General features: G+C 38.1%; 64 protein-coding genes and 1 other annotated feature (1 of these 65 cut by a window edge). Of the genes, 44 read left to right on the top strand and 20 right to left on the bottom strand.

Annotated elements, in window-relative coordinates:
- Positions 1–183: 183 nt before the first annotated feature.
- Together ACTHOQ_RS01210 and ACTHOQ_RS01205 are read right to left on the bottom strand one after the other, a co-directional pair.
- A complete protein-coding gene (locus ACTHOQ_RS01210; RefSeq protein ID WP_440493832.1) occupies positions 184–726 on the bottom strand; it encodes a DJ-1/PfpI family protein in 543 nt (180 codons plus the stop codon).
- Positions 727–878: 152 nt separating this feature from the next.
- Positions 879–2042, bottom strand: a complete 1164-nt coding sequence (locus ACTHOQ_RS01205) for an MFS transporter (RefSeq protein ID WP_440493831.1) — start codon at positions 2040–2042, stop codon at positions 879–881.
- Between the two features lie 114 nt (positions 2043–2156).
- Between ACTHOQ_RS01205 and ACTHOQ_RS01200 the strand changes: the two genes are divergently transcribed.
- Both ACTHOQ_RS01200 and ACTHOQ_RS01195 read left to right on the top strand, forming a co-directional pair.
- Positions 2157–3551, top strand: a complete 1395-nt coding sequence (locus ACTHOQ_RS01200) for an SgrR family transcriptional regulator (RefSeq protein ID WP_440493830.1) — start codon at positions 2157–2159, stop codon at positions 3549–3551.
- Between the two features lie 267 nt (positions 3552–3818).
- Positions 3819–4502 (top strand): alpha/beta fold hydrolase, encoded by a 684-nt coding sequence (locus ACTHOQ_RS01195; RefSeq protein ID WP_440493829.1) that lies wholly within the window; start codon positions 3819–3821, stop codon positions 4500–4502.
- Positions 4503–4721: 219 nt separating this feature from the next.
- Here the strand turns inward: ACTHOQ_RS01195 and nhaC are convergent, their stop codons facing one another.
- Complete coding sequence (gene nhaC, locus ACTHOQ_RS01190; protein WP_440493828.1) at positions 4722–6107, bottom strand: Na+/H+ antiporter NhaC; 1386 nt, start codon at positions 6105–6107, stop codon at positions 4722–4724.
- A gap of 240 nt (positions 6108–6347) precedes the next feature.
- Positions 6348–7034 (bottom strand): phosphoribosylaminoimidazolesuccinocarboxamide synthase, encoded by a 687-nt coding sequence (locus ACTHOQ_RS01185; protein ID WP_440493827.1) that lies wholly within the window; start codon positions 7032–7034, stop codon positions 6348–6350.
- Positions 7035–7212: 178 nt separating this feature from the next.
- Here ACTHOQ_RS01185 and ACTHOQ_RS01180 point away from each other — a divergent pair, with 178 nt between their 5' ends.
- Entirely contained in the window at positions 7213–7635 is a 423-nt protein-coding gene (locus ACTHOQ_RS01180) for a universal stress protein (protein WP_440493826.1), read from the top strand.
- Positions 7636–7687: 52 nt separating this feature from the next.
- Here ACTHOQ_RS01180 and gdhA read toward each other — a convergent pair whose 3' ends face one another.
- Positions 7688–9055, bottom strand: coding sequence for an NADP-specific glutamate dehydrogenase (gene gdhA / locus ACTHOQ_RS01175; RefSeq protein ID WP_440493825.1), 1368 nt, complete (start codon positions 9053–9055; stop codon positions 7688–7690).
- A gap of 171 nt (positions 9056–9226) precedes the next feature.
- Between gdhA and ACTHOQ_RS01170 the strand changes: the two genes are divergently transcribed.
- The 3 genes from ACTHOQ_RS01170 to ACTHOQ_RS01160 are packed head-to-tail and all read left to right on the top strand — an operon-like array spanning position 9227 to position 11381.
- The gene (locus ACTHOQ_RS01170) at positions 9227–9694 is read left to right on the top strand and encodes a YaiI/YqxD family protein (protein WP_440493844.1); all 468 of its coding nucleotides are present in this window, start codon (positions 9227–9229) and stop codon (positions 9692–9694) included.
- Positions 9687–11015: a D-serine ammonia-lyase gene (gene dsdA / locus ACTHOQ_RS01165; RefSeq protein ID WP_440493824.1), complete on the top strand. Its 1329-nt coding sequence runs from the start codon at positions 9687–9689 to the stop codon at positions 11013–11015. The genes ACTHOQ_RS01170 and dsdA overlap by 8 nt, the downstream gene beginning before the upstream one ends.
- 15 nt (positions 11016–11030) lie before the next feature.
- Positions 11031–11381: a DUF4181 domain-containing protein gene (locus tag ACTHOQ_RS01160; RefSeq protein ID WP_440493823.1), complete on the top strand. Its 351-nt coding sequence runs from the start codon at positions 11031–11033 to the stop codon at positions 11379–11381.
- Positions 11382–11531: 150 nt separating this feature from the next.
- Here the strand turns inward: ACTHOQ_RS01160 and ACTHOQ_RS01155 are convergent, their stop codons facing one another.
- A complete protein-coding gene (locus tag ACTHOQ_RS01155; protein ID WP_440493822.1) occupies positions 11532–12356 on the bottom strand; it encodes a squalene/phytoene synthase family protein in 825 nt (274 codons plus the stop codon).
- Between the two features lie 383 nt (positions 12357–12739).
- Between ACTHOQ_RS01155 and ACTHOQ_RS01150 the strand changes: the two genes are divergently transcribed.
- Positions 12740–12922 (top strand): hypothetical protein, encoded by a 183-nt coding sequence (locus ACTHOQ_RS01150; protein WP_440493821.1) that lies wholly within the window; start codon positions 12740–12742, stop codon positions 12920–12922.
- 68 nt (positions 12923–12990) lie between these two features.
- Here the strand turns inward: ACTHOQ_RS01150 and ACTHOQ_RS01145 are convergent, their stop codons facing one another.
- From ACTHOQ_RS01145 to ACTHOQ_RS01130, 4 genes are all read right to left on the bottom strand, one after another.
- A complete protein-coding gene (locus tag ACTHOQ_RS01145; protein WP_440493820.1) occupies positions 12991–13332 on the bottom strand; it encodes a hypothetical protein in 342 nt (113 codons plus the stop codon).
- A gap of 17 nt (positions 13333–13349) precedes the next feature.
- Positions 13350–14165 (bottom strand): lipid II flippase Amj family protein, encoded by an 816-nt coding sequence (locus ACTHOQ_RS01140; RefSeq protein WP_440493819.1) that lies wholly within the window; start codon positions 14163–14165, stop codon positions 13350–13352.
- Between the two features lie 120 nt (positions 14166–14285).
- Complete coding sequence (locus ACTHOQ_RS01135) at positions 14286–14825, bottom strand: DinB family protein (RefSeq protein WP_440493818.1); 540 nt, start codon at positions 14823–14825, stop codon at positions 14286–14288.
- A 241-nt stretch (positions 14826–15066) separates the two neighbouring features.
- Positions 15067–15867, bottom strand: coding sequence for an alpha/beta fold hydrolase (locus ACTHOQ_RS01130; RefSeq protein WP_440493817.1), 801 nt, complete (start codon positions 15865–15867; stop codon positions 15067–15069).
- A 229-nt stretch (positions 15868–16096) separates the two neighbouring features.
- Here ACTHOQ_RS01130 and ACTHOQ_RS01125 point away from each other — a divergent pair, with 229 nt between their 5' ends.
- The 10 genes from ACTHOQ_RS01125 to ACTHOQ_RS01080 all read left to right on the top strand — a co-directional run bounded on the left by ACTHOQ_RS01125 (position 16097) and on the right by ACTHOQ_RS01080 (position 24909).
- Entirely contained in the window at positions 16097–16228 is a 132-nt protein-coding gene (locus ACTHOQ_RS01125; RefSeq protein ID WP_440493816.1) for an RAxF-45 family protein, read from the top strand.
- Positions 16229–16327: 99 nt separating this feature from the next.
- Positions 16328–17941: a ribosomal protection-like ABC-F family protein gene (gene abc-f, locus ACTHOQ_RS01120; RefSeq protein ID WP_440493815.1), complete on the top strand. Its 1614-nt coding sequence runs from the start codon at positions 16328–16330 to the stop codon at positions 17939–17941.
- Entirely contained in the window at positions 17938–18378 is a 441-nt protein-coding gene (locus ACTHOQ_RS01115; RefSeq protein WP_440493814.1) for an ASCH domain-containing protein, read from the top strand. The genes abc-f and ACTHOQ_RS01115 overlap by 4 nt, the downstream gene beginning before the upstream one ends.
- Positions 18379–18594: 216 nt before the next feature.
- Complete coding sequence (gene ltaS, locus ACTHOQ_RS01110; protein WP_440493813.1) at positions 18595–20499, top strand: lipoteichoic acid synthase; 1905 nt, start codon at positions 18595–18597, stop codon at positions 20497–20499.
- A gap of 204 nt (positions 20500–20703) precedes the next feature.
- The gene (locus ACTHOQ_RS01105; RefSeq protein WP_440493812.1) at positions 20704–20889 is read left to right on the top strand and encodes a hypothetical protein; all 186 of its coding nucleotides are present in this window, start codon (positions 20704–20706) and stop codon (positions 20887–20889) included.
- Between the two features lie 27 nt (positions 20890–20916).
- Positions 20917–21102, top strand: coding sequence for a hypothetical protein (locus tag ACTHOQ_RS01100; RefSeq protein ID WP_440493811.1), 186 nt, complete (start codon positions 20917–20919; stop codon positions 21100–21102).
- A gap of 152 nt (positions 21103–21254) precedes the next feature.
- Entirely contained in the window at positions 21255–22274 is a 1020-nt protein-coding gene (locus ACTHOQ_RS01095; RefSeq protein ID WP_440493810.1) for an ArsR/SmtB family transcription factor, read from the top strand.
- Positions 22275–22372: 98 nt separating this feature from the next.
- A complete protein-coding gene (locus tag ACTHOQ_RS01090; RefSeq protein WP_440493809.1) occupies positions 22373–23344 on the top strand; it encodes an ABC transporter ATP-binding protein in 972 nt (323 codons plus the stop codon).
- Position 23345: 1 nt separating this feature from the next.
- A complete protein-coding gene (locus tag ACTHOQ_RS01085; protein ID WP_440493808.1) occupies positions 23346–24119 on the top strand; it encodes an ABC transporter permease in 774 nt (257 codons plus the stop codon).
- A gap of 1 nt (position 24120) precedes the next feature.
- Positions 24121–24909: an ABC transporter permease gene (locus ACTHOQ_RS01080; protein ID WP_440493807.1), complete on the top strand. Its 789-nt coding sequence runs from the start codon at positions 24121–24123 to the stop codon at positions 24907–24909.
- Between the two features lie 98 nt (positions 24910–25007).
- Here ACTHOQ_RS01080 and ACTHOQ_RS01075 read toward each other — a convergent pair whose 3' ends face one another.
- Positions 25008–25562, bottom strand: coding sequence for a nucleotidyltransferase family protein (locus tag ACTHOQ_RS01075; protein ID WP_440493806.1), 555 nt, complete (start codon positions 25560–25562; stop codon positions 25008–25010).
- Positions 25563–25689: 127 nt separating this feature from the next.
- On the opposite strand from ACTHOQ_RS01075, the gene ACTHOQ_RS01070 reads away from it, so the two are divergent.
- From ACTHOQ_RS01070 to yidC, 9 genes are all read left to right on the top strand, one after another.
- A complete protein-coding gene (locus ACTHOQ_RS01070; RefSeq protein WP_440493805.1) occupies positions 25690–26121 on the top strand; it encodes a GNAT family N-acetyltransferase in 432 nt (143 codons plus the stop codon).
- Positions 26122–26168: 47 nt separating this feature from the next.
- Positions 26169–26405: a DUF3977 family protein gene (locus ACTHOQ_RS01065; RefSeq protein WP_440493804.1), complete on the top strand. Its 237-nt coding sequence runs from the start codon at positions 26169–26171 to the stop codon at positions 26403–26405.
- Positions 26406–26720: 315 nt separating this feature from the next.
- Complete coding sequence (locus ACTHOQ_RS01060; protein ID WP_440493803.1) at positions 26721–27200, top strand: sigma-70 family RNA polymerase sigma factor; 480 nt, start codon at positions 26721–26723, stop codon at positions 27198–27200.
- 1 nt (position 27201) lies between these two features.
- The gene (locus ACTHOQ_RS01055; RefSeq protein WP_440493802.1) at positions 27202–28191 is read left to right on the top strand and encodes an anti-sigma factor; all 990 of its coding nucleotides are present in this window, start codon (positions 27202–27204) and stop codon (positions 28189–28191) included.
- Entirely contained in the window at positions 28173–28469 is a 297-nt protein-coding gene (locus ACTHOQ_RS01050; RefSeq protein WP_440493801.1) for a hypothetical protein, read from the top strand. Before ACTHOQ_RS01055 ends, ACTHOQ_RS01050 begins: the two co-directional genes overlap by 19 nt.
- 67 nt (positions 28470–28536) lie before the next feature.
- Positions 28537–29385 (top strand): GNAT family N-acetyltransferase, encoded by an 849-nt coding sequence (locus ACTHOQ_RS01045; protein ID WP_440493800.1) that lies wholly within the window; start codon positions 28537–28539, stop codon positions 29383–29385.
- Between the two features lie 147 nt (positions 29386–29532).
- Entirely contained in the window at positions 29533–29739 is a 207-nt protein-coding gene (locus tag ACTHOQ_RS01040) for a helix-turn-helix transcriptional regulator (protein WP_440493799.1), read from the top strand.
- Positions 29736–30164, top strand: a complete 429-nt coding sequence (locus ACTHOQ_RS01035) for a hypothetical protein (protein ID WP_440493798.1) — start codon at positions 29736–29738, stop codon at positions 30162–30164. The genes ACTHOQ_RS01040 and ACTHOQ_RS01035 overlap by 4 nt, the downstream gene beginning before the upstream one ends.
- Before the next feature lie 217 nt (positions 30165–30381).
- A complete protein-coding gene (gene yidC, locus ACTHOQ_RS01030) occupies positions 30382–31143 on the top strand; it encodes a membrane protein insertase YidC (RefSeq protein WP_440493797.1) in 762 nt (253 codons plus the stop codon).
- Here yidC and ACTHOQ_RS01025 read toward each other — a convergent pair.
- Both ACTHOQ_RS01025 and ACTHOQ_RS01020 read right to left on the bottom strand, forming a co-directional pair.
- A complete protein-coding gene (locus ACTHOQ_RS01025; protein WP_440493796.1) occupies positions 31140–31349 on the bottom strand; it encodes a hypothetical protein in 210 nt (69 codons plus the stop codon). The two genes, yidC and ACTHOQ_RS01025, sit on opposite strands and share 4 nt — an antisense overlap.
- Before the next feature lie 874 nt (positions 31350–32223).
- Positions 32224–32622, bottom strand: a complete 399-nt coding sequence (locus ACTHOQ_RS01020) for a VOC family protein (protein WP_440493795.1) — start codon at positions 32620–32622, stop codon at positions 32224–32226.
- A 256-nt stretch (positions 32623–32878) separates the two neighbouring features.
- Positions 32879–33096 (top strand) — a binding site (T-box leader).
- A gap of 52 nt (positions 33097–33148) precedes the next feature.
- On the opposite strand from ACTHOQ_RS01020, the gene argS reads away from it, so the two are divergent.
- The 8 genes from argS to ACTHOQ_RS00980 all read left to right on the top strand — a co-directional run bounded on the left by argS (position 33149) and on the right by ACTHOQ_RS00980 (position 41920).
- On the top strand, positions 33149–34825 hold the full coding sequence (gene argS, locus ACTHOQ_RS01015; protein WP_440493794.1) for an arginine--tRNA ligase: 1677 nt from the start codon (positions 33149–33151) through the stop codon (positions 34823–34825).
- Positions 34826–35021: 196 nt separating this feature from the next.
- Positions 35022–35573, top strand: a complete 552-nt coding sequence (locus tag ACTHOQ_RS01010) for a hypothetical protein (protein ID WP_440493793.1) — start codon at positions 35022–35024, stop codon at positions 35571–35573.
- Positions 35574–36025: 452 nt separating this feature from the next.
- Positions 36026–36550, top strand: a complete 525-nt coding sequence (locus tag ACTHOQ_RS01005; RefSeq protein WP_440493792.1) for a GNAT family N-acetyltransferase — start codon at positions 36026–36028, stop codon at positions 36548–36550.
- 604 nt (positions 36551–37154) lie between these two features.
- Entirely contained in the window at positions 37155–37730 is a 576-nt protein-coding gene (locus tag ACTHOQ_RS01000) for a GNAT family N-acetyltransferase (protein ID WP_440493791.1), read from the top strand.
- Between the two features lie 449 nt (positions 37731–38179).
- Positions 38180–39241 carry a 3'-5' exonuclease gene (locus ACTHOQ_RS00995; protein ID WP_440493790.1) on the top strand — a complete coding sequence of 354 codons (1062 nt, stop codon included), beginning with the start codon at positions 38180–38182 and terminating at the stop codon, positions 39239–39241.
- Between the two features lie 104 nt (positions 39242–39345).
- Positions 39346–40182, top strand: a complete 837-nt coding sequence (coaW, locus tag ACTHOQ_RS00990; protein ID WP_440493789.1) for a type II pantothenate kinase — start codon at positions 39346–39348, stop codon at positions 40180–40182.
- Between the two features lie 143 nt (positions 40183–40325).
- Entirely contained in the window at positions 40326–40724 is a 399-nt protein-coding gene (locus ACTHOQ_RS00985; RefSeq protein WP_440493788.1) for a MarR family winged helix-turn-helix transcriptional regulator, read from the top strand.
- A gap of 5 nt (positions 40725–40729) precedes the next feature.
- Positions 40730–41920 carry an MFS transporter gene (locus tag ACTHOQ_RS00980; protein WP_440493787.1) on the top strand — a complete coding sequence of 397 codons (1191 nt, stop codon included), beginning with the start codon at positions 40730–40732 and terminating at the stop codon, positions 41918–41920.
- A 109-nt stretch (positions 41921–42029) separates the two neighbouring features.
- Here the strand turns inward: ACTHOQ_RS00980 and ACTHOQ_RS00975 are convergent, their stop codons facing one another.
- On the bottom strand, positions 42030–42431 hold the full coding sequence (locus ACTHOQ_RS00975) for a reverse transcriptase-like protein (RefSeq protein WP_440493786.1): 402 nt from the start codon (positions 42429–42431) through the stop codon (positions 42030–42032).
- A gap of 110 nt (positions 42432–42541) precedes the next feature.
- On the opposite strand from ACTHOQ_RS00975, the gene ACTHOQ_RS00970 reads away from it, so the two are divergent.
- Positions 42542–42733 carry a zinc-finger domain-containing protein gene (locus ACTHOQ_RS00970; RefSeq protein ID WP_440493785.1) on the top strand — a complete coding sequence of 64 codons (192 nt, stop codon included), beginning with the start codon at positions 42542–42544 and terminating at the stop codon, positions 42731–42733.
- A gap of 289 nt (positions 42734–43022) precedes the next feature.
- Here the strand turns inward: ACTHOQ_RS00970 and ACTHOQ_RS00965 are convergent, their stop codons facing one another.
- Both ACTHOQ_RS00965 and ACTHOQ_RS00960 read right to left on the bottom strand, forming a co-directional pair.
- On the bottom strand, positions 43023–44012 hold the full coding sequence (locus ACTHOQ_RS00965) for an SEC-C metal-binding domain-containing protein (RefSeq protein WP_440493784.1): 990 nt from the start codon (positions 44010–44012) through the stop codon (positions 43023–43025).
- Between the two features lie 236 nt (positions 44013–44248).
- A complete protein-coding gene (locus ACTHOQ_RS00960; RefSeq protein ID WP_440493783.1) occupies positions 44249–45157 on the bottom strand; it encodes a DMT family transporter in 909 nt (302 codons plus the stop codon).
- A 134-nt stretch (positions 45158–45291) separates the two neighbouring features.
- Here ACTHOQ_RS00960 and ACTHOQ_RS00955 point away from each other — a divergent pair, with 134 nt between their 5' ends.
- From ACTHOQ_RS00955 to ACTHOQ_RS00940, 4 genes are all read left to right on the top strand, one after another.
- On the top strand, positions 45292–46164 hold the full coding sequence (locus ACTHOQ_RS00955) for a LysR family transcriptional regulator (RefSeq protein WP_440493782.1): 873 nt from the start codon (positions 45292–45294) through the stop codon (positions 46162–46164).
- 13 nt (positions 46165–46177) lie between these two features.
- Positions 46178–46840, top strand: coding sequence for a phosphopantothenoylcysteine decarboxylase domain-containing protein (locus ACTHOQ_RS00950; RefSeq protein ID WP_440493781.1), 663 nt, complete (start codon positions 46178–46180; stop codon positions 46838–46840).
- Between the two features lie 84 nt (positions 46841–46924).
- The gene (locus ACTHOQ_RS00945) at positions 46925–47740 is read left to right on the top strand and encodes a VOC family protein (RefSeq protein ID WP_440493780.1); all 816 of its coding nucleotides are present in this window, start codon (positions 46925–46927) and stop codon (positions 47738–47740) included.
- Between the two features lie 18 nt (positions 47741–47758).
- Positions 47759–47995: a hypothetical protein gene (locus ACTHOQ_RS00940; protein WP_440493779.1), complete on the top strand. Its 237-nt coding sequence runs from the start codon at positions 47759–47761 to the stop codon at positions 47993–47995.
- A 123-nt stretch (positions 47996–48118) separates the two neighbouring features.
- Here ACTHOQ_RS00940 and ACTHOQ_RS00935 read toward each other — a convergent pair whose 3' ends face one another.
- Complete coding sequence (locus ACTHOQ_RS00935) at positions 48119–48319, bottom strand: cold-shock protein (protein WP_440493778.1); 201 nt, start codon at positions 48317–48319, stop codon at positions 48119–48121.
- A 192-nt stretch (positions 48320–48511) separates the two neighbouring features.
- Between ACTHOQ_RS00935 and ACTHOQ_RS00930 the strand changes: the two genes are divergently transcribed.
- Positions 48512–50191: a formate--tetrahydrofolate ligase gene (locus tag ACTHOQ_RS00930; protein ID WP_440493777.1), complete on the top strand. Its 1680-nt coding sequence runs from the start codon at positions 48512–48514 to the stop codon at positions 50189–50191.
- A 95-nt stretch (positions 50192–50286) separates the two neighbouring features.
- Here ACTHOQ_RS00930 and ACTHOQ_RS00925 read toward each other — a convergent pair whose 3' ends face one another.
- Complete coding sequence (locus tag ACTHOQ_RS00925) at positions 50287–50439, bottom strand: hypothetical protein (protein ID WP_440493776.1); 153 nt, start codon at positions 50437–50439, stop codon at positions 50287–50289.
- 277 nt (positions 50440–50716) lie between these two features.
- Here ACTHOQ_RS00925 and ACTHOQ_RS00920 point away from each other — a divergent pair, with 277 nt between their 5' ends.
- The 4 genes from ACTHOQ_RS00920 (at position 50717) to ACTHOQ_RS00905 (ending at position 55809) form a co-directional block, all read left to right on the top strand.
- A complete protein-coding gene (locus ACTHOQ_RS00920; RefSeq protein WP_440493775.1) occupies positions 50717–51349 on the top strand; it encodes an HD domain-containing protein in 633 nt (210 codons plus the stop codon).
- Positions 51346–53232, top strand: a complete 1887-nt coding sequence (locus tag ACTHOQ_RS00915; RefSeq protein ID WP_440493774.1) for an ABC-F family ATP-binding cassette domain-containing protein — start codon at positions 51346–51348, stop codon at positions 53230–53232. The genes ACTHOQ_RS00920 and ACTHOQ_RS00915 overlap by 4 nt, the downstream gene beginning before the upstream one ends.
- Before the next feature lie 10 nt (positions 53233–53242).
- Entirely contained in the window at positions 53243–54364 is a 1122-nt protein-coding gene (locus tag ACTHOQ_RS00910) for a virulence factor (protein ID WP_440493773.1), read from the top strand.
- 251 nt (positions 54365–54615) lie between these two features.
- Positions 54616–55809, top strand: coding sequence for an aldehyde dehydrogenase (locus tag ACTHOQ_RS00905; RefSeq protein ID WP_440493772.1), 1194 nt, complete (start codon positions 54616–54618; stop codon positions 55807–55809).
- 240 nt (positions 55810–56049) lie between these two features.
- Here ACTHOQ_RS00905 and ACTHOQ_RS00900 read toward each other — a convergent pair whose 3' ends face one another.
- Entirely contained in the window at positions 56050–56961 is a 912-nt protein-coding gene (locus ACTHOQ_RS00900) for a DMT family transporter (RefSeq protein ID WP_440493771.1), read from the bottom strand.
- Positions 56962–57007: 46 nt separating this feature from the next.
- Positions 57008–57671, bottom strand: the 3' portion of a protein-coding gene (locus tag ACTHOQ_RS00895) for a glutamate-5-semialdehyde dehydrogenase (RefSeq protein ID WP_440493843.1). 590 nt of this gene lie beyond the right edge of the window; only the last 664 of its 1254 coding nucleotides appear in the window; the start codon falls outside the window, past its right edge; the stop codon is at positions 57008–57010.

The raw sequence follows: 57671 nt of genomic DNA, 5'->3' as shown, positions 1-57671 counted from the left end.
CTCATCTGCATCCAAAGTAGTCGGACGCAGGGTCTTTTCACATTAACGGGTTACTTGGGATGTTGCCTAAGAAAAACACTTAAGCAGAATGTTTCCAAAAGATTGACGTAGACCTACTATTTTCACTTTACAGTTTACTGATTATTTTCCTGCTAAAGCGAGTCAATTAATCGCCCACTAAATTTATTTACGATACCAGCCTTCTTCAAAGTTAAGACCCAATAGTTTTCCGAACTGAATACCGAATGGAATGAACGCAGATCCCCATGCCGTAATAATGTTCCCATCTTGCACCACTAATTCATCTATATAATTCGCATCTTCGAATAAACCAGAACTTTTTCTAACCTCATCCATTAAACCGACTGTAAAATTTTTATTCTTTAGTAATCCCGCTTTTGCCAGTAAGGCAGGAGAACTAGAAATACTCGCAATAATGAATTTGTCTCGATCTGCTAGTTTTTTAATGAAATCTATATATGCTGGATTTGTAAGAACATTAGAGATGTCCATACATCCAGTTAATAGAAGACTATCCAATGTATCATAATCAACTTGATCGATAGTTAAATCTGCTATTAAAGTTAGACCCGCTTCTCCCCTGACTGGTTCACTGTCTATTGAGATAATACTGATAGGTTTGGTACCTTGCATTAAAATTGATAAAGCTGTTGTTAATTCATATTCGCTAAAATCAGGATAAATGAGAACTGCCGTTTTTTTCATGGAAATGCCTCCCTTTAATGCACTAAAACTTCTTATTAATTCAAAACACATATAAATTATACGTTTATAAACAAATAATGGCAATTTAATCTTTTGATTCATAAAATATTACTGCGCACATGTTTGAAAACAAATTTTATTGTAACGGTGGGTTAAACATGCTTTAGCAGCGACAATTTAATATTTACCACATAAGCTATAATCGCAATAATTGCCAAAAAACCAAATACCGTATTAATTCCGTAAGCTGTACCAAGCAAGCCCAATAAAGGACTTATTATAACAACACTCCCTTGATTGATAATCATTCGGAAACTGGCCATTTTACCATTGAACTTGCGATCTGTATTAATTTGCTGTATCGCTTGATAATGGCTTCTAATCCAAGTAGTCAGCATGCCTATCATAAATAAGCTAGTGCCAACAAAAATAAATTGCGTGCAAAATGCACATAGCATAAGACAAATACTAAGTAAAACAAATCCCCATTTTGAAAATGCCTTTTCGAATGCTTCCAAATATTTCGTCGTACAAAATCCTAGAACAATCCCTCCAATTGTTAGGGAGATTTGCAAATATCCATACATTTCCGACTTATTTGTGAAGGTTTCATACGTATAAGCTGCCAAAAAACCTGTCGTACAATGTGTAATCACTTGTCCAGAACCTAATAATATAAAAAGCTTTATAAAAATAGCTTTTGATTTGGCATAGCGAAAGCCATCTTTTATATCTTGATGAATATTGATCTTTTGTCGAATTCCATCTGATGAATGATAGGGGAGTTGAAATGAAACAGCGAATGCAATGATAATCATAAAAATCATCATAACGAAAATATATGAGATGGAATATAACAGGAATTGACTGGCAATAAACGCGCCAATGACCCCGCCTAATATGGAGATAGAAGCAGATTTAGTGAACATGTATTTTAATTTTCCGGCTTCATAAAGGTGTGTCATGTAAACTTGTACGGAAGGCCTAAATATACTTCCAGCTAATTGCATCATCATTTGTGCGATAAACAATAGAAAGACAGTTTCTGAAAGGAAGCTTAATATAGTGAAGCTTATTGCGGAAAACATTGTTGCCAAAGAAATTTGCATCATCTTTTTTGCATCCCACCGATCCACAATTGCCCCAATATAAATATTCGTTAGTAAACTTGGCAAAAATCCAAAACTTACATAAATGCCTGTTATCGTAGCACTGCCTGTAGAAGCAAATATAGTCCAGGAACTGACGACCAAAAATGCCCCGCTTATAAAATCTAATGAGAATTGAATAAAAATGAATCTTTTTGCAAATAGCATGATTTACTCACCGACCTTTTGCTTTATAATAAAAGTATAAAGAGGACGTGGAATTTTAAAAATGGACATTTTATATTAAGATGTCCCCTTTTATAAATGGAGGTGGTGGAGCATATGTATAGCTTGCTGAAATTATCGTTATTGGACTCAAAGCAATTATCGATCAAAGAAATAGCTAAGGAATTAAATCTCAGTCCCAAACAAACTGTCCGTAAATTAAAGCAATATGAGCAGCAAGGAGTTCTAACGTATATTCCGGGAAAGGGAAGGGGCAATAAATCCGTCATAAAATGGCATAAAAATGTGAAGCAAATTATAAAAGAAAATTCAAGAAATCCACAGTTTAGAGTAAAAATGTTCAAACAGTTGGAGTTCGAGGACTTGCCGGAAGCATTTTTTGCTAATTTATTTTCTGCATTATTTTTACCGTACAGCGGAAATCGCAATGCATTAATAGTCCCTGTTTATAACAAAGAGATAACAGTCAATCCTTTAAAAATTAGGGATACAGAATGTGCATGGATTGCCATGCATCTTTATAGTCGTTTAATTGATCGGAACGGAAATGGAGATTTAGCTTATCATTGGGAACAAAGCGGAAATCATCATGCATTTTATATCCGGACAAATTTAGTTTGGCATAACGGGGAGCGTATGACGATGGCTCAAATTGTGACCTCCCTGGAGAATTCCTTTCACCATGGAAAATACAAATTTCATGGACAAAAGATGAGAGGCATCACTTTTTCGGGAAACCGCTTAATTTTTTATTATGAAGGGGAACTTGAGGAATTGTTGCTCGTATTAGCCCAAGTTGAATTCAGTATTCAATATGAACAGCTTTATTCTGGCGCTTTTAATATGAAACGTACTGCAACAGATCGTTATGAGCTAACGAGCAACAAAAATTATTATTTGGCCAAGCCGCTTATTCCGAATATTATTCTTCAAACAATACCATCGCAGTTAACAAGAAAAATCACGCTGGATAGGCAAGCGGAAAGATGTTTGCATGAACAATTAGAATTTAGTAGTGTATTTTATCTTTATTACAAAGAAAATTTGCCATCTGCAGAAAAACAAAAGATAGAACAGTTTTTCGCATACTTTGCAGTAGAAGTGTCACGGCTAGATGACACGAAGAAAGCATTGCAAACATATGCGGAGACTAAGTCATGTCTTAATAGGGAAATTAACGTGGGCTTTTTAGTCAACAAAATCAAATACATAGAGCTATTAAAGCAACTTGGGCACCCTCATCTGCATGTTACGCTTCTATCGGCAGGAGAAGTTAATGACCTGGAATATTTATCTGCTTTTGATTGCGTCATTGTTCCGCTGTATAGAGAACATCAACTAGAAGAAAATGATTTGTTGCTAACGAAATTTTCTGTAAAAATTCCACTCTATGAATCATACCGTAAAATGTATTATCCTAATAATTTCATTCGAAAAGGGCATGATCTATACGGCTACCCAAATCTAATAGAAAGCTGTTTAATCGATTAATGCTTTTTATCAAAATCAGCGTGTGACTAATAGCTTTATTGCATCTGCTTTCTGTTGGAAACTAGGGAAATAGATTCTGTATAATGTTTGGCTTACTTGTAAAAGAGAGTGTGCTTATGGATGGTAAATTTGTTTAAGGAAAGCTATACAATAAATCTAGGATCCGTTTTATTCCAATTATTGGTGATAATCTTATTAGCAGCGAGTTCCTTTGGTGTGGAGCATTTGAAAAAGGCTAAGTTTTAAAATGGAAAGTGAGGATATACCTTGAATACTATATTTATACATGGACTTGGGCAGAATCCTTTATGCTGGCAACCTACCATTACTTATTTACCTAAGCAGCCGACGATTGCATGTCCTAACTTGTTTGATTTATGTGCGGAAAAAGATTTTACCTATGATAAACTTTATGCTGCTTTCGTAGCTTACTGTCATAAGTTCACTCCGCCATTAAATCTTTGTGGTATTTCACTTGGTGCCATATTAGCATTAAATTATGCGATTGATTATCCGAAGAAGGTTATTTCACTTGTGTTAATTGCAGCTCAATTTAAAATGCCAAATTTATTAATGATGTGCCAAAGTTTTATCTTCAGTATTCTTCCTGAAAAATATTTTTTGAAATCCGGACTGGAAAAAAACTTTATGATTCAACTTAGTAAATCCATGCTAGATTTGGATTTTAGTGAAGGATTAGAACATATAGCATGCCCTGTTTTAGTTGTATGTGGAGCTAGCGATTTTGTAAATCGAAAGGCTGCAAAGATATTGACAGCCCGTTTATCGAATGCAGATTATAATATTATTGAAAATACTGGGCATGAAGTAAATATAGAAGCCCCTCAGTCATTGGCATTAGCTATCGGAGGATTTTATGGACAAGTAAATTCTTCTGATGCAGAATCCGGTTTTTCAGCTAGCGCTAGTGATTGCAGAAAATGCTTTTAAACTTACTTGCAATGATGGACATTGAATAACACGATAATGATTAATCTCATAATTCCAACGTCCTTTCAATATTAGAGCGTATGGAATTTGCAGTAGCCGTCAATGCAAAAAGCCTTCGAAAGTGAAGGCTCATAGCTAAAGCTGGGAGTGAGGGATCCGGGGTTTATGCATGGGGGCACACTCCAGCTGCTTATTCATTTAAGTTATAGGGTTATATTTTCAGGGCTTTTCTGTTTCTTTAGTAATTGTAATATTCATCCAGCCGAATAAGATGGTCATAACCGGGCTCAATAGGCAGAAAAAGGCGAATGGTACGTATTCAAGTACGGAAACATTAAGCGTGGATGCGATAAATAGTCCGCACACGCTCCATGGAACGAGCGGATTAATCACCGTGCCGGCATCTTCAATTGTACGTGCCAAGTTTTTTGGATGAAGGCTGAGCGCTTTAAATTTTTCTTTAAATGCCTCGCCTGTCAACAACAGTGATAAATACTGCTCGCCAATCGTTAAGTTAATGCCGATTGCGGTGAATGCAGCGCCGGTAATGACAGAACCGATTGACTTTAATTGATTTTGCAATGTTTCAAGCAATGTTTGGATAATGCCGAGTGTAAACAAAAGCCCGCCCATTGACAGAGAAAGCACAATCAAAATAATTGTGAACAGCATGCTATTCATACCGCCGCGCGATAATAACGAATCGATCGCTGCCACACCTGTTTCCATCGAATAGCCATTATATAAAATGGAAAATAACTCATTTAGCGGCATCGCACTATGAATGTAGGAAAGGATGATGCCGCAAACAGCGCTAATGGCTAATGTCGCAATGCTCGGAATTTTAAATAATGTACAAATAACCAAAATAATTAATGGCAATATCGCATACCAGTGAATCAAATTTGTTGCGCGCAATGTTTCTTTATACGTGCTAATTAACCCTGTGTCGATATGCTGGCTGTTCGGCGAAATCACTGCATAAACAGTAAGCGAAATGACGAAAGCCGGTATTGTAGTATACATCATATTTTTAATATGTGTAAATAAATCAATGCCAGCAACAGTCGCCGCCAAGTTTGTCGTATCGGATAATGGAGACATTTTATCTCCGAAGAAGGCCCCTGAAACGATTGCCCCGGCTGTAATGACAAGCGATGCATCAATCGAACTTGCAACACCAAGCATCGCTACACCAACCGTTGCCACTGTAGTTAGCGAACTGCCGATTGCTGTACCGATAATGCTTGTAATTATAAAGGCGATTGCATAAAAAAAGCTGGCGGAAACAATGGAAATTCCTAAATACAATAATGTCGGAATCGTCCCGCTAATCAGCCAGCTGCTAATTAAAACACCGATTAATAGGAAGATATAAATCGCCCCGATGCTTGTGGAAACAGAAGCAATCATGCTTTGCTCCAGCGTGCGGTAGGGCACTTTTTTTATAACGCCATAAACAATGAGCACCATAATCGAAATCAAAATCGGAATATGCGGCACACTGCCTAGCTTCATAATGCAATAGGATATAAGAGTAATAATAAAAAGCATAATAATAAGAGCTTCAAATAAATGTGGCTTTACATGCTGTTTTTCATTCATGATGACGAAACCTCGCTACCTAATTTTGCGCTTCAACGCGTCGAAGTACGAAAGTAAGTGTAGCATTTTATATTGGAAAAGGGAAGAGGGAAATGGCGGAACTTCATTCAGGAGCATTCTGATGCGCAAGACCGTGGCAATGCTAGCTAATGTTTCATAAATTAAAGGCACAAATCGAATTGTTCGGTTTGTACCTTTATTTTCATTCAGCAGAATTCACTCGTGTAATACTTTTTAAAATTATTCAGCTAACATAATCTTTTCCAACTCTAATGGCTCGATATATGTATCTCCTTTGTATGCGCGCATATTGCCGCCTGAAATTTCATCGATCAATAAAATTTCGCTCGTTTTTGCGTCACGTCCAAATTCCAGTTTAATATCATAAAGCGTTAAGCCTTTTTTCGATAACTCTGAAGCTATGAATTTGGAAATTTCGATTGTCCGCTCTTTTAAAATCGCATATTCTTCATGTGTCAAAATATTCAGCATCGCAAGTGCGTCTGCGGAAATTGGCGGATCTTGACGCTCATCATCTTTAATCGTTACTTCAACAAACGCATCTAAATCTTGGCCTTCTTTTGTATACGCACCGTAGCGTCTTAAAAAAGAACCGACTGCTTTAAAGCGGCAAATTACTTCCAATCCTTTTCCGAAAACAGTCGCCGGTTTTACAGTCATTGTTGCTTCTTCATAATTGGCTTCTACATAATGTGTTGGAACGTTTAATGAATTTAATTTAGAGTAGAAGAAAGAAGTTAGCTTTAAGCCTGCTAAGCCCGCCCCGTCAATCGTTAACCCGACAGTGTTTGCCCCTGGATCAAATACGCCGTTTTCTCCCGTGACATCATCTTTGAATTTCAATAAATAAAGTTCATTCTCAAGTTTGAATACATCTTTAGTTTTGCCTATATACATTAATTCCACGTAAAAAACCTCCAATATAAATTCTTTTTAAATTATAACACGAATATTTGAGACGTAAATATAAAATAATGTTCGTATTTTAAAGAAGGACGTCTAACCTCTTTTGTTAGGGTGATATTTGTTTTCAAAGTAATGGTAACATTTGCTATACTGTTTTTAAGGCAAAGGAGTGGTCAATATGGTTGAGACGTATAAAAATATAGCTGTGGCAGTAGACTTTTCAGAAAAGGCGAAAATTGCTTTTGAGCGCGGTGTACGCATTGCAAAATTAACGAATGCTACATTGCATTTAGTATGTGTTATTGATACACACTCTTTCGGTTCAGTGGAAGCATATGATTTAAAGTATGCAAAGGCACTGAAAGAAAAAGCGGTGGATCATTTAAAAGAATTTCAGGAGCAAGCAGTGCAGGCGGGAGTGGCGAATGTTCAAATTATAGTTGAAGAAGGTTCACCAAAAGTTATTTTAACAAGCTTAGCTGAATCGGATTTGATTATCGTTGGGGCAACAGGTTTAAATCGTGCAGAACGCTTCCTGCTAGGCTCAGTATCGGAAAATGTCGTGCGAAATGCAAAATGTGATGTTCTAGTCGTACGCTAAGTAAAACAAAACCCGTAAAATCCAGCAATGGGATCTACGGGTTTTAAATTTGCTAGTAAACACCTTCGACTAGCATTCCATTGGCTACCTTAATAAATCCTGCTATATTTGAGCCGACAACTAAATTTCCTTCATAGCCATATTTCTTGGCAGCTTCTGTGCTTTCATTGAAGATGGACTTCATAATGTCATGCAATTTATTGTCCACTTCCTGGAAAGACCAATAATTGCGCCCGGAGTTTTGAGCCATTTCCAACGCAGACACCGCAACTCCGCCCGCATTGGCCGCTTTGCCAGGACCGAATAAAACATCGCTATCCAAAAATTCATTGATCGCTTCTAAATTGGATGGCATATTTGCACCTTCCGCGACAACTTTCACACCATTTGCGATTAACGTTCGTGCTTGCTCACCGTTAATTTCGTTTTGTGTTGCACAAGGCAGGGCGATATCGCATGGAATTGTCCAAATGCCTTCACAGCCTTCTGTATATGTTGCATTTGGACGATATGTTACATATTCTTTAATACGCTTTCCTTGAACTTCTTTTAACTGTTTAACAACTTTTAAATCAATGCCTTCCGGGTCATAAATATAGCCAGATGAATCTGAGCAGGCAACGACCTTTGCCCCGAAGTGCTGTGCTTTTTCAATCGCATAAATCGCCACATTCCCGGATCCGGAAACAACAACTTTTTGGTTAATGAATGATTGCTTTGCTTCGCGCAGCATTTCGCCCACAAAATAAACCAACCCATATCCTGTAGCTTCCGTCCGTCCTAATGAACCGCCGTAGCCAGGCTTTTTCCCAGTCAAAACGCCGGCTTCATACGCGCCGCGAACACGCTTATATTGTCCCCATAAAAAGCCGACTTCACGAGCACCTACACCAATATCCCCGGCTGGAACATCGACATCCGGTCCGACATAACGGTATAATTCAGTCATAAATGCTTGGCAAAAACGCATAATTTCCGCATCAGACTTGCCTTTAGGGTCAAAGTCGGCACCTCCTTTACCACCGCCGATCGGCTGACTAGTCAATGCATTTTTGAAAATTTGCTCGAACGCTAGAAATTTCATGATGGATTCATTTACAGTGGGATGGAAGCGTAAACCGCCTTTATAAGGTCCGATTACGTTATTGTATTGTACACGGTAGCCGCGGTTGACTTGAACTTGATTTTGATCATCTTGCCAAGCGACTCGGAAGGAAATAATGCGATCCGGCTCCACAATTCGCTCTAAAATATTGTGCTTTATATATTCCGGGTGCTGCTCGAATACAGGCACTAATGAGAGAAAGATTTCTTCCGCAGCTTGCAAAAATTCCGGTTGATGTGCATTTTTTAATTTTAACTTTGAAAATACAGCATCAACATATTGTTGAGCAACTGTAATTGTTGAAATAGTCGTCATATTGTAACCCCCAAATTTGTTAATAGTTATACATTATTATGAATTATCAAACAATTCAATTGTATTTTATGTAACACGAGTACACAAAAATCATGTAAAAAATAGAAAACGTTTTCATTTTATTATATTAAAATAATTAAATGTCGTTATTTTTGGAAAGGATGAAGAGCCATTTTACAACTTTTAATTGATGCAGATGCATGTCCAGTTGTTGATTTAGCGCTGTTTGTTTCATCTCAATATGAGATTAGACCAATCTTATTCTGCGATACATCTCACCGTATCGAACGTGATAATGTAAAAACTATTATTGTGGATAAAGGACCAGATTCAGTCGACTTTAAGCTTTTAAGCAAGCTTAAACGGGGGGATCTTGTTATTACAGGTGATTATGGGCTTGCTGCGATGTGTATAGCAAAAGGGGGGATTGTCGTTAATCATCATGGGAAAGAACTGACGTCTGACAATATAGATCAGCTGTTGGCAATCCGGTATGAAAGTGCGAAAATAAGACGTGCAGGGGGTCGTACAAAGGGACCGAAAAAGCGCACGGAAGAAAATAATTTGGTGTTTGAAAGGAAATTTCGACAAATTTGTGAACGTGCGATTTTATTGAAGGAGGAGAAAGAACATGAGTGAACAAAAATCCGTCGAAAATACTTTAATGGAACGCTTTCCGCTTATTGAAAGGCTGCAGGCGCAACAATATGTGTTTTGGGTAAATACTCAACTATCAACTGGTAAGCCAATCAATTCTTCTATTTCAATGGAGATGGTTCGTGAGGCGGAAGAAAAATTACAGCGTTTTTCTTCTTATATAAAGGTTGCCTTTCCTATTACAAAGTTTTCGAATGGACTCATTGAATCAGATTTAAAAGAAATTGCTGCGATGAAAAAATTAATCGAAGGTCGCCGCGGATTTGCCATACCGGGGACGCTTATGCTGAAATGCGATCATGCACTGCCTATTGCTGGTTCCATAAAGGCACGTGGAGGTATCTATGAAGTATTGAGCTTTGCGGAGAAGTTGGCGATTGAAGCAGGACTTATCTCAAAAACAGATGATTATGCCAAATTTGCGGATGAAGCGTTGCGTAACTATTTTAGTCAATATAAAATAGTTGTGGGCTCTACAGGCAATTTAGGGCTAAGCATTGGTATTATGAGTGCGAAATTGGGCTTCCAAGTGACGGTGCATATGAGCAGTGAGGCGAAGCAATGGAAAAAGGATCTGCTTCGTGAAAGAGGGGTCGAAGTAATTGAGCATAGCACGGATTATACAGAAGCTGTTGCACAAGGAAGGCTCTCCGTAGAACAAGATGCCAACGCCCATTTTGTTGATGATGAAAACTCAATGGACTTATTTTTGGGCTATAGTGTGGCAGGGTTGCGGTTGGAGAAACAATTGAAGCAGGCAAAAATGAAGGTTGATGCACATCATCCACTGTTTATCTATTTACCTTGTGGAGTCGGTGGTGGTCCAGGAGGCATTGCCTATACACTTAAACAGATTTACGGCGAGCATGTGCATATTTTCTTCGGGGAACCGATGCAGTCGCCATGTATGCTGCTCGGTTTGATGACAGGGCTCCACGATCAAATTAGCGTAGCGGATATTGGGTTGACAAATAAAACAGAAGCTGATGGATTAGCTGTAGGACGGCCATCACGATTTGTCGGGACACTAATGGAATCCGTACTAAGCGGATGCTATACTGTGGACGACAGCTTTTTGTTTAGAAGCTTAAAAGGGATGTTCGAAACAGAAAACATTTTCATGGAGCCTTCAGCACATGCCGGGGTTTACGGGCCGATTGAATTAATGATGCAAGGTGCTGCCTATTTGGAAAAGCATGGGCTTGCAGACAAAATGGAAAATGCTACACATATTATTTGGTCAACTGGCGGCGATCTTGTACCAGAAGAATTACGCCAGCAATATTTACAGACAGAGATTTAGAAGGGAAAGTCGCTTGTGGTTATTTTTATTGTTATTATAGCTTTTTTCGCAGCAGGAATGCTCGATTTAAAGTTGCGTAAGAAGTTTAATATCGAAAAAAACGAAAAATTCATGGATCAGTATGTAGGCATTTGGCATTTTGCTTCCGAGCTTATTTTATGCTTCCTGTTTTTATCGTTTATTACAGTCAATTTATTTGATCAAACAACGATTTACGCGTTATTGTTCGCATTTATAATGATTTTATTTATGTTGAGGGGCTTGTTTGAATTTTGGTTTAGAAGAGAGAAACGCAAGCATATTTTATCGTTTACGTATGTGACGTTATGTGCGATATGCAGTGTGGGAATAGCATTGTTTATGTAAAGAAAAAGGTGCTGTCACGAAAAGAATCGGTTCTTTAGTGGCAGCACCTTTGTATATAGTGGCTTATTTTGCTGAGGGTCGACGTTTAAACGATAAAAAATATTTTCATTTATCCCGGATTTTCGGGGATTTCTTTTTGGAGAATCCTTTTTATTGATGGTACTGAATTTCCTCGACGGTTGCCTCGACTTCGGAACGGGATATTTTTTCGCGCCCTTCACGCATCGCCTGCAATGTTTTATGGGCTAAAGCGAGCGGTAATCGGCAGAACAGCTTAATGGAGCGTTTGTCTAAATCTTTCATATAAAGGTCCGCCTTGGCTAAGTTTTCCTCTGCATATGCGAATAGCTCAGCGCGTGTCCAGCCATCCGGCACGAAGCTAACGCCGCGCTCGTCTAAATCTTCTTGCTCGTTTCGTAAAATATTCACAGCCTGCAAGCCGCGGCCATATCCGATCGCAAGCTCCCGATCTGTTTTCGTGCCCGCACTCCATTCCCAAAGCTCTGACAGCATCACACCTACTAGACCGGCGACATAATATGTATAGTCGTCCAAATCTTCCTTCGTATGCACTTGCCAGTTCGCAAGGGCCCATTTCGCCATTCCCTCTGCCATTTCGCTAGTTGCGGATGTGACGATCGCCCGTGCATCTTGTGGGCAAACCTCCAACCAGTCCGCCAAGCGCAATGTAACTTCCGGCATTTTATCTGCTATGGGTGCCAATGCTTCATTATAAGCCGCGATGTCCAATACAGGTGCCTTCAATAGCTCAGCCACTTTTAATAATGCCTCGTTTTTCGCTTCTTTGGAAACATCTTCATGGTCTTCGATTTCATCAATGGCGCGCATCGCTAAATATGCCGCCGCAACCGTTAATTTCAATTCTTTATCTAAAAAAGTAATGGGAATATAAAATGTACGGCTCGTCTCTTTTAAAACGCGCATCGCATCTTTTTGTAATTGTTTCGTTGTCATCAGGGAGACATCCTCCAATCTAAATTGCATCCACCTCTTATCGTAACGCAAATTTGCGAAAAGGGAAAATAAAAGTTCTGTTAACGTTTCAGGGTTTGTCTATTCAAAAGAGGTACCGGGAACAAATGCTATGGGAGATAGAAAGTTTTGGCTTGAAAGTGGAACTCGTGCAGGGAAGTAATAAGTTTTGGCTCGAAAGTAGAACGGATGCTGGGTAAAGTAGAAAGTTTCAGCCTTAAAGTAGAACGAGGCCTGGGAGGTGGAAAATCTCGGCTTGAAAGTAGAACGGCAGCCGAGGAAAGTAGAAAGTTTTGGTACAAAAGTAGAACAAATGCAGTGGAAAGTAGAAAGTTTCAGCCTTAAAGTAGAACGAGGCCTGGAAAGTGGAAAATCTCGGCTTGAAAGTAGAACGGCAGCCGAGGAAAGTAGAAAGTTTTGGTGCAAAAGTAGAACAAATGCAGTGGAAAGTAGAAAGTTTTGGTGCAAAAGTAGAACAAATGCAGGGTAAAGTAGAAAGTTTCAGCTCTAAAGTGGAACGAAGCACGAAAATTAAAAAAACGGCATAATGGAAATCCATCTTTAGTTATAAAAATCAATCGAAGTATCCCCATTAAATTTTCCTTCTATGCAAACTTTACATACTCGCAATCAACTTCGCAAACATATAAAAACTGCCATTAATGAAGCAAATAATTAAAGCGGAAAATGCATATGCCTTACTATTTTTAAATTCATAAATAAAGGTAACAAAACCGAGAATCAGCAGCCCAATCCAGCTGCTCTCCCATAATATATTTGCTGTTTTATCAGGAAAAAGCGTGAAAACTCCTGTTAAAAAACAGGCCCAAACGACGACCGTTAATGCTAAGAAAGTATAGCTTAATTTAGCTGGCTTTACTGTATCACTCCCTATGAAATAAAGAGTGAAGGCAATGCAAACACCTATAACAGCAACAATCAGAAATAGAATGGACATACAGCCACCTCCAATATTTAGGCAATGAACTTCGCGAACCATGCAATATAATGCGCAGCAGGAATAAAGAGGGCTTGCGCAAGAAGTGTCCCTAAAAATCTTGAGCTCATCATCATAATGGAAGCCCTTTTTAAATGCGTATAGCTACCTCGATTATTAATGACTGCGTCTGCAAGCAGTGATATTTTTGGGTCGATGAAAACAATTAATAGCATTGTCCCGATACCGTTCACAAGTCCGGAAGCCATAATGGCCGTCGTTTTATATTCCGGTACTAATAAACTAGCGTACAATGCGGAAAATACGCCCGTTGTATAAACCGCGGTCACGACAACATTAATAAGAAACAGCTTTTTAGGGATATCCTTTAAACCAATGCCTCGTAAATATGAATAATTTGGCTTGCGGATATGTTTTACTGCACGCCGTATATATTCCAAAGACAAGCCTTTTTTGAATAATGCAGGAATAGAGCCGCGTTCAGCCACCAAATGAATGATTGCTCTAGAAAAAATGGCGACAAAGGTAGGGATAAGGAGCATTCCTAATAAGGTGCCTAATGAAGCGGAACCGAGAATGAACCGAAACTGATTTTCGACAAATGGCAGTGCGTTATCTGGCGGCGCGTTATCGATTAAACTTCCGGTAAAAGGCTGTTGCATCATATTCGATAACCTTGATACCATTACCATAATATTGAAAAGTGAAAGTGCTGATGCCAATAAACGTGCACGAGCCCCGGATAAGCGAACAGCATAAGCCAGTGTTTCAATCGAATGAATAATCAAAATAAATAGCGCGATTATAATAAGTTTTCCTGTTATTAGTTCCATTTTACACAAACTCCCAATAGTGTTTTGAGATTTGACGTTTAGTAATGGAAAATGGTTTCCTGTCCAAGTTTTCTGCTTGCTCTAATTCTAGTAGCGATACTCTGTGCAAAGGTTTATTACCTATTTGCCCAAATAAGATTTGATTTGCTTCATATGATGAACGTCATGCTCCATCAATCCTTTAAAATAAGAATACAGCGATAATGTAGATTGATTAATTTTTAATTCAGCCAACCAATCTTCTTCAGGGAGTTCGTTTAATGTCTCAATTAATTCTGTTCGTATACGAATACACTTTTTAATTGTATGGGGGATATCTTCATTTCTGACAAGCTGAACTGAACGCAAATTCAATAGATCGGCATTCGGGCTGGGCGGCAGCTCACTGTTCGTCAATAAATACGGGATTCTCTTTTTTAAAACAAATTCATCCCAAGGGTAAAAGTGGCCAATTATTTCTATGACAGACCATTTACCATCATGGATAGGAGTCCTTAAAACATCTTCATTTAATTTTTCTAAGCTTTGTATGAAAGTTAGAAAGTTTTTCTGATGCCTGATGATTTCGAACTTCTCTTTAAGGATAATAACCACCTCGAGTAGAGTTATTTTTCTATATAATATAGTAATAACTAATGATTTAAATATAGATTCTGTCATAGCGAACAAACCTATCTATTTTAAATTAGTTATTTTTGTAAAATAAATCTTCACGCATAAATATAGAGTTAAGTTTGTAATGGACGAGCTTTATGCAATGTTTTTCTGCTACTTCCTTTTTAATATTTTATAGTCTTTGGGATTCGATTGAAATAGTTGATTCACCAAGTTCATTATTTTTTATTTGTATCACAATTTAATAAGGGAAGGATGGTATTAATTTCTTTTTAAAATTGAAAGATTACTTATATCCTGCTTTATGATTTAGCCAATGATTTACTTCTTTCGCTACATTATCTGGATGGATACGATGTAAATAATGATGACCATCCATCAAAATATACGTAGTATCATTTTCGGCATATTCAGAGCAACGATATTCTTCTTCGCGGAAAGGTTGTAAAAAAATTAGCATCGGTAAATTTTTAATTTTAGGCAATTGCGAAATACTTTGTAAATTTTTTTGTCCCATTAAATATTCATTAAATAATGTACTGCCTTCAATTATATGTTTTGCTGTCCGTTCTTCCTCTAATTTTTCCTCTTCTGTCCATTCGGGGTCGATGAAGATTTGGTTGCGCTCGACTGTGGAAAGATTATTCATCCAGGAAGTTGCGGCTTTATATGCCTTTGTTTGAAAAAGGACTTCACCATTTTTTGTAGTAGGCTCAACACCGATTATACCAAGTACGTCTTCTGGATATGTATGCTGATAGGCAAGGGCAAGAGGACCATTTGCTGAATGAGCAAAGAACAAAATAGGTTTCTTTACAACATGTTCGATTAATTCACGAATCTCGAAAACGATATTTTCCCAAGTTCTTGCGATAATTGTTTCATCGCTTTCACAAACGCCTAAGCGATCGATAAATAATTTTGTATAACGAATATCTATTCTCTTAGCTATATTTTTTAAGCCTAAATAATTGTTTGCCCCTCCAAATCCATCCATGAAAATAATTGTTGGAAAATCTTTTTTCCCTTCGATTTTTATATAAGACATTTTCCCGTGGCAACCATTGAAAAAGTGTTTTACAGCCATTTTGAAGACCCCTTTCATCTTTTAATAAAGCTTATATTGCAATAGTTAAATGGGTGAAATACATTAAAAAGATTTGTTATTAGTTAAGCCTCCCGTCATAATTTGCTGCGGATAATTTTATTTACAGCAGAAGGAATTATTCTTCTTTCCCATCCCCAATTCTCAGTATATCTTTTTTGATTGAAATATGGTAATATTGAAATAATTTAAGTGGACGGGGGTGAAAAGAATGAAGAATTTGGCTATGGAGACAGGTGTGAAGGTAGATACAGCTATGTATTTTGCACGTGTCATTACTTTTAAATTTGCGTCTAACGGGATAGGTGTGTCCTTTTTTAGACAATTTAAAAATAATGCGTAGCTAATTAACTTCATTCTTTTCATCATTTTTCAGAAAAGGCTGCTCTTGTTAATGGGCAGTCTTTTTGTTGTTTTAGCTGCGCTTGCGGAGGCGTGGAATATGCAATTAAAAGCGGAAAATATAACGAAATCAATGGGTGGCAACTTAATTTTCAAGGATCTTTCATTTGAAGTGAACAATGGAGAGCGTATGGCGATAGTGGGACGAAATGGGTGCGGGAAAACGACACTATTTAAATTGCTGGCAGGTGTCGAACATCCTGACCAAGGCAGAGTTATAAAAGCGAAAGGTCAAAAAATAGGCTATTTGCATCAAATTCCTGCTTATACAAATTCAACAGTTTTCGATGTTTTATCTGAAGCATTTGCCGAACTGCATGAAGTGAAAGCGCGTATGATGGGTTTAGAACAGCGTATGAGAACAGATATGTCAGAGAAGATTCTTCATCAATATGGCGAAATACAGGAGCGATATATTGCAAATGGAGGCTATGAAATTGAAGCGAAAATTGCCTCTATTGCAAATGGATTGAATATTGCCGAATTATTGGAACAGCCATTTGAAGCGTTAAGCGGCGGTGAAAAAACGAAGGTCATGCTCGCCCAAATTTTGCTGGAGCAGCCGGATATCCTTTTATTAGATGAACCAACGAATCATTTGGATTTGGCAGCAATCGAATGGCTGGAAGATTATTTGCTTTATTTTAAAGGAGCGGTTGTTGTCATTTCTCATGATCGTATGTTTTTAAACCGGATCGTTCAGCATGTGGCGGAAATTGAAGACGGCGAAATTTGGATGAATAAAGGAAATTACGATCAATATCTTCAAAATAAGGAAGCGAAAATTGCCCAGCAGTTTGCAGTATACCAGGAACAGCAAAAGAAGATTCAAAAAATAAAAGAGGCGATTCGTCGTCTGCGTCAATGGGCGAATGAAGCATCTCCACCGAATCCGGATTTATTCCGTAAAGCGAAAGCGATGGAAAAAATGTTAGAGCGAATGGAATTGGTGAAGAGGCCGAAAAATGAGCGCCAAATGAAATTACAGTTAACAGCGGAAAATCGTACTGGGAAAGAAGTATTTACTTTACACAATATTTCGCATGGTTTTGGTGACAACTTTTTATTTATCGATGTCCGGTTATCTGTTTATTTTCAGGATCGATTAGCGATAATCGGAAATAACGGAACAGGAAAATCGACGCTTGTCAAAATTCTGCTCGGGCAAATGCAGCCTGTAGATGGGGAAATGAAGCAAGGGAGCAATTTAAAAATAGGCTATCTTGCACAGCAGTTCGACCAATTCGATGGTAAGCGGCGGCTAATCGATGTGTTCCGGGAACAAGTTTCATTGACAGAATACGATGCGCGGCATATGTTGGCGCAGTTTTTATTTTATGGTCATGATGTGTTCAAAAAAGTCGAGCAGCTCAGCGGAGGGGAAAAAATGCGACTTCGTTTAGCACAGCTGATGGTTCAAAAATGCAATGTTCTCGTTTTGGATGAACCGACGAACCATTTGGATATCGAATCGAGGGAAGCACTGGAAGAAGCGCTTGAAAATTTCCAAGGAACGATACTTGCGATAAGCCATGACCGCTACTTTCTGCAAAGATTATTTACGAAAACAGCATGGCTGGAAAATCAGTGCCTCACTGTCCATGAAGGACCATTCGAGTGGGCTAGAACGAAACAAAAGGAGTTATATAGATGAATAAGAACGAAGCATATTGGCAAAAGTTTTGTGAGCTGGAAGGGCTGCAAAATATACGTTATACAGAAGCGTTCCAGTTTGGCGAGAAAGCAGATTGGTTGGCGAGTCTTGTTGTAGAGGGAACAAAAACAGCTACTTGTTCAAGCTATCCTTTATATGAAGTAGAAGGGGAACCATTGCCAAAAGTCGGCGAGTATCAAATAATTCTAAATAGTCGAGAAGAACCGGTTGCCATTATAAAAACTGAAAAAGTTGAAATTTATCCATTTAATGAAGTGCCCGTAGATTTTGCGTTAATGGAAGGGGAAGGTACTTATGAAGAATGGAAAGAGGCGCATATTGCGTTCTTTAGTCGACTACTGCCTGCATATAACAAAAGGTTTTCAGAACATATGCTGACAGTTTGCGAACGCTTTGAAAAAGTATATCCGAAATAAAAAAGAAGAGGTTCGTTTACTTCTTTTAAGGAAAACTTATAATATATTTATTGTTGAATCCCTGTACAAAATCACTGAAACTTATTAAATTGGCAACTTTTTTTAGTGCAGATCGTTACATTATAGTTGCATAAATGAAAGTTTTTTTGGTATATTGTTTCTTGTTTTTCTAATTATATAAGAAAAGCTTTTAAATAAAGAAAGAGTGAGTACAGGGTGAAAAACTTAGAAAAAAATAAAGGCGTGCTATCGAACAACTTTATAGGAATCTATGTTCTAGCTGTTTTAATGCTGTGGATAAAAACCTATATAACGCAATTGACACAATTTGAATTGGGCGTTGAGGGAACGCTGCAACAATTTCTGTTATTACTAAATCCATTAGGCTCAGCGCTGTTATTTTTGGCGGTGGCATTTCTATTTAAAGGGAAAAGAAAAATTACAGCATTGGTTGTCATGTACACATTAATGACGGTGTTATTATACGCGAATGCCGTATATTATCGTTTCTTCAGCGATTTTATTACGCTTCCCACAATTTCCCAAACACAAAACTTCGGAGATTTGGGCGGTAGTGTTTTATCCTTATTGAAGCCTTATGATCTGTTATTTTTTGTAGATATTTTACTGCTTGTCTATTTACGATTCACAAATAAAGTATATATTGAACCAAAAAGAACAGGTTTTAAAATGCCGTTCGCTATTATGGCATTTGCGGTTTTATTGTCAGCGGCGAACTTGCAATTGGCAGAAGCGGATCGCCCGGATTTATTGAGCCGCGGCTTTGACCGAAGCTATATAGTAAAATATTTAGGCGTGTACAATTATGCAATTTATGATTCAGTTAAAACGTTTGAAGCATCTTCAGAGCGTGCGTTAGCCGACAGCAGCGATATTACTGAAATTATTAACTACACGAAATCATTTTACGCGGAGCCAAATGAGCGCTATTTTGGAAAAGCGAAAGATATGAATGTCATCTATTTGCATTTAGAATCGATGCAAACATTTTTAATTGACTATGAGCTGGAAGGCGAGCAAGTAACACCATTTTTAAATTCATTGGCAAAAAATGAGCATACGATGTATTTTGACAACTTCTATCATCAAACAGCACAAGGGAAAACGTCTGACGCTGAGTTTATGCTGGAAAATTCATTGTTCGGACTGCCGCAAGGTTCGGCATATATTACGAAAGGCCAAAATACGTTCCAGGCCGCTCCATCGATTTTGAAGGATTATGATTATACTTCTGCAGTGTTCCATGGAAATAACGGCAGTTTCTGGAATCGTAATATTATTTACAAGCAATTTGGCTATGACCAATTTTTTGATGAAAGTTATTATGATACAGCCGACCCAAAAAACATGGCAGAATACGGTTTATTGGATAAGCCATTTTTCGAGCAGTCGAAAAGCTTGCTGGAAACATTGCCGCAGCCGTTTTATACTAAATTCATTACGGTTGCCAATCACTTCCCATATAAAATGGATCAAGATTTAGTGACGATCGGCAAGGCGACAACGGGAGATGCCAGCGTCGATAATTATTTCCAAACTGCCCGCTATGCGGATGAAGCAATCGAGGAATTCTTCGCATATTTAAAAGAAACGGGTCTATATGACAATACAATGGTCGTTATGTACGGGGATCATTACGGGATTTCCGATAATCATCATAAAGCAATGGGGCAAATTATCGGCGAGGAGATAACGCCTGCTGTGAATGCAGATTTACAGCGTGTGCCATTACTCATTTACGTGCCTGGGATGGAAGGCGGCATTCAGCATACTTATGGCGGCCAAATAGATCTTCTGCCGACAGTATTGCATTTACTGGGTATCGAAACACAGGACAATATCCATTTCGGCACAGACCTTTTATCTGAGGAGCATAGTGAGATTGTTCCTTTTAGAAACGGAGATTATGTGAGCCCTACGATTTATTCGCTCGATGGCAAATATTATGATGCTGTGACCGGTGAAGCGCTTGATGCATCGCAATTAGAAACAGCAGAAAAAATAAAAGCTATGGTGGACGAAAAACTTCATTATTCTGATAAAGTTGTGAATGGCGATTTATTGCGATTTTATTCGAAAGAAGGAAACATAAAAGAGTAATTCCAACATCTTATATAAAATTAGGCATCATCTATTTTGGTTATTTGAAATAGGTGGTGCCTTTTCCTATAGTACAAGGATTCTTTTAGGTAAAATGGTAGTAAATTTAAAACCACATTCTCGAAAGGAAGATAGATCATTGAAAACAAAACCGATATTCGAGTCATTAAAACAAAATTAAAACTTTTTGAAGCCTATTTAGCAATGCTTCAAAAACAGCCGCAACACATGATTACGATTCAAATGCTGACGAAAACAGCAAATATTAACCGCGTGCGCGTGACATTTTATAATCATTTTCAAAACCTGGCACAATTTCACGGACAGTTTATCATGCATTATATTTTGGAGCTATATGGATTCATGAAACCGCTGAATTATAAAACATAATCGATAGGTTTTGAGTATGAGGCATTATTGCAGCTGCATACACATTTAAAGAAAAATCGGGCTACATATAAAATATTGCTCACATCACCGAATATCCCGGACTATACTAAGGAGTTGCTAGCCTATTTTCAGCAACGTCTTTCAAAACATATGGCAGAGCTCGCAAAGTTTGATTTTCCAGGGACAGGAGTCCATCAAATGATTGTTGCCTAGTATGGTGTTTCAGCGTTGTTCGGAACGATCATTATGCGGACGGATGTAAAAGGAAATTATTAATAAGGGAAATTCCGCATCACTTCACATGTAACCAAAAATTACGGTATGATACAAGTTATACATAGATTAAGAAAGAAAGGGCGTATACAATGGGGAGTGAACTCGAACTATTCGAGCATACAAACGAACAGGTGATTGTCACAGCTTCACCAGTCGTGGAAACAATGGCATTAATGATTGCAGCTGTAACATCTAATAATGAGCATATTTTTGAAGATTCTCCGCAACTTTTTCAAATCGTGGAGCAACATTCGTTCGCATCAATTTTAAAACAAATTCCACCAAATCTACTTTATAATTTATTGAACTATTTGCTGCCGATTCCACAACTTGCATCGGTAGAAACATTCGCGAATAAATTAAGTGACTTAAAGGATGAATTTGTCGTCTATTATTTTTGGGATGAAGAGGTTGAACTTGAAATCGTGAAGCGGTTAATTGAAAAGCCATCGACTATAAAAGAAATGGAGCGAACATATTATTGGGAAAATGATAAGGCATTGCAATTCGCGGAAACCTTTTTATCGAATGTAGCGCATTTCAAACAGCAGCTTGCCGATATTTTAATGAAAATAGATGAAAGTACAGCATTTCAGCAATTACTCGAAGCAAAAACAACCTCGATAAAGCAGGCAATGATGATGGTTGAAAAGTTGAATCTAGAGCCGTTAGCGCGAGCGCAATATATTATGGGCAAAACATTTAGGCGTGTGCATAATTATAAAGTATATTATTTTATTCCAAGTCATTGTATATCGCCAAAACGGGTGCGGATTTTCAATAACGATGTATGCTATGTTATTTTCGGAAGTGCATTGCCGATTGTGGACAGCCGTGAGAAAAGTGAGCAATTAACGAAGAGACTAAAGGCAATAAGTGATCCGAATCGTTTGTTAATGTTACGAATGCTTGTTTCCAATAAGGAATATGGGGCAAAGCTCGCTGAATATTTAGGAATTACGACAGCCACTGTTTCACATCATATCGAAATCCTGAAAAAAGCCAATCTTGTGACAGAGGAGAAAATCGGCACAATTAAATACTTTACTGCTAACAAAGAAGAGGTAAATGAGCTTCTTCGCTCAATGCAGCAGTTTTTAAAAGCTTAATCATCGATTGGGCTTTTTTATTTTTCAGAAAACTATTGCAAAATATATATTAGATGATTATCATATTAGATAATTATCTAATATAAAGGGGCGGTTAAATGAGCAGAAAAATAATCGAAGTACAAAATGTAAAAAGGTTTTATAACATAAAGTCGGGTTTTTGGAAAAAAGCAATCAAAAATGTGGAAGCAGTTAAAGGCATTTCGTTCCATGTGAACAAAGGGGAAATTTTCGGTTTGCTTGGACCAAATGGGGCAGGCAAAACAACCACCATTAAAATGCTGACAACAATGCTGATTCCGAGCTCAGGACAAATGAACATATTGGGACTAGATCCGGTAAGTCAGCATAAGGAACTTCGCCCGCGCATTAACTTTATTTTAGGAGGCGAGCGCAACTTGTACTGGCGCTTGTCTGCTTATGACAATTTGGCGTATTTTGCGGATTTGTATAAAATCCCTCGAACTGTTCAGCAAACGAAAATCCCTGAGCTTTTAAAACTTGTGGATCTAGAAGAAGCTGCACATCGCAAAGTGGAGACTTTCTCAAAAGGGATGAAGCAGCGTTTGCAGATTGCCCGCGGTATATTGAATAATCCTGAAATACTATTTCTGGATGAACCGTCCATTGGCTTAGACCCTATTAGCGCACGGAATTTGCGCGAACTCATTAAAAGCTTGAATGCACAAGGCACGACGATTGTATTAACAACCCATTATATGTTTGAAGCAGATGAGCTTTGTGATCGTATCGCCTTTATTAATCACGGGGAAATAATTGCCATAGATACCCCGGGAAATCTGAAACAGCATACGAATCGGCAATCTGTTGTGGAATGTAATTTAGTCGGCTGTAATGAAGGGGATTTGCGAACATTGCTAAATGAAATAAATATCGCACCGAATGAGCTCCATCCTTTACAAAACGGAATGAAGGTACGGATTGCTACAGAGGACCCTCAAAAGCTTGTTTCATGGCTCTATAGTGCTGTGCAATTTACGGTGGCTGATTTATCAATTACAAAACCGTCTCTTGAGGATGCGTATGTTGCGATGATAGGAGGGAAATAGGGTGAATGCATTTATTCATAGCATTGTTTTGCAAATGAAGCTGTCGATGGCACGGCCGATGTTTCAGTTTGTCGTTTGGGTATCGCCGCTTTTTTATGCAACGATAACATACTTTATATACGGCAATCAATCACCGGAAAAGATTTTTCAATACGTAGTTTTAGGTGCCGGCTTTATGGGATTATGGACATCAATTGTCTATTCCTCAGCGAGCGATATTAATCGTGAGCGCATGTATGGAACTTTGGAAAATATTTTCGTCGCGCCTGCATCATTCGCCGTTATTTTAATGGGGAAAATTGTCGGCAATACGATTTGGGGATTTATATCAATGGTGCTTGCATTTTTCTATTTGCATTTTGTGTTTCAAATCGAATTGCCGACGACGAATGGATTGCTCGTTGCATTAGCATTGTTCGCAGTCATTATTGCTGTCTCTGTTTTTGCTTTTGTTATGGCACTATTATTTACTTTATCAAAGCAAGCTGAAGGATTGATGAATTTTATTGAATATCCAATTTTCCTGATTTGCGGCTTTTTATTTCCGATTACGATTTTACCAGTTTGGCTACAGCCGATTTCTTACATTTTGCCTCCGACAAGCGCAATTGAGTTGCTGAGGGTAGCAACAAGTGGACAAGCATCTTTTGCCCAATCAATTGAATCGTTTGTGCAAGTGGGCATTGTTACGCTGCTTTATTGTGTTATTGGACTGCTTTCATATAAAGCGGTTGATCGGAAGGCGAGAATCGATGGAAAGTTAGGTGTTTATTAATATGGAATACATTCGACGTTTTGGGCGACATGCAATTTTATCCTATAAAGCTTTGTTTGGTTTTTTAGATCCGAAAACATATGTAATGGTCATGCTCTTGAATCCTTTAACGCAAATATTGTTTTTTGGCATGCTTGTAAATTATGTATATGACGGTAAAGGGTTGGCAGGCTATATTGCCGCGAATGCATTATTGCTTTGTGTAATGAGTTCCGTGTTTGGCATGATGTCTGTTGTGACATCAGACAGGGCAATGGGAACTTTGCCAATTGTCATGGCTTCACCGGCTTCAAAAGGAGTATTATTTTTTGCAAGATCCGTTCCGCATATCGTCAATGGTATATTTACGGCTTGTTTAGGGCTTGTATTCGGACTGTTGCTATTCCGAATTTCTATTCCGTTGTCTGCAGTATTTCCGTTAATGGCAGTTTGGCTCGTATCGATTTTTTCGGCATGTTGTCTTGGCTTAATTTTGGCGTCGTGCAGTTTCTGGACACCGTCGATGCATTTATTGTCGAATATTTTAGGCAGCGCGCTTCTGCTGTTGAGCGGAGCCAACTATTCTTTATCGGTTATGCCAAGCTGGTTAAGTGAAATGGCGAAGTTTTTCCCGTTGACGCGCGGAGTTGAATTAACGAAGTCACTTGTAACGGAAGGGCGCGCACCACAATTTTTGCAGCACATGACGGAAGAGTTTTTGCTCGGCTGTATATATTTTGCCATAAGTCTTATCGCCATTCGATATGCCGAGTATTTGGCGCGGGTGAAGGGGACGATGGAGTTGAGTTGAGAGTATACTAGAATTGAAACGTCCTCAAAAATTTAATTGGGGACGTTTGTTAATTAAATTTATTTTACAATAAGTCTTGGAACAAATTTTGATAACGTTTATTCACATTCAAAAACTAGTTTATCCCACAAAATATCCCATTTCTTATTTTGAATCCTGTTTAAGTATATAGAATGTAAATTACTATTTTTTTTGAAGGGGGGAGTCGGTTTCACTCGACCTTCAAATAAATCCTGTAGGCCATAAGGAGCCATTATTTCCACTGTATTATTATTGATGCGGGCAGCTATGGCTGTAGGCGTTTCAGGAAAATGAGCGACCCCATCGAAAGAAGAATGGTAAGGTAATGCTTTATTATTAATGTGCATCCGTGCTTGGTTTTTAACAGACCATGGCTCATTAGGCATTAAATCTTTCAATATACTTTCAAATTCCTTTTCTGTATGAATAGAAATGTTTTCATTATCGTAAAAAATTACATCAATATCATTTACTTCCGTTTGTGTATTATGCATGTTGTCCCAAACTTTATTTCTAATAATTCCAGCTGCAATCCAGCAATCATTCAATTCAAGCTTTTCTACAGTTTTTAGAATTGAAAACAAATAAGGGTCTGATGTGATTAGATTTATTAATTTCATTTCCAAGTTCATTAATGCAAACCACCTTGTTAATTAGACTGAGATTATTTTACAATATTTAGTGCAAACAATCTTTATTATTTAGTAAAATTGATGAATAATGGAAAAGAGGAAATTTGGACTGTCAGGGGGACACTATATGCAAATCCGCTCATTAAAAATGGAGGACATCCCATCGATTGAAAATTTAATGATACAATTAGGGTATCCGTCAACAGCGACACAGCTTCAGGAAAGATTTCAAAGGCTTTTGAAATTACCTGATTATCAAACGATTATTGCTGAAAAAGATAGTGTAATTGTTGGGATGCTTGGTTTTTCAAAACAATGGGCTTATGAGTTTGATGGACCTTACATACGGATTTTAGCTTTAGTTGTTGACGAAAAATATCGTAGATTGAATATCGGGCAAAGCCTAATGCAAGCCGCAGAACAGTGGGCACTTGAGAATGAATGCATTGCTGCCGTATTAAATAGCGGCAATCGTGATGAGCGGATTGCCGCACATCACTTTTATAAGCAATTGGGTTATATAGGAAAGAGCATGGGGTTTTCGAAAAGGCTAATATAGGCCAATTCATTAATGAAAGCGATAAAAAATCAAAAGGAGGCATACTCTTGAAATTTATCGAATTCGGTATTGGCAACACATGGTTTGTACGGACAGAGACAGAATTGGAAGATGGGTCTGAATATGAGGAGAAAGGCATTGTAGGTCCGATTAAATTTCAATCCGCCTATATCCGTATTTGGGTCCGAAAAAATGTATTTATTATAGATTTAAAACAAGGTATTAGACTTAAAAAGAAATCCCGTAATGAATTAAAGCTGATTTTTGGGATAGTGAGTATGTAATCAGTTAAGTCAAATCATTCTTAAGCTTTGCAATAGCCGGTCACTAAAAATTATGTATATCAAGCTGTATAAATAATATTTAGAGAAAAGTCACGTAACATTACAAATTGTCGTGGCTTTTTGTGCATGCCTACACTATCGTATGGAAGGTTGTTTTGCGCTTCATCGAACTTTAGTATTTGTTTTCTTCTTGCTTTTTATGAGGCCCATGAATATATCGGTAAATCGGGTTAATTTAAACTGTTTTTAGATTAATTGGCGATTTTGCAACTTTTTCAAAAGCTGAATCGAGGATAGGTTGAGAGGGGGGAAGTAATGGAGCTGGAGCATTTTTATTCGATTTATATAAAAGACTTGTACAATTATTTATTTTCGCTTTGCCGACATACGGAGACGGCTGAGGACTTATTGCAGGAGACATTTTATAAAGCGCATGTAACATTGCTTGCTCAGCCGATCAGTGAACTGAAGCCGTGGTTGTTTAAGGTGGCCTATTATACATACATTGATCATTGCCGCAAAGAAAAGCGCAGTGAGCCATATGAGGAAATTGTACGTGCAGACTATACAACACCAGAGATGATTTTAATACAGGAAGATAGCTTTACGACACTTTTAAATTTACTGGATCAACTGAGCCCCTTCGAAAAGCAAGCGATCTTATTATGCGATGTACAGGACTGCACAAATGAACAGGCGTCACAAATTTTAGATATTAAGTTGAACACATTGAAAAGCCATTTATCGAGAGGACGTAAAAAAATGAGGACTTTGATTGGAGAAGGAGGAAGTTAATATGGATGATTACGAAAAGCTGGTAGCCGCGGGCAAGGAACAAACGCTGGAACAGGAGCAGCAGCTGAAGCTTACAAAACAAATGAAGCGTACTGTATCGATTTCACAAGTAAAGCTTGTGCTCGGAATATTGACGATTTTGCTGATAATATTACCTGTAAGCTATATGTTTACATTTTTATATTATGCATTTGGCACAAAATCGACGACGCTTATGGATGTCACAAGTCAGACTCTATATGTTACAGAGCCGAATACAGCACTTGAAGAGCCTGAGTTTGATATGGAATTTTCCCCATTTTCGATGCAGCTCAAATTTGATCAGTATAAGCGTATCGGAAAAGAGGATTATAAAGTGAATACGTATAATTTGCATTATACGCTCGGCAGCCTGACGAAAAAAGAGGTGGGAACAACGCTTGAACGGTCCCCTAGAAAATATCCGACCGAAACAAGTCCGTGGCTTAAACATCCTAAGAATCGTTTGGAAATGGAGGTGGCCAATGAGTGGACAATATTGAGCGGACTGCCTGATGAAACGGTTGTCGAGGCATATATTTCACTAAAGGAACTGCACACTGTTGATGAAATCCGGCGCAGCTTTACAGGTGTGGATGTCGTTTGGGCAGCTGTAGATACAGGTGTTGAGCAAAGCAACTTAAGTAAAGAAGGGAATGTCGTTTCGCCAATCGGTTACCCGGTACAGGTGGACAATACGAATTGGTCGCCTTTTAAAGATGCTAAAAGCAACGAGCAGGTGTTTAAGGATATTCTAAACTTCATCGTGCAATACGAAGACTTGGCGACAGAAGTTTCAAGTGCAAAAAATTTAAAGCTGACAGAGCGCATAGATTATATAGAAAAAAACGGCATTAAAACATATGGGGTTGTCGTGACGGGACCGAAAGCGGAAATCGAAAAGCTGGTAGAAACGAATCTGATTCGGGCGCTGAAAATAGGGGAGGTGAAATTATGGAACTGGGCAAATTAAAGCAGCCTAAATTCCCGGCAGTTTCAGCATGGATTTCAATTGCAAGCGGAATGTTTATACTGTTGCTTTTTAATATAAACATGCTGACGAATTATTCTATGGCATTGCTGGATTCCTTCATCATTTTTATAGGTATCGGTTTTGTTTTTGCATGGCCGGCTATTTTTTCGAAAAGTACGCGCTTTTTAGGTTTATGGGGGCTGGGAATTTCGGTATTCTTATTTATTTTTACTGTTACGATAATTTTCATAGGGTGGTTGATCAATCCGTTTCCTTGATGTGATTTCAGGTTAAAAATAAGATTATACATTAGACTAAATGAAATATGGAAAGAGGCTGAATTAATTGAAATTCACCGATCGAAGCAAGCGCATTTTAAAAAATGCAGAGTTTGCCGCACAACAAACGACAAACATTGTTTATCCCGTCCATATTCTACTTGCGATGCTTCAAGAGCGAACAGGGGTATGTGCGGAGCTGAATGTCCATTATCCAAAGTTGCAAGCGGTTTTGCATGAGCGGATAAAGTATGTATATCGCAGTGAACAGGATTGCGGAATTGTATGCAAGCCGTTTATGATGAACGCCTCGCAGTCGACAAAACAAGTGCTTGAAATTGCCGAGCAGCGTATGCATCGTTACGGTCAGCTTTTCATCAATGAAGGGCATTTGGCAGATGGCATTTTCAAAAGTGATGATATACAAACTTCAGCAATACTGGAATCTTTGGATACAGCGGGGATGCAAAAATTAGTATGCACGGCGAGAGATATGATTGTACCATTAAGAAATTATTCGTTGCCGCATAGGCTAAATGAAACTAACAAATTTCGAAGGGCGCAGCATTCCGATCAATATTCCTTAAAAGAATTTGTACAGAGGGAGTTTGGTCGAGGATGGGTTGAATCGATTGAAAACGGCTTTGCGCATGAGGAAATTCCGATATTTATCGCGTTGGATGACGAGCAAATTATCGGATTCGCTAGTTTCGATGTTTCACTTAACAAAAAGGGTGTATTTGGTCCAATGGGCACGTTGCGGGCAATTCGCTCGCAAAAAGTGGGGTATACGCTGCTTCATATTTGCCTGAAAGAAATGAAGGATATTGGCTATGAATATGCGGTGCTCGGGGAAGCCGGCCCTCTTGAGTTTTATGAAAAAGCATGCGGAGCGGTCGTTATTCCAAAAAATTGAATAGAGCATCATTTAAACCTGATATTCCCTAAATTGACGGGATTATCAGGTTTTTTGCTTTGAATTTGCTTGAAGCGAATGGAAAGGTATGGAATATATAGTTTACATTAAGGAATATATATGTTACATTTATCGTGGAGGTATTAAATGAATAATAAAGTGAAGTTAGCAAGGGTCAAGGCAAATTTAACGCAACAGGAATTGGCTGATGCTGTAGGGATAACGAGGCAGACTGTAAGCCTTATCGAAAAAGGAAAATATAATCCGACGCTTAAGCTATGCCTGCAAATTTGCTATACGGTTGATGAACGATTGGACGAATTATTCTGGATTGAACGGGAGGATTTCGAATGAGGAAAATTACAGATGAACGATTAAAATTACGTAATTTACAGCATATCCGTATTGCCTACATTATTCAGACATTTGGTATTTTAGCGATTTTAGGCTATGAATTATTTCAAAGTGGAATGGATGGCATGCGCCAAAATCCTGTATGGCTTGTTTTTATGGTGACGGCAATTGTTTATATGTATTTATCAATGAGTACGAGCGTTGAGCATGAAAGGAAAATAAGCAACCCGAAAAAATCATTAATGATTAGCTTCATAACGGTTTTTATCATTGCTTCTGCCATCGCTTTTTTCGTTTCAGTTACTCCTGGTTTCGACTGGGGAACGGGCTTGTTAGTAGGGCTGATTATCATTGTATGCGGTGTCATTCCTAGTTTTTATATTTATAGATTAAGAATGAAACAACTTGCGGAGATGGATGAATAAGCTTGTGAAAGGTCGATATAGTGGAACTTGTAAATGTATGCTGTAATATAAAGTATCCCCTTCTGTTTTGAAAGCAAATTTTTATTATTGTAAAAAATATTACACTTCAAGGCTATTTTATTAAATAAATTTAACAAAAAGGGGAGCTTTTACTGTTCTATTTGAAAAATATATTGTACGATATTTCCGAAGTATTCGATTTTTAAGCAGGTGAACTATGAAAAACTTGAAACTAAGCTTAATGCTTTTAAGCGCAACAGTTTTACTGGCTGGATGTGAAAGTGTTGAAAATCATGAGGGCTTTTTTTATTCAACATTTGTACGTCCTATGAATTGGGCATTGGACACGCTGGGTGAATTATTCAACGGTAGCTATGGTCTTGCAATTATTGCGATTACATTAGTTATTCGACTTATATTAATGCCCTTTATGCTTAAAACATATCGCAGTCAATCTGAAATGAAAGTGAAAATGGATGTCGTACGGCCTAAGATGGACGACATTCAAGCACGTTTGAAAGCAGCACAAAAGCCAGAGGAAAGAATGGCTGTGCAGCAGGAAATGATGTCGCTTTACAAGGAGCATAATATTAACCCGTTAAACTTGGGCTGCCTCCCGATGATTATCCAAATGCCAGTCATTATGGGATTATATTATGCGATCCGATATTCTGCAGAAATTCAAACACATTCTTTCCTATGGTTTGACCTAGGCTCTACAGATATTTGGATGACGGTTATCGCAGGAGTCGTTTATTTTGTGCAAGCGAAAATCTCTCTTCAAACGGTTCCGGAAGCACAAAAAAATCAAATGAAACTGATGATTTACATCTCCCCGATTATGATTGTCATCATTTCATTATCTTCAATGGCTGCACTGCCATTATACTGGACTGTCGGAGGTTTATTCTTAATCGTCCAAACATATATCGGACGAAAATTTTACTCTCATATTCCTGAGAATAAAGAACAAGTCTAACAAATTTTATTGCCGCTGCTATAGGGCTGATAAAAAAGAAAGAAGCTGGGACAAAAATATAAAAATGCCATTTTCTCGTTGAGGAAAATGGCATTTTTGTGCTGGGCGTCCACTCCGGGGAATTTTTCCACGGGCGTGAGGCCAACACGATGTTGGTCACAAAAGCGTTGCCACAGAGAGGATGGAATAGAAGTGGAAGTATCCATATATGAATCCTTCCCTTTTAGAACGGTTGTGCACTATTATACGCCAGCATTTTATCATCCTCAGTCCCGGGCACAAAATCCTCACAATCAAGGGTAAAGCGGAACAAAGCAACAATGCATAGCCTATCCTATCCATTTTTGGAGAACAGTCGCATGGCTATCAAGTTTTACATAATTATAGATACGTAAGCGACAAACGGGAGTAAAATAAGCGGAGTTTTTCCTGCTATTTATGGATTGGAGCCCATTTTAGGGGAGATAAGCGGAGTTTTTCCGCTTATTTATAGAAAATCCCCCCTTTTTCGCATTTTTTTGGTCAATAGGCGGAATTTCTCCGTCTATTTGAGCCGTTCTATATTTTATTTTCAAAATAGCGGGAATTTTTCCGTCTATTTATCGATCGAGCGCAGAATTTCATTGGAAAGGAGCTGCTTATTTTCTAACCGGTTTCTGCAGCCTGATCCTAGGATGAGAAGAGGAAGTGTCTATATACGAATTCGCACTTTTTGACAGGTTTTGCACCATTATACGCCAGCGTTTTATAATCCTCAGTCCGGGGCACATCATCTTTACAATATGAAAGTTAATCCTCATTTTAAAGCAGATTAATTTCAATCGATATAGATTAATTTTCAACAGCGGTGACTTAATCCTCAATCGTGAGCATATAATTTTCACTATCAAGGGTAAAGTGGAACAACTTAACAACGCATAGCCTATCCATTTTTGGAGAATAGTCGCATGGCTATTTAGTTTTACAAAATTATAGATACGTAAGCTCTGTCCCGGGCTTCTTTTTTTATTGCCCGTAAATCGAGCAAAAAAGTAAATTTGCAATAATTTACATATTAATTATAACTCGTTTCAAATATAGTTAAGGCAGGTTTAATTGCCACGAAACGCCAAAGCGGTCATTTATCCACCCGAACTTTTTACTGAAACCATAATTGTTTAAAGGCATTAGTGCTTGTCCGCCTTCGTTCAGCTTCTCATAAAGATTGTCAAGTTCCTCTTCGGTATTGCAAGTAACATAGATCGAAAACGAAGGCGTAAAGGAAAATTGATGTTTAATATTGCTGTCTATGCACATAAATTCCTGGCCTTTCAACATAAAAGTAGCCTGCATGACCGTTCCTTCGTCCCCGCCGGCTTCATTTGCACCGTATCGGATAATATTTGTAATTGCCGAATCCTCGATAAGCGATGTGTAAAAATTCATAGCTTCTTCTGCTTTCCCGTCTTGGAACATTAAAAATGGTGTGACCTTTTCCATGATAGCTTGCCCTCCTGTAATCGTTATATTTTAAATTATAATTCTGCTTGTATTATTATAGCCATATTTTTATTGGCCAAAGCCTTTACTTCAATATATTTCCTATTATTAATACACAAAATGGAAAACGGTCAATAGTTATTGGCATGAATATAAACATACAAAAATATCCAGTATTTTTTCAATGGTCTTTCATGAAAGCTTTGGTTATTATATATTGACAAAATTTATCTTTAGCGGATATAATTCAATAAATTTAACTTCGATGAAAAAGACAGTAATTTACAGGTGATTTTGGTTAGCGAGCTGGGGACGGTGAAAGCCTGGTGCAAAATATGTAAATGAAGCGCACTTTGGAGAAGCGACCTGAAAAGAAGTAGGGAAGCCGGGGCGTCACCTCGTTAGCAATGGAAAGTGGTCACAGTTTGTGGCAACTAGAGTGGTACCACGGGAATCCTCGCTCTCGTCTCTATATTTGGAGACGAGGGCTTTTTTATTTTCATTTTAATTAATCGGAGGAGATAACGTGAACGAAAAAGTGGCAGGAATTATACACGATGCAGTAAACAAAAAATTAACAATTGAAGAAATCGAAAGGCTATTGGAAAAACCAAAGTACGAGCATTTAGGAGATATTGCGTTTCCATGCTTTACATTGGCGAAAAAATTCGGGAAAGCATCGAACATTATTGCCGAGGAAATAAGTAAAAATATTCAGAATCCTTTTGTGCGAAAATTGCAAGTAGTCGGCGGCTATATTAATTTGTTTGTGAATAAAGCGGAAGTAACAAAAGAGGTATTGAGCGAAATTGCTGCATTACGTGAAACATATGGCCAAAAACAGAAAAACAATAAAAAAATTGTCATTGACTTTTCATCGCCGAATATCGCCAAGCCATTTTCAATGGGGCATCTACGTTCTACTGTAATTGGAAATGCGCTCGCTAATATTGCAGAGAAAAATGGCTATGACGTTGTGCGTGTAAATCATTTAGGAGATTGGGGCACGCAATTTGGAAAACTGATTGTGGCATACCGGCTTTGGGGCAAGAAAGAACAGGTAATGGCAGCACCGATTGAGGAGCTGCTGAAATTATACGTCAAATTCCATAAAGAGGCTGAAAAGGATGAAGCATTAAATGATGAGGCAAGGGCGGCATTTAAGGCACTCGAAAATGAGGATGAAGGCGCAATTGCTTTATGGAACTGGTTTAAAACAGCATCATTACAGGAATTTAAAGAAATTTATGAGCAGCTTCAAATTGAATTCGATTCGTTTGAGGGGGAGGCGTTTTACAACGATAAAATGCCCTCGGTTGTAGAGGAATTGAAAAGTAGGCATTTGTTAACATTATCGGATGGTGCGAATGTTGTGGAGCTTAACGATATGCCGCCATGTTTAATTACGAAGCAGGACGGGGCTACATTGTACGCTACACGCGATTTGGCGGCGGCTTTTTATAGATATCAAAAGTATGAGCCCGCAAAAATCTTTTACGTCGTGGGGAATGAGCAAACACTCCATTTCAAGCAGTTCTTTAAAGTCATCGATAAAATGGGCTATGAATGGTCAAAATACCTTCAGCATGTGCCTTTTGGAATGATGCTGAAAGACGGCAAAAAAATGTCCACTCGCAAAGGTAGAGTTATTTTATTGAAGGATGTATTAAACGAAGCGGTTGAAACAGCAGCAAATAATATTGCGGAAAAAAATCCGGGCTTACGAAATAAGCAGGAGATTGCGAAAAAAGTTGGTATCGGAGCTGTTATTTTCAATGACCTGAAAAATTACCGTCTTAACGATATCGAATTTTCGCTGGAGCAAATGATGAATTTCGAAGGGGAAACAGGGCCATATGTGCAATATACGCATGCCCGTATCGTATCAATTCTGGAAAAAGCACAGTTTGCAGTTGCTGATGAAATAATTGCGCAAGAGCTAGAGAGTGCGGCTTGGGGAAGTGTGATGCAACTGCAGCAGTATCCGCAAATCGTTGCTGAAAGCTACGAACAAGCGGATCCTTCGATAATTGCTAAATATGTGCTGCAATTGGCGCGGACGTTCAATAAATATTATGCCCGCACAAAAATTCTGGTTGAAGATGAATTAAAAGCAAGCCGATTATTGTTATGTTTTTCGATAGCGACTGTATTAAAAGATGGGTTGAAGCTATTAGGGATTGAGGCGCCTAATAATATGTAAATTGAATGTAACGAAATGAAAGAAAGTACACTTTAAAAAAAGTTATTGATGAAGCAGTGGCCAAGTAAAAGGTGACTGCTTCTTTTGGACGTTAAAAGAATATCGTCAAAATTATTTGATGTTACAGGCACAGCAGGCGCTTATTTATGAAAAGCTTCTGCCAAAATATAAAGCGGCATATCCGCAATTTCATGAAGTGGTACATAAACATTTAGTACTTGTTGATGCGATCAAGGCTGAAAAAGACAGAAGTGTTCCTATCCCGGCGGCTCAATCTTTCGAGGCTGTTATTTTATATGAAGGCGAAAATGCTAGGGTGATGTCAATGGCGGAAGAAAAGAATTGGCTAGAACAACAGCTTTTTATTATGCCAAAAAATGAGGAACAAACATTTCAAATGGGAGATAAGGTGTTGGTTCATAAGGGGATGCTTTACGGGTTTCAAACAGAGACAGGTTTTAAACAGGTTGTTGTAGCAAAAGAGATAAAAAAAGTGAACACATCGTCAAATCTGTATGTCAATTTTAAAAATAATACTGGATTGCAAACATTTTTAAACCAACTATTATGGGAAACGCTGAAGCAAACTACAGCACCGAGCATGGTATTGAATATTGAAAACAAAAACTACTCTATTTGGTTAAGTGAAAATGGAATCATTATTGGCGACGGAAAGAAAGAAGCTTTTATTAAATATGAGATAATAGAAGAATGGGGGAGAAACTTAATCAATCAACAGTTGTTTTAATTCAACTAAAATAAATGTATGATGAAAGAAAAAGGATTTTTAGGAGTATGCCAAAATAGTGATCTCATACGCCTATTTATCTGAAGATTGCAAAAGGATGATGTTGAATAATGTGAGGACAGCAGTTGACTCGTACAGAAAACGGTGTATTAGAGAAATTCGCAGTTGGGGAAGGCGAACCGTTATGTGTGACACTTTGATTTATGTCCACAGTTGCTGCATATGAATACGAAAGTGTTTGTTTATGGAGACCTGTATGATGCGCATTATAATTATGAATATGCAGTAGAGGCGGCGGGTTATTGCCGAGTGCAAAATTATTAACGGTTAATGAAAGTAATCACCATCCATGCATAGAGGGAAAAAAGGATTGATCAGTTTGTTGAAGGAATTATTCATAACAACGAATTGGCAAATTGAAAGGAAATTTAACTGCAAAATGAGGCCAGATGATGAAAATTACAAAATTCAATTCAGAATTAGATGAGCTCGTGGATTTATTATGTTCAAATGATTGGATATTTCATACAAAGCCAATTATTAATAAAGAAGCAGTTGAACAGGCTGTGATAAAGGGCTACTATACGGACGGAAGAGAGACTTTTTGGATTGCGATGGACGGGGAAAAAGTGGGGATTGTTATAATCGATGATATAGAAGACACAATCCCCTTATTTGACCTTCGTTTAACGAAAAGCGCGCGAGGTAATGGATTAGGTGTGAAGTCATTGCAGTGGTTAAAGGATTATCTTTATGGTGAGAAAGGGAAAATCCGCATTGAGGGCTACACTCGCGCCGACAATTTGGCGATGCGCAAATGCTTTGCCAAAGCCGGATTTGTAAAGGAAGGCTATTTGCGAAATGCGTGGGAAAACGAAGACGGCACAATTGCGGATACCGTTCTATATGCATCGATTTATGAGGATTGGAAACAAAATAAAATAACACCGATAAAATTGGACGAATATCCATTTTAAAAATAATTATTGATGAAGCAGTTACCGGATAAAAGGTGACTGCTTTTTAGTGGATAAGGAAAAAAGCTATCGTAAGCAATCAGTAAAATAACAATTTAATGCAACATATGCTTTTGAGGAGCTGTTAAAACTGCGCGGTGAAACAGGGGTTCATGAAGTGCAGCTGGGGGATGTGGACATATGGAACTGGGAATAGCTAGATGAATGGCTTCACCTTTTGTTATAATTACCCAATAGTTAAAAACAGTTGTGATGTATGTTGAAGTTGTCTAACGAACAAAAAATTTTGTAAAGCAGGTAAAATTTAATATAGAGAAGATGTATACTAGTGGAAAAAGTAGATTACAGAAAAGAATATGTAGATAGGGAGAATGAAAAGTAAGCAATCTAAAATAATAACAATTCTTTTTTTAGCCTTGTTCCTTTTTGAAAAATTCCGTATATATTTTTCCAGGGAAATAGCCCATTTAAGATGATTCGATTAACCGAAAAATTTAGACATGGTCAGCTAAAGTCAAACAATTGAAGGGTCGCTATGCTAAAGTGGACAGGCTATTAAGGGAAAGCATACAGCAAAAAGCTAATAATGACAGGAGAAGGATAAATGGAGAATATTGTTTTGGAAAATGAAGTCGTATTATTAAGACCCGTTCAGTTAAGCGATCTAGAAGCAATCACATCAGCCGCAAACGATGCGCGCATCTGGGAGCATATGTCAGTAACTTTGCTTCATTCTGCAGCAGTGGGAAGCTATATTAAAAAAGCGATTGATGAACGTGAAAAGGGTAGTTCCTATATGTTTGCCGTCATTGATAAAAGAACGAATGAACTTGTCGGCTGTACATCATTTTTGGATATTTCACTCGACCATAAACGACTGGAAATAGGATCTACATGGTATCACCCTAACGTATGGCGTTCAGCGATCAATACGAATTGCAAGTTTTTATTATTGCGATATTGTTTTGAACAGTTGCAGTTAAATCGTGTGCAAATTAAAACAGGACATGAGAATGTGCGCTCGCAAAAAGCGATAGAACGAATCGGGGCAGTTAAAGAAGGCGTGTTGCGCAACCATATGATACGTAAAGAAGGCATAATCCGGCATACTGTAATGTACAGTGTCGTTCCGGATGATTGGGAACATCTGAAAGCAAGATTTGTGGATGAATTATTATAACTAAAAAGTGATGCCTGGTCAGGAAAAGTTTACTGCTGACCGGGCATCATCTTTTTAGTTAACTTATTTTAAACCCTAACATTTACTAAATTAACGCCTTTTGGAACGAATTGTAATGCATATGTGAACATTGTCGTGTCATCTTGCGCAATTTCATATACAATAAGAACATATTTAAATATTGGGTATAGATTAAAATAGATGCTTGATAAATATGCGATTCGTATAAAGGCACATGGAACGGATTGCGGCAAATCCAGCGAGATAAATATGACGGCCGATACACCGCAGGAGCGCAGCGACGGGGGGATTGACCACAACCACGGAAAGCGTCAGCCTGTAGCAGCATGTGCTGTCAAGAGCTTATTTTGGTGTTGAGCCTTAATTAAAAGGAATATTCTTTTTTCTAAAATTGAATTTGTCGGTTATTAAAATAGTAGGTGAAAAATTTGGAAAGAACAAAAACATACATTAGCATAGACGTGGAAGCAGCACTTATCCGCGGAAAACAATATATTATAGAAATAGGTGCAGTAAAATGGTTGCCGGATGGGACAACTGAAACATTTACACAGTTGATCCAGCCATATAAATTCAAAAGATTAAATACGCATATTCAAAAATTAACAGGGATTACAACTGAACAGCTTCTTGATGCCCCTTCCTTTAAAGAGGCGTTTTATAAGTTTAAACGCTGGTGCAAACAGGATTATGTATTTCTGACATTTGGCGAATTTGATCGCAAAGTGCTGGAAGAAGAATTGATGCGTAATTACATAAAAAATGATTGTTTATATCCGATGATTGATTTTCAGCAAAAATATATGATTGCGCATGCATTGAAGGAACAGCCTTCTTTAGGAGGCTTAATGGCTCAGCTCGGATTGGAAAACGAAACACAGCACCGCGCTTTAGCTGATGCTGCGAGTCTTTTGTCCATCTTTATGGAAGTAGACGGGGAAAAACTGATCGAACAGCAACAAACAAATAATTTTTTACTGTTGTTAACAAACTTCCGTATGCTTGAAACAACTTATGAATTAGTGATTTCAGCGACATATTGTAAAGTTGAAAATGAACAAATACATATTCAAACGATGAATACATTTCGGGATGAACTACCTTTCACCATTCAAACGATTGAACGGCAGGGAGAAGATGGCGAAGCGACAATTACAGAAAAAATCAATATTAAACCGAATGAGCAGGCAAAGCAGTTCTTACAGCAAATTTCCGCTGAGGCGGCAGGGAAAATTTTAATTTCGCGCACCGCATTACGCTCTATGTCAAAAATATTGAAGCTGCATCAAGTGACATTGCCTAAAACAGAAGTGATGACATTGGCTAATTTATTGAAAAAAGAAGAAATCATCGCAAAATTTCATTTAGTTGATGAATCTACACATTCATATGAAGCAAAGATTCTGCGTTTGATTCGAAAATACGAGCATGTATTTGTCGAGGAATTTTATAAACGGGCTTTAATCGAAAAAAATATAATTCAGGTATAATGAATTCTCCCATAATAGGAGAATTTTTTCTTTATTGCGTTTGCTCATTACGTTATGATAGGGAAGTACGAATTACTCGCGGGAATGATAAAGGAGAATATTTTATGTCAACATGGATTGGAATTGATACAGGGGGTACGTTGACAAAGCTTGCATATTTGAATGAACATCAGGAGCTTACATTGACAGTCTTTCCATCTAATGAAATGCATTTAGTTAAAGAATGGTTAGAAAAACATCCTCAAGTAGAAGAAATCGGCTTAACAGGGGGACGGACGGAACAATTGCGCGACGTTCTGAAAACGATGAAGTCGATTGAATATATCGTTGAATTTGAAGCAACTTTAAAAGGTGTGCGCTATTTACTGGAGAAAGAAGGACACGCCATCAACCAAAGTATCATTACAAACATTGGTACGGGAACATCAATTCACTATATGGACGGGAATACACATAAGCGTGTTGGCGGGACAGGTGTTGGCGGCGGCACATTAATCGGGCTTTCAACAATCATGACAGGCATTTCGGATTTTGATGTAATAAAGACACATGCTTTTCAAGGGGATCGCGAAGGAATCGATTTACTTGTAAAAGATATTTATCAAGGTATGGATACACCGATTGACGGCAATTTAACGGCCAGTAATTTTGGTAAAGTAGGAATTACCGAGAAACGCAAATTCATGCAAAATGATGTTTTAGCTACAACGCAAGGGCTAATAGGGGAAGTGATTTCCACGTTAAGCATTCAGCTTGCGGAGCAGCATCATACTGAAAATATTGTATATATCGGTTCAACATTAATAGACAATGACCAACTTATAAAAGTTATCGAACATTATACGATTTTGAAAAAGCATAAACCTGTATTTTTGAAAGATTGCGGATTTTCCGGTGCTATCGGCGCCCTTTTAAATATTCGCGAACACAATAAAATATAAGCGGAAGCATTTAAGCTAGCAGTTTAGTTTAAATGCTTCTTTTTTGTATTTTTTTGCTATACTGCTTTACATATTATTTCGTGAGGCGTAACATATAAGGTACGAATATATTTAGCTAGGTAAATAAATTAGAGGTGAATGGAATGAATCCGTTATTTCATATGTTTTTTCAGCAAAACCGGAATTTAGTCAATCAATTAAATGAAGCGTTAAAACCGCATAGTCTGTTTAGCTCACAGTGGACAATTCTTTTTTTACTGCATCAAAATGGACCGATGTCTTTAACGGAAATTTGGAAATACTTGAATGTGGAAGCACCGACTATTACAAGAACAGTGACGCGATTGGAAACGCTTGGCTGGGTGGAAAGACGGCAAGGCAATGATAAACGCGAAAAAATAATCGCTTTAACGAAGTATGCGTTTGCGCAGTTTCCGGCAGTCGAAGCATCTGTCTTATCATTTGAACAAAAAATAACTGAGCATTTATCACAGGAAGAACAGGAACTCCTAATTGATTTACTGGAAAAGATGGAAGGATAGTGTATATGGAGCAACAAGAACAACAGAATAAAATTTTTACGAAGCGTTTTATCAGCCTGTTTTTTACGAATATGGCAGTCTTTTTTGTATTTTATGGTTTAATTACAACATTACCGTTATATGCGATTGGGGTTTTAGGGAAATCGGATGACGATTCCGGACTGCTCGTAACTATTTTCTTATTATCAGCAATTATTATGCGACCATTTTGCGGGAAGCTGCTTGATTTGTTTGGGAAAAAGCGATTGCTTATAATCAGCCTTTTTATTTATTTAATATGCACGATTTTATATTTAGTTTTTAAACCATTTATTTTATTGTTGGCATTGCGATTTTTCCAAGGGATTTGGTTTAGTATTGCTACAACAGCGGCAGGTTCATTGGCTGCAGATATTATCCCGGCAAATCGCAAAGGAACAGGCCTTGGATATTTTACGATGTCTACGAATTTAGCCGTTGTATTCGGACCATTTTTTGGCTTGCTGATCATTCAATATGCAAGCTTCAATGTATTATTTATCGTGTTGTCCGTGTTTGTTGCCATTGGCGGATTACTTGCATTAACAATACAGACGAAAGATTTGCCGGCACCATTAGTGAAAGACCGTAATTTGAAATTTTCATTCAATGATTTATTTGAGCGTAAAGCATTGCCGATAGCAGCAATCGCCTGCTTGATTGCATTTTCTTATGCAAGTGTTTTATCTTTTTTATCGCTCTATGCAGAAGAAAAGAATTTACTCGGGGCGGCAAGTTATTTTTACGCTGTATTTGCGGTTGCAATGATTTCCATCCGTCCGTTCACAGGCAAAATTTATGATACACTCGGGGCAAAATATGTTATTATCCCTTCGTTCTTTTTATTTATGATTGGGCTTGTCATACTGGCAAATGCGGATCAATCCGTTACATTTTTATTATCGGCCATCTTTATCGGGGCAGGGTACGGGACATTGACGACAAGTTTCCAATCGTTATGCATTCAATCAACTTCCGCTAAGCGCAGCGGTTATGCTACGGCAACGTATTTTACTCTATTCGATATAGGAATTGCAATCGGTTCGTATGTATTGGGAATTGTTGCGGTAAACTTAGGCTATGAACTAGTTTATATTAGTTCGGCTGCATTATTGGTTGTCGTATTTATAATTTACATGCTGTTTTTCGTTTACAGAAAACCAAACACGCAAAACTGAAGAAAACGATTCATTTATGTGTTTTTTGATAAATGAATCGTTTTTTATTGAGAAGATAGTGCAAAACATCGAAATGTTAGGTGCATCAATTGCAAAGTCTGAACCGGCGCTATAATGTTTCTGATGAATTCTTCAAAATCGCTTCACGTGCAAGTACATCTGCGGCTTTATTGTCTTTATCGGGAATCCATTTTATGAAAAAAAGCTCAAACTGTTCAATAAGGGATAACGCTTGTTGCAAATATGGCTTAAATTCCTCGTTTTTGACATATGCTTTGTCGATTGAACTTACAACTATTTTCGAGTCGGAGCGCATCGAAACAAACGATGAGCCGATTTTCAGCGCTTCTTCCAATCCGCGCACTAGTGCAGTGAATTCTGCCTGATGATTATTTGTATTGCCTATTGGTTCGCTTATTTTTAAGTGATGTCCTTCACCTTTTATAAAAATCCCGATTCCACTCGGACCAGGATTGCCGGCACTTGCGCCATCAATGTATACTTCTAGCATTAAACCGCTCCTTTTGCTTCACATACATCAAGTATAGCAAAAGGATGGAAGTTGGAGAAAAGAAATAAAATAGCGTACAATAGTAAAACAAATTAGAGGAGGCACATGAATTGAATAAAGTTGATGTAATGAAAGATATAGATCAATTAACAGATACGTACTGTGTGGATTGCCTTGTCATTCGTGACCTTCGAAAAACTCGAGGGAAGCAAGGAGCACATCGTTTCTGTATAGAAAGCTGCACAGTAGGAGAACAGCTTCAGTTTTTAGGTGAAGAAATAATGAAAATTAGTGAAAAATGATAATTTTTTAACATTTGCTATATTGTTGAAAAATGATATTTTTTTGATATACTTATTAAGTATTTCTTATTTACCTTTATAAATCTTTGGTACAGATTTATGTTCTATAGGTAAATCCTTCAACGGAGTGGTTTCCGTTGAAAAATTTCTTCATTTTTTAATCCCTTTATTGCAAAGGGAAAAAACGATTTGTAATTAGCGCAGCATCACGGCTAATTTACGAATCGTTTTTTTATTTTCGCATAATATAAAAGCTACTTTCGATGTCTCGAAAGTAGCTAATTTGATTTTATTGCTTTTCTTTGTAGAAAGCAGTTAATTCCTGATAATATTTATTCAATGAAGACGGGGAAACGCTAAAGCTTTCGCCGATTTCTTTAACAGTGAATTTTTGGCCTAATAAATCATGATCTTGACCGAAACGAATAGCGCCAGCAGCAATAGCTCCTGCTTTTCGGGCTGAGGGCTGTTTTTCAATTAAATAATCTTCAACGAGCATTACAAAGCTTTCATTATCGATGGATTTGTCTGTCATGAATTCTTTTAGCTGCTCAACCACTTCTTGTTCAAACGGCGTGAACTCTTCGCCTTCGTAGCCGTTTTCTACTAAACCTTCCCATAATAATAGGTGTTTTTCTTTTGCGAATTGCTCGAGTGATAAACCACTTGCATTAAAAGCATCTGTAAATTGCTCAAATGATATCGCATGTTCTTTATGGAAGAAAATTAATGTCGAAACGGCTAAAACATGATTTTCCTTTTTAGAACCATCAGGCAATAAAAATGCGAATACACGCATCCCTAATGGAATAGATTTATGACTTTCACGCTGAATATGATAGCTTGTACCATCTAATGCAGAAATAGCCGTAAAATAATCGTTGTTCACTTCTTCTACGATACCAATGAAGAAAATTGGCTTTTCCCATGTTTGCAACAATTCGATCATCGATGGGCGCATAGCTTTCTTTGCTGTTTTTAACAGGAAATTTTTCCAAATATCCGGGCGCTGATGGAAGAAAAATTCATCCAAGGCAACTGCTTCTACTAATTCTTTGTGTAACTTTTTTTCAAGCTTAGGGGCCCAAATTTGCACTAATTCCATAAACTCTCGAATATCTTTTCTTTCTGGGTAGTTACTATAGAATGTTTGCAGCACGTTTTCAATTTCATCTTGGAAAACGTTCATCGAAGTAACTTGGTTTTTCCCTTCGCAACATTTCTTATATTTTTTTCCGCTACCACATATGCATTGGTCATTACGTCCAACCATAACCATTGTAACACTTCCTTTAATACAACTTGTTAAATACTTGTTATTGTAGCAATGCTATTCTTTATAATAACGTCAGAATGTTATTATGAAAACTGATTATCTTTTTAGAACTATCAGAAAAATAGTCACATTTTTTATTATATTAAAAAATGATTTAAAATAGAACAAAAATAGAATAAAAATCTCTGCCTTAAAGAAAAAAAGGAGAAATGGCGCAATAATCACCATGCCTCCCAGTATTATATCGTTGTCTCAGATTGAGCGGCTGCAGTTAATTTTTTCATCGATATCAATTGTTCAAGCTGAGCAACAAAATTTCCGATTAAAATAAATGCGCCACCGATTAATAGCTGCGAAGTCAGTCCTTCACCTAGGAAGATCACTGCAAAAATCGCCGCAAAAATTGGTTCCAAAGAAAAAATTAAACCCGTATGTGTAGGGGATGTATATTGTTGTACAACAGCTTGTGCAATAAAGCAAAATGCTGTACAAATAATGCCCAATCCTAAAATAGCAACCCAACCCGTTGAAGTTGACGGAAGCTGCGGGGATTCAAATAATATTGTAAAAATTGCGCCGAATAAACCAGCGACACCTAACTGGTACACACCGTAAGAAATCGATTCCACGTCTTTCGTGAATTTACTGTTTAATATTAAGTAGACAGAGTAGCAAACCGCAGCAATCGCAACTAATAAATCACCTGGCTGGAAAGAAAGCGATTCTTTAAATGTTAAAATTATAATCCCTATCATTGTCGCAACAACGGCAAAGCTTACTGCCCGTGAAGGGAGTCGTTTTTCCAAAAAGCTTGTAAAGATAGGCACCAATACAACAGTTAAGCTTAAAATAAAGCCCGCATTGCTTGCAGAAGTCGTTTTTAATCCGAAAAGTGATAAGGCAAAAACCGAAAACAGCAAAAAACCTTGAATGGATGAATAGAAAATTGTTTTTGCATTGACGCGCAACATCTTCGGCAAAAAGATTAGCCCCGCAATGATAAATGCGATTAAACATCGCAATGCTACAACATTATAGGTTTCCAAAATTTCAAGCCCCATCACCATAAAGGTATAGGATAGCCCCCAAAACATCGTAACGATAATCATTAAAACATTTGCTTTTCCCTGTAAACTCAAAGATGTCACCACATTTCTGAAAAATAAGTACATTACTGTTATAAAACAGTATAATCTGTGCGTTGTGATTAGTAAAACGAATGTTTATAATGGTTAATATGAAAAAAATTCATGATGTAAAATATATTGTGGAGTGAATTATAATGAGTTTAGTGAAATATGAAATTTTGAATAAAGTTGCGGAAGTGCATAGCTTCACAAAAGCGGCAACAAGTTTAGGGCTCACACAATCTGCCGTAAGTCATGCCATATCGAGCTTGGAGAAGGAATTCGGGTTTAATTTAATTCATCGAAATCGAACAGGTGTTACATTAACGGAAGATGGAATGCAAATGCTGTATGAAATGCGCAAAGTTCTGCTGGCACAGGAACATTTGCAGCAAGCAGCATCGAATATTTTAGGCGTGAATAAAGGAACGGTGCGTGTAGGGCTTATTTCGACGATTTCCACACATTGGATGCCGAATATTATTCATATTATGGATTCCCAATATCCCGGAATCCGCATTGAACTCCGGGAAGGGGATTACTATGAAATTGAACAATGGCTATTGAAAGGTGAGGTCGATTGCGGCTTTTTAAACCGGACAAGCTCGAAACAATTTGAATTTATGCCATTAAAGCGAGATCCGCTGTTATGTATTGTGTCGTCCGATAGTCCGCTATATGATAGAACAGAGATTAATTTATTGGAAATTGAAAATACACCAATCATTATGCCATCATATAAAGGGACAAATGATGTGATGACTGCATTCGAAAAATACGGAGTCCATCCGAATATCCGCTTCGAACTCTATGATGAGAAGGCGATTGTATCGATGGTGGAGCATAATGTGGGAATTAGTATTTTACCGGAAATGGCGATTTCAATGTTGCCGAATAATGTGAAGGCCTTGCCGCTCGTGCAGGAAAGCTATCGTATTATCGGTTTATCGACGAAGCAGAAACTTTCACCAGCATCGCAAAAATTTGTGGAAGTACTCCGGCAATGGCTTGCAGATGCAAAACAATAAAAGGGGACCAACAATGTTAACAGGAAAAAAAGTATTAATAACAAGCGGCGGCACTTTTGAAAAATGGGATAATGTGCGCGGCCATACGAATTTATCAAAAGGAACGATGGGGTGCTATTTAGCGGAAGCCGCATTGGAAAAAGGGGCAGATGTCATTTATATGCACGGCGTTTTTGCACAGCTTCCAGAGCATGAAAAGGATATGCAGCTTATTAAATTTGAAGGAATTGAGGATTTAGGAAAGCAGCTAAAAACCATTTTGCAAAAAGAGTGCATCGATTATGTTATTATGGCGGTGGCCGGCTCTGATTGGCTAATTGATAAAGTGTTTGATCAAAGCGGCAATGAACTGACGGAAAAAGGGAAAATGCCTTCTGATGAACCACCGATTATCCATTTTAAAAAGGCCCCGAAAATACTGGCACAAGTAAAAAGTTGGAACCCTAATACGACTTTGATAGGATTTAAATTGGAAGCTACCGACGATGAAAATTATTTAATCGAGCGTGCCGCATTACGCATGAAAAGCGCAAAAGCGGATTATATGGTCGCAAATAGTTCAAAATCCCTGTATGGGGCGATGGAGCCGCATTATATTATTCACCAGTCGGGGGAAACGATAAAGGTGGCCGGCAAACAAGCTGCGGCAATTGCATTAATCGACTTGTTTTCATAAATATTTATTACTGCTGCTTCGCTCAGATGCTAAATGTTATAATGGGAATATTCTTTCTATTTGAATTTGAAAAGAGGTTTAATCATGTATCAATTCGATCATTTAGTTCACTTTGTCCATCAGCCTGAAAAAACAATGCATCAACTTCAACAAGAAGGGTTTCATGCAGTGGCAGGTGGCAGCCATGAAGCATGGGGCACATATAATACATTAAGCTATTTTGATTTATCCTACATTGAATTAATCGGTATTGAGGATGAAGAAAAATACAAAGAAGCAGCAAATAAAAATTATACGTTGCACGCTAGCTATGAAAAAAGCCGACGCAAAGATGGCTTAATACGTTTTGCAATTCGCACAACAACTATCGAGGAAGATGCGAAAATGTTTGCACAGGCCGGTCTGGAAGTTTTTGGCCCGGAACGCTTCACTAGAAAACGCGAGGACGGCTCGGAAATTAGTTGGCAGCTGCTTCATATCGGTCATCCAAACTCTAAAATCGACTTTCCGTTTTTCATTCAATGGGATGAGGGGGACGGTATTCGACGCAAAGAATTAATGGAGCGTGGTGTAATAGCAAAACATCCATTAGGTGATTTAACGCTTGAAGCAGTGCATTTTGTCGTGCCGAATTTTGATGCAGTGAATCAAATTGCCGAACTTTGCGGGGCTGCTATTTTAAAAAAGGAAGATTTAGAGGCAAATGCCGAGTATACAATCGTTTTGCTCGATGGCGTTAAGCTCATTTTCGCAAAACCGATTGGAGAAGGTATTGTTTGGGATTTTATGCTTGAAAATGGCTATGGAATAAAAAAGGCTGTACTTTCAGGCGCACAAGAAACGAAATTAATTACGATAGATGGCGCACGCTATGAAATGGTTAATATATCAAAAAAATAAAAATTCAAAGGTGAAAAAATGGGCTTAACGAAACAGCAAGCAATCCAACAGCTTAATAACAATAAATATATTGGTTTCACAACTTCCACAGGGAATGTGATTGTGAAAAAGGCGAATCGTACTGACTATAATATTTACGTATATGAAAATGAAAATGATGAGCCGGCCCACTATATTGGGTCGATCGCAAATGTGTTGAAAACATTAAATGATAAAAATAGCAACAAAGATTTTGTTATTGTAGAAAAAGAATAAAAGCGCTAAAGTGCTAGAAATTGATAATTTATCGCAAAGTTATGACGGTGTGATAGAATATACTTCTTATACAGAAAAAAGAAGCTGTAAACGATGTGTTGGCAGACTCGTTTACAGCTATATTTATTTTTTCACGACATTCGCTGCTTGAGGACCCCGAATGCCATCAATCACATCAAATTCAACGGCTTGCCCTTCATCAAGTGAACGAAACCCCTCGTCTTTTATGCCAGTAAAGTGTACAAAAACATCTTCACCATTATTACATTCTATAAATCCGTAACCTTTTTCATTATCAAACCATTTTACAGTGCCTTGGTGCATCCGCTTTCTCCTCCGATACTGTCAAATTCAATTGATGAAACATTAAGAGTACAGAATATTACGAATAAACTATATACTAAAAAGACAAGCGATGTCAATAATTTGTCGATTTACGCGGTCTTTTTTGTTTATGAATTCAGATAAAACAGACTATAATTATAACGACTACATATTATGAAAGCAGGGCTAAATATGACAACGACGACGAAAAAACCTTTAACAGACATTGAAATAGCAAATAATGCTGCAATGAAACCAATTGTGGAAATTGCGGAAAATGCACAAATTCCATTAGAGGCAGTCGAACAATATGGTCGCTACAAAGCAAAAATTGATACGAGCAAAATTATAGGTGAGGCAAATGCAAAAGTCGTGCTTGTTACGGCAATTAGCCCTACACCAGCAGGAGAAGGGAAATCAACTGTAACGGTAGGATTGGCGGACGCACTCCATCAATTAAACAAGCGCGTGATGGTCGCATTGCGTGAGCCATCATTAGGACCGGTAATGGGCGTAAAGGGCGGCGCTACTGGCGGTGGTTATGCGCAAGTATTGCCGATGGAGCAAATCAACTTGCATTTCAATGGTGATTTTCACGCAATCACTACAGCAAACAATGCATTATCAGCACTTATTGATAATCATATCCATCAAGGCAATGCACTCAATATTGATCCGCGCCGAATTATTTGGAAGCGGGTAGTGGATTTAAACGACCGAGCATTGCGACACGTTACAGTAGGTTTAGGTGGTCCTTTACAAGGTGTACCGCGTGAAGACGGGTTCGATATTACGGTAGCATCCGAAATTATGGCCATATTCTGTTTAGCGACAAGCATTCATGATTTGAAACAACGCTTGGCACGTATCGTGATTGGTTATACATATGACCGTGAGCCGGTAACAGTAAGCGATCTGCAAGTGGAAGGGGCGCTCGCTTTAATTTTAAAGGAAGCATTGAATCCGAACTTAGTACAGACGATTGAAGGGACACCTGCGCTTATTCATGGCGGACCCTTTGCAAATATCGCACATGGTTGCAACTCCATAATAGCTACACAAACAGCTCGTAAACTTGCCGATATCGTTATTACGGAAGCAGGGTTCGGTTCTGATTTAGGAGCGGAGAAATTTTTAAATATTAAAGCGCGAGAGGCAAAGTTTAAGCCTAGTGCTGTAGTCGTTGTCGCAACAATTCGTGCACTGAAAATGCATGGTGGCATAGCAAAAGCAAATTTAATTGAAGAAAATGTGGAAGCATTAAAAGCAGGGATTACAAATTTAGCGCAGCATGTCGAGAATGTTCGTAATTTCGGTCTTGAACCGGTTATAGCATTAAACCGTTTTATTACAGATACGGAAAACGAGCTACGTACTGTTTTACAATGGGCAAAAACAAATGGAGTGCGGATCGCTCGCACAAATGTATGGGAAGATGGAGGTAAAGGTGGCATTGAACTAGCTGAGCAAGTGCTGGAAGTAATTGAACAGCCGAATACATTCCATCATTTATATGAGCTTCAGGAAACAGTGGAGCAAAAATTAACGAAAATTGTTCAGCAAGTGTATGGCGGGAAAAGTGTGCAATTAACAGAAGCAGCAAAAAAGCAATTGGCGACAATCGAGAAAAATGGTTGGGATAACTTGCCTATATGTATGGCAAAAACGCAGTATTCATTATCGGATCAGCCACGCTTACTCGGTCGTCCAACAGATTTCGTTGTCACAATTCGCGAAATCATTCCGAAATTAGGTGCAGGATTCCTTGTGTGTCTGACGGGGGACATTATGACAATGCCAGGTTTGCCAAAACAACCAGCAGCATTGCGTATGGACGTTGCGGAAGACGGCAGTGCTATTGGCCTGTTTTAAAAATTAAAAAACAAAGAAGAAACGTATTCGTGTGATTGTTCATGCGAATACGTTTCTTTAGTTTGTATTGTTATTGTCCAAAATTTTTGATTCCTTTAAAACATGATTTCGAATAGGTTAGTAACAATCATGAAAGTGGCACTTGCTCCATATGCTACTGATCCGATTAAAATTGGTGAAATGACGATTAAACCTTTACGTTGACTATCATTCATATTAGGTGCTACAGCTTGCATAATTCTTTGCATAACTAACACTTCCTTTTTCTCTGTTTTGTGTTTCCTTATTGCTATTATATGATAGATGTTTGTAAAATACAATATAATTGTTCACACTTTAGACAAAAAACTTTTTCGGGAAAATAAAGATGCTTGATTTTTTGCTTGAAAGTTGCTATTTAGCGTGGGTGGTAATAAGGCTTGCAAGAGGCATCAGAGTAAATATTATGCTGAATAACTGAAGTTGCTGGACGACTCATGTTAAAATAAATACGGAGAAGCATAAAAAGAAAATGGTGGGTTGAATATGACTGATGTATTAGTGAAATGTGAGCAATTAGTAAAAGAAATTTATGAAAATATGGATGCAAGCCATGATTTTCAGCATATTGAACGGGTATACGCAAATGCAATGGCAATCCTGAAAACCGAGCCTTTGGCAAACGAGAAAATCGTCTCGTTAGCAGTGTTATTGCATGATGTAAGCGATGCAAAATATGCGGAAGACAAGGCGCAGGAAGAACGGATTCTAGACGAAATCGGAATAACCGAAAATGAAAAAAGCCATATCCGAACAGTCATTGCCGAAGTTTCGTTTAATGGCGGAAATGTATTAGAAGCGACGACGGTAGAATCGAAAATCGTACGGGATGCGGATCGACTTGATGCAATCGGGGCAGTAGGGATTGCGCGCACATTTTCATATGGAGGGGCGAAAGGGCGCAAATTGTACGATGATGGTGAAGAAGCCCGATTCAATATGACGGAGGAGCAGTACCGGACCCAGTCAACAGCGACTGTAACACACTTTTATGAAAAATTATTATTATTGAAAGATTTAATGGTTACAGCAAAGGGGCGCGAAATGGCTGAAGAACGCCATGCCTTTATGGTACAATTTCTGGAGCAGTTAAAAAAAGAAAGAGACGGGATTTCATGAGCCATTTAATCGTATCAAATTTAACAAAAACAGTAGGCGATAAAACGCTATTTCAAAATATTGAATTTACTATTTACGAAGGGGAACGCGCAGGCTTAATCGGCATAAACGGTACAGGAAAATCAACATTATTATCGATATTGGCAAGGAAGCAGGATGCAGATATGGTAGACTTTGACCATCCGAATAAGTATCGCATCGCGTATTTGGAGCAGGACCCTCAGTTTCCGGACAATTTAACAGTACTTCAAGCAGTATTTAGCGGGGATTCACCAATATTGAAGCTAAACCGCGCATATGAAGAAGCAGTTACAGCATTATCGCAAAACCCGCAATCGGAAAAGCTGCAAAATGAATTGTTTCGCTTACAGCAGCAAATGGATTCCGAAAACGCATGGGATGTGAATGCATTAGCAAAGCAGGCATTGACGAAACTGGGAATCGATATGTTTGATCAAAACGTAACAGATCTTTCCGGGGGACAACAAAAGCGTGTCGCATTGGCGAAAGTATTAATTGAGCCGGCAGATCTCTATTTGCTGGATGAGCCGACGAACCATTTGGATGTTACATCTACAGAATGGCTGCAGGATATGGTTTCGCGTTTAAAAGGCGCGGTTATTTTCATTACGCATGATCGTTATTTTTTAGATGAAACTGCGACACATATATATGAATTGGCGGACAAAACTTTATACCGCCATACAGGTTCGTACGGAGATTATTTGGAAGCGCGTGCCATTCGGGAAGAGATGAATGCTGCGTCACAGGCTAAGCTGCGGAATCGCTATCGCTCTGAGCTTAAATGGATTCGACGCGGCGCGAAGGCGAGAACAACGAAACAAAAGGCACGTATTCAACGCTTCGAAACATTGGATGAATCAATTGACCGTTCAAACGACCAAACCGATTTAGAGTTGAGCTTGGCAACAACGCGTTTAGGCAAAAAAGTGTTGGAATCGGATGGGATTTCAAAAGCGTATGGGGACCGCACGATTATTAAGGATTTCCAGTTTCTGCTTCAGCACGGTGACCGCATTGGCATAATTGGGGCAAACGGCTATGGAAAATCGACATTACTGAATATGCTTGCAGGCGAAATTGAGCCAGATGCAGGGGAAGTTATTGTCGGCTCAACGGTAAAGCGCCTGCATTTTAAACAAGCATTGCCCGCAATGAATGAAAATGCCCGTATGATCGACTATATTCGTGAAGCTTCGAACGATATTACAGATGGGGAAGGGGTCCGGTATTCGGCTTCACAAATGCTGGAGCGATTCTTATTCCCGCTCAATACCCATGGAACACCGATAAGCAAATTGTCAGGCGGGGAACGGAAACGCCTTCATTTACTGCGCCTGCTAATGGAGCAACCGAACGTACTGCTCTTAGATGAGCCAACGAATGATTTGGATATCGAAACATTGGGTGTGCTTGAAGACTTTATCGAAAACTTTCCGGGTGTAGTAATTACGATTTCCCATGACCGCTTCTTTTTAGATCGTATTGCTAAAAAGCTTTGGATTCTGGACGGGAAAGGCGGCGTATTAGAAAGCCTGGACATATATACAGATTATTTAGCGAAAAAAGAGGCCGAGCTGCAGCAAGAAGCAAAGGAAGTAAAACAAGAGAAACCTAAATCGGAAAAAACAAAGCCCGAAAAGAAAAAGCTGTCATTTAAAGAACAAAAAGAGTGGGAGACCATCGCAGACACAATTGCCGATATGGAAGAAAAGATCATGCAAACGGAAGAGGAAATCGCGAATGCAGGATCTGATTTTACAAAGCTTCAACAGCTGACGGCCGATCTGGAAAAATATAATCAGGAATACGAACATTTAATCGAGCGTTGGAGCTATTTAGACGAAATCGTAAACGGATAGGAGCATAACAATGAAAATTTTATCAATTGAACCGACACCAAGCCCAAATTCAATGAAAATTGTCATCGATCAAGATTTGCCATTTGGTAAAAGTTTTAATTATAAAAAAGAGAATATTGATGAAGCATCACCGGAGCTGCAAGCGATTTTTGCTGTAGAAGGAGTGAAGGGGATTTATCATGTTTCGAACTTTTTAGCGGTGGAACGTAATGCTAAATATACATGGGAAAATATTTTGGCCGATATTCGCCGTGCTGTCGGGGGACAAGCAGCTGAAAATACAGAGTATGAAATGAATGAGCATTACGGTGAAGTGAATGTTCATGTGCAAATGTATAAAGCGATACCTTTGCAAATTAAAGCATTTGATAGTGAAGGGGAAATTCGCCTGAGCGCGGGAGATCGTTTTACATCCGCATTTAAACGTCTTCAATTTACTGTATCAGATGAAAATTACATTTTTGAACGAAAATGGGTGGACTTCGGTGTTCGTTACGGGGATAAAGAACAAGTTGTACAAGAAGTAATGAAAGAAGTCGATGCACTTTATCCACAGCATCGTGTTGAGTCGATTGTTCAGTCGGCAAATTCCCATGTCATTACAGCTGCACAAGAGCGTAAAGAAGTAACATTGCAGCAATATGCGCAAGTGGAAGATTGGCAACAGCGCTTTCAGCTGCTCGACCAGCTTCCTGATCCGGAAGTAAAGGACATTCCGTTATTGGAAAAGGCATTAGAAGATGAGCAAATGTCAATACGACGTCTTGCAACAGTATATTTAGGCATGATTGAGGATGTAGCGGTCGTGCCTGCATTAACGAAAGCATTAAATGACAAAAGTGCGGCAGTTCGCCGTACAGCAGGTGACTGTATGAGCGATTTAGGATTGCCGGAATTTGAATACGCAATGATTGCCGCATTAGCGGACAAAAATAAACTCGTTCGTTGGCGCGCGGCTATGTATCTGTATGAAGCTGGAACAGAGCATGCTGTTACAGCTTTAAAAGCAGCGAGTGAGGATAAAGAATTCGAAGTGAAGTTACAAGCAAAAATGGCATTGGCCCGAATAGAAGGCGGGGAAGAAGCAAAAGGCTCTGTTTGGAAACAAATGACGGAGAGCCGCAAAGGATAGTAAAAAATCTCTATTTTATAAAGTTGTTAACGATATTCAGGCATCGTTAGCAGCTTTTTTAATTTTACGGAAACCCGAAAGTGGGGATAAGCATACATTGATAGTCATGGTTTTGTTAAGATAAAGCAATTTTTCGTAATAATGGTGTCGTTTTTTGTCGTGTCGGTGTCGATTAGTTATCGCTAATAAAAATGGTAATTTTTGAATATTTAGTATATATTTAAAATTGTGAAAGGGGTTGATGTATCAAAATGGAACTATTATTGAAAAATCCAAGTCTTTTGGAAAATGGTCGTAAGGAAGCATTATTAAAGCTGTTATACTCCGCTCAATTTGAGGATACAACATTTTTGGAAAGTAGCGATTTTTATTTATTTTTTCATGATATATGGTCACTTTTCGAAATTGGAGAAGGTTATAAAAATGAAATAGTAGAGGGAAACGTAAAGCTAAAAGAATGGCGGATTTTTGTTTTGGAGTTTTTTTCATCAAGAAATGTGGAAAAAATGCAGTTTGAATATTTAACGAACTCTTCTGAAAAGAAGTTTATGATTTCTCTCTATATATTGAAAAAAATAGCAAAAAATTATTTTTCCGCACTTGAAAAACTATTGAAATTCAAAACTATTAAGAGCGAGTATTCAATAGGTATCGAAAATGATATTCGGGATAGGGCGCTACAACGGGAAATATTATTGAAAATTCAAAACGACTGGTATGTGAATTTATATAAATTCAATTCTACATATGATTTGATTACCGAGGAAGTATTGGAAGAAGCGAATGCAGTGGAGCAATTATTCGGGGAAAATGTATGGGAAACAGTAAGCAATGAAAATTTGGCAAGACTTATGAATTACCTGGAGTCACAGCATTTTTCGGAAGTGTTGTTTTGGAAATCAAAATTTCAAACAGAGCAATTTTTAAACATTGGCTTGGACCCAAGCAGTACATATGTGTTTTGTGTACAAAAAGATGTTTCAATGAAAAGAAGCTTAAATCTACAAACAGCATTGGCAGTAGCTGTTTCCGAGTTCTCCCGAAAAAACGAGCATAATTTTGTTTTTCTGCCTTTTGCACAAACAATAGACCAAGAAATGATTGCATTAAATGGAAATATTGACTTCGAACATTACTTTGAATTTAACAAATCTTTCGGTGACAAGACGAAACCAATCAATTTTAAAGGTGTAATCAACTATGCTTTTACAATGTTGAAGTTAGAGCTGTCCCATAGCAACAGCGGGAAGATTTATTTGCTTTGCAATGAACTGCTGTTTAAGGATTTGCCGAATGAAGAAGAATGGAGAGCAGCTGTTATTCATTATAAGAAATTAAAAATGATAGAAATCGTAGTAATTTATATTGGCGATAAATCGAAGCTGCTGCCTATATGGTTTGCAGACAAAGTGCTGTTTCCAAAGCAATTGGCTCAATTTATTTAGCCGGAAAGAAAATAAACTCTGAATAGTGTGCGTTAATCGAACGCTTACTATTCAGAGCTTATAAATTTATCTACACTTAGCGGGTGTTTCAAACACCCGCTAAGTAAATATATGCCTATGACAGATGCTACAAAATTTTTTAAGGAACGGCAAGTTGAAATGAGCCTAAAACCATCATATTCTACGATAAAGGCTTACTAACATACGCCATGCAGACCTGTATACTCCAAAAGTCTGGATTCAATTACGGCGAGACGCAATTGACGAATTTCCGGATTTGAGCGCTTTTGCAGATTGCTCTGGGTAAAAGACGGTGTATAAAATACTTCCGAAAATGAGCACAATCCCCAGTACTTGCAAAAGGCTTGGACGAAATGACAATAAAATGGCATCCAGCAATATGGCAACGACCGGATCAACGAATACGAGCACTGACACAATAACGGTCGGTAAATCCCGGATACTATCAAAAAATAAATAGTAGACAAAACCAGTATGAATAAACCCTGTGCCAATTATGTATAGCCAATTCATATTTGTTAAACTATCGAATGCGGCAAAATCGCAAAGCGGCAAAAGCAAAACAATCCCGACAATTGTTTGGACGAATGTTAACGCATAGGAAGACATGCCTTGAATTGTTTTACTTGTAAACATCGTCAGCGCATAGCAAATCGCGGAAAGCAGTGCCCAGACGAAGCCTGAATTCATAAATTGCGAAACGCTTGTAAAACTGTCAACTCCGATAATAAGAATGCTTCCAAAAAAGCAAATGACAGTTGCGCAAATTGAGCGTATTCCCATCTTCTCCGCCAAAAAGACAGAGCCCAGCATTAAAACAAATATCGGTGCTAAATTATAGATGGAAATTGCAATTGAAATGGACATCACCTCAAACGCCTTAAATAAAAATACCCAGTTCAATACGATAAATACTCCGCAAATCAGTGTTTTCAATATTTCGCCTTTTTTCCATACTTCTGTTTTATGTCCACCGGTAATGAACCAAAGTCCGCTTAAAAAAATTGTCGCGCAAATACAGCGAACAAAAACGAGTTCAACAGCTGGCAAACCTGTCTGTGTTGTAAAAAAGCCGATCGATCCGAAAATAGCCATGGAAATAGTGAGCTTAATCATCGAGCTTACATTCATAATCTGAACCTACTTTCATAAAAAAACTGCAATATGAGGGCGTAATTTATTCGCGGATTTGTCCATTTCCTTGAATATAGTATTTTGAAGAAGTTAATGCAGTTAAACCCATTGGACCCCGGGCATGCAATTTTTGTGTCGAAATGCCAATTTCAGCACCGTAACCAAACTCAAAACCATCTGTAAAGCGTGTCGAAGCATTATGATAGACTGCTGCGGCATCAACAGAATTTAAAAACACTTCAGCATTTTGCAGATCGTCTGTAATAATAGCTTCTGAATGGTTTGTTCCATATAGATTAATATGATGAATTGCTTCAAAAATATTTTCTGCAATTTTCACGCTTATTGTCAATGACAAAAATTCCTCGGCAAAATGTTCTTCCGATGCGGGAAGTGCTTCGTTTAATACACTGCAAACATATTCATCGCCATATATTTTAACGCCAAGCTCAAAATATAAATAATTTAAAAAATCCTTTCCATGAATATCGAAAAAGTCTTTATGCATGAGCAGACTTTCAGCAGTATTGCATACGGATAAACGCTGTGTTTTCGCATTTTTTAAAATCTTTTTCGCCATTTCAAAATTGGCTAAACTATCCAAATAAATATGGCAGTTGCCAGCGCCTGTTTCGAGTACCGGCACAGTCGATTCACGCACGACTAAATCGATCAGCTTTTTTCCGCCGCGTGGAATAAGGACATCT

It is taken from the genome of Solibacillus silvestris (assembly GCF_051967575.1).
GTDB lineage: Bacteria > Bacillota > Bacilli > Bacillales_A > Planococcaceae > Solibacillus > Solibacillus silvestris_B.
The sequence above is the reverse complement of the archived record's forward strand: the minus strand, read 5'-3'. Positions and strand labels throughout refer to the sequence as shown.

Bases quoted from the DNA above. Each gene is read 5' to 3' on its own strand.
- ACTHOQ_RS01210 (WP_440493832.1), bottom strand. From the start codon at position 726: ATGAAAAAAACGGCAGTTCTCATTTATCCTGATTTTAGCGAATATGAA.
- ACTHOQ_RS01205 (WP_440493831.1), bottom strand. From the start codon at position 2,042: ATGCTATTTGCAAAAAGATTCATTTTTATTCAATTCTCATTAGATTTT.
- ACTHOQ_RS01200 (WP_440493830.1), top strand. From the start codon at position 2,157: ATGTATAGCTTGCTGAAATTATCGTTATTGGACTCAAAGCAATTATCG.
- nhaC (WP_440493828.1), bottom strand. From the start codon at position 6,107: ATGAATGAAAAACAGCATGTAAAGCCACATTTATTTGAAGCTCTTATT.
- ACTHOQ_RS01180 (WP_440493826.1), top strand. From the start codon at position 7,213: ATGGTTGAGACGTATAAAAATATAGCTGTGGCAGTAGACTTTTCAGAA.
- gdhA (WP_440493825.1), bottom strand. From the start codon at position 9,055: ATGACGACTATTTCAACAATTACAGTTGCTCAACAATATGTTGATGCT.
- dsdA (WP_440493824.1), top strand. From the start codon at position 9,687: ATGAGTGAACAAAAATCCGTCGAAAATACTTTAATGGAACGCTTTCCG.
- ACTHOQ_RS01155 (WP_440493822.1), bottom strand. From the start codon at position 12,356: ATGACAACGAAACAATTACAAAAAGATGCGATGCGCGTTTTAAAAGAG.
- ACTHOQ_RS01145 (WP_440493820.1), bottom strand. From the start codon at position 13,332: ATGTCCATTCTATTTCTGATTGTTGCTGTTATAGGTGTTTGCATTGCC.
- ACTHOQ_RS01140 (WP_440493819.1), bottom strand. From the start codon at position 14,165: ATGGAACTAATAACAGGAAAACTTATTATAATCGCGCTATTTATTTTG.
- ACTHOQ_RS01135 (WP_440493818.1), bottom strand. From the start codon at position 14,825: ATGACAGAATCTATATTTAAATCATTAGTTATTACTATATTATATAGA.
- ACTHOQ_RS01130 (WP_440493817.1), bottom strand. From the start codon at position 15,867: ATGGCTGTAAAACACTTTTTCAATGGTTGCCACGGGAAAATGTCTTAT.
- ACTHOQ_RS01125 (WP_440493816.1), top strand. From the start codon at position 16,097: ATGAAGAATTTGGCTATGGAGACAGGTGTGAAGGTAGATACAGCTATG.
- abc-f (WP_440493815.1), top strand. From the start codon at position 16,328: ATGCAATTAAAAGCGGAAAATATAACGAAATCAATGGGTGGCAACTTA.
- ACTHOQ_RS01115 (WP_440493814.1), top strand. From the start codon at position 17,938: ATGAATAAGAACGAAGCATATTGGCAAAAGTTTTGTGAGCTGGAAGGG.
- ACTHOQ_RS01105 (WP_440493812.1), top strand. From the start codon at position 20,704: ATGCTTCAAAAACAGCCGCAACACATGATTACGATTCAAATGCTGACG.
- ACTHOQ_RS01095 (WP_440493810.1), top strand. From the start codon at position 21,255: ATGGGGAGTGAACTCGAACTATTCGAGCATACAAACGAACAGGTGATT.
- ACTHOQ_RS01090 (WP_440493809.1), top strand. From the start codon at position 22,373: ATGAGCAGAAAAATAATCGAAGTACAAAATGTAAAAAGGTTTTATAAC.
- ACTHOQ_RS01080 (WP_440493807.1), top strand. From the start codon at position 24,121: ATGGAATACATTCGACGTTTTGGGCGACATGCAATTTTATCCTATAAA.
- ACTHOQ_RS01075 (WP_440493806.1), bottom strand. From the start codon at position 25,562: ATGAACTTGGAAATGAAATTAATAAATCTAATCACATCAGACCCTTAT.
- ACTHOQ_RS01070 (WP_440493805.1), top strand. From the start codon at position 25,690: ATGCAAATCCGCTCATTAAAAATGGAGGACATCCCATCGATTGAAAAT.
- ACTHOQ_RS01060 (WP_440493803.1), top strand. From the start codon at position 26,721: ATGGAGCTGGAGCATTTTTATTCGATTTATATAAAAGACTTGTACAAT.
- ACTHOQ_RS01055 (WP_440493802.1), top strand. From the start codon at position 27,202: ATGGATGATTACGAAAAGCTGGTAGCCGCGGGCAAGGAACAAACGCTG.
- ACTHOQ_RS01050 (WP_440493801.1), top strand. From the start codon at position 28,173: ATGGAACTGGGCAAATTAAAGCAGCCTAAATTCCCGGCAGTTTCAGCA.
- ACTHOQ_RS01040 (WP_440493799.1), top strand. From the start codon at position 29,533: ATGAATAATAAAGTGAAGTTAGCAAGGGTCAAGGCAAATTTAACGCAA.
- ACTHOQ_RS01035 (WP_440493798.1), top strand. From the start codon at position 29,736: ATGAGGAAAATTACAGATGAACGATTAAAATTACGTAATTTACAGCAT.
- yidC (WP_440493797.1), top strand. From the start codon at position 30,382: ATGAAAAACTTGAAACTAAGCTTAATGCTTTTAAGCGCAACAGTTTTA.
- ACTHOQ_RS01025 (WP_440493796.1), bottom strand. From the start codon at position 31,349: ATGGATACTTCCACTTCTATTCCATCCTCTCTGTGGCAACGCTTTTGT.
- ACTHOQ_RS01020 (WP_440493795.1), bottom strand. From the start codon at position 32,622: ATGGAAAAGGTCACACCATTTTTAATGTTCCAAGACGGGAAAGCAGAA.
- ACTHOQ_RS01005 (WP_440493792.1), top strand. From the start codon at position 36,026: ATGAAAATTACAAAATTCAATTCAGAATTAGATGAGCTCGTGGATTTA.
- ACTHOQ_RS01000 (WP_440493791.1), top strand. From the start codon at position 37,155: ATGGAGAATATTGTTTTGGAAAATGAAGTCGTATTATTAAGACCCGTT.
- coaW (WP_440493789.1), top strand. From the start codon at position 39,346: ATGTCAACATGGATTGGAATTGATACAGGGGGTACGTTGACAAAGCTT.
- ACTHOQ_RS00985 (WP_440493788.1), top strand. From the start codon at position 40,326: ATGAATCCGTTATTTCATATGTTTTTTCAGCAAAACCGGAATTTAGTC.
- ACTHOQ_RS00980 (WP_440493787.1), top strand. From the start codon at position 40,730: ATGGAGCAACAAGAACAACAGAATAAAATTTTTACGAAGCGTTTTATC.
- ACTHOQ_RS00975 (WP_440493786.1), bottom strand. From the start codon at position 42,431: ATGCTAGAAGTATACATTGATGGCGCAAGTGCCGGCAATCCTGGTCCG.
- ACTHOQ_RS00965 (WP_440493784.1), bottom strand. From the start codon at position 44,012: ATGGTTATGGTTGGACGTAATGACCAATGCATATGTGGTAGCGGAAAA.
- ACTHOQ_RS00955 (WP_440493782.1), top strand. From the start codon at position 45,292: ATGAGTTTAGTGAAATATGAAATTTTGAATAAAGTTGCGGAAGTGCAT.
- ACTHOQ_RS00950 (WP_440493781.1), top strand. From the start codon at position 46,178: ATGTTAACAGGAAAAAAAGTATTAATAACAAGCGGCGGCACTTTTGAA.
- ACTHOQ_RS00945 (WP_440493780.1), top strand. From the start codon at position 46,925: ATGTATCAATTCGATCATTTAGTTCACTTTGTCCATCAGCCTGAAAAA.
- ACTHOQ_RS00940 (WP_440493779.1), top strand. From the start codon at position 47,759: ATGGGCTTAACGAAACAGCAAGCAATCCAACAGCTTAATAACAATAAA.
- ACTHOQ_RS00935 (WP_440493778.1), bottom strand. From the start codon at position 48,319: ATGCACCAAGGCACTGTAAAATGGTTTGATAATGAAAAAGGTTACGGA.
- ACTHOQ_RS00930 (WP_440493777.1), top strand. From the start codon at position 48,512: ATGACAACGACGACGAAAAAACCTTTAACAGACATTGAAATAGCAAAT.
- ACTHOQ_RS00925 (WP_440493776.1), bottom strand. From the start codon at position 50,439: ATGCAAAGAATTATGCAAGCTGTAGCACCTAATATGAATGATAGTCAA.
- ACTHOQ_RS00920 (WP_440493775.1), top strand. From the start codon at position 50,717: ATGACTGATGTATTAGTGAAATGTGAGCAATTAGTAAAAGAAATTTAT.
- ACTHOQ_RS00915 (WP_440493774.1), top strand. From the start codon at position 51,346: ATGAGCCATTTAATCGTATCAAATTTAACAAAAACAGTAGGCGATAAA.
- ACTHOQ_RS00910 (WP_440493773.1), top strand. From the start codon at position 53,243: ATGAAAATTTTATCAATTGAACCGACACCAAGCCCAAATTCAATGAAA.
- ACTHOQ_RS00905 (WP_440493772.1), top strand. From the start codon at position 54,616: ATGGAACTATTATTGAAAAATCCAAGTCTTTTGGAAAATGGTCGTAAG.
- ACTHOQ_RS00900 (WP_440493771.1), bottom strand. From the start codon at position 56,961: ATGAATGTAAGCTCGATGATTAAGCTCACTATTTCCATGGCTATTTTC.